Annotated in this window: 52 protein-coding genes, 1 pseudogene and 1 riboswitch (2 of these 54 cut by a window edge); of the genes and pseudogenes, 16 read left to right on the top strand and 37 right to left on the bottom strand. The window is 57.6% G+C overall.

Annotated elements, in window-relative coordinates; all coding sequences use genetic code 11:
* Both xylB and Q3H59_RS19890 read left to right on the top strand, forming a co-directional pair.
* Window positions 1-199: the end of a xylulokinase gene (xylB, locus tag Q3H59_RS19895; protein ID WP_309836521.1), read on the top strand. It extends 1,244 nt beyond the left edge of the window; 199 of the gene's 1,443 nt are visible here — the last part of the coding sequence; its start codon lies beyond the left edge, outside the window; it ends in the stop codon at window positions 197-199.
* 228 nt (window positions 200-427) lie between these two features.
* On the top strand, window positions 428-1,360 hold the full coding sequence (locus Q3H59_RS19890; RefSeq protein ID WP_309836519.1) for a helix-turn-helix domain-containing protein: 933 nt from the start codon (window positions 428-430) through the stop codon (window positions 1,358-1,360).
* Here Q3H59_RS19890 and Q3H59_RS19885 read toward each other — a convergent pair.
* The 10 genes from Q3H59_RS19885 to Q3H59_RS19840 form a co-directional block, all read right to left on the bottom strand.
* Window positions 1,345-2,340, bottom strand: a complete 996-nt coding sequence (locus tag Q3H59_RS19885; protein ID WP_309836518.1) for an acyltransferase — start codon at window positions 2,338-2,340, stop codon at window positions 1,345-1,347. The genes Q3H59_RS19890 and Q3H59_RS19885 overlap by 16 nt on opposite strands.
* A 114-nt stretch (window positions 2,341-2,454) precedes the next feature.
* A complete protein-coding gene (locus tag Q3H59_RS19880) occupies window positions 2,455-3,570 on the bottom strand; it encodes a mandelate racemase/muconate lactonizing enzyme family protein (protein WP_101763852.1) in 1,116 nt (371 codons plus the stop codon).
* A 32-nt stretch (window positions 3,571-3,602) separates the two neighbouring features.
* Complete coding sequence (locus tag Q3H59_RS19875) at window positions 3,603-4,364, bottom strand: GntR family transcriptional regulator (RefSeq protein ID WP_101763851.1); 762 nt, start codon at window positions 4,362-4,364, stop codon at window positions 3,603-3,605.
* 14 nt (window positions 4,365-4,378) lie between these two features.
* Window positions 4,379-5,755 (bottom strand): amidohydrolase family protein, encoded by a 1,377-nt coding sequence (locus Q3H59_RS19870; RefSeq protein WP_309836754.1) that lies wholly within the window; start codon window positions 5,753-5,755, stop codon window positions 4,379-4,381.
* A complete protein-coding gene (locus Q3H59_RS19865; RefSeq protein ID WP_309836515.1) occupies window positions 5,755-6,678 on the bottom strand; it encodes an ABC transporter substrate-binding protein in 924 nt (307 codons plus the stop codon). Before Q3H59_RS19865 ends, Q3H59_RS19870 begins: the two co-directional genes overlap by 1 nt.
* Window positions 6,678-7,721, bottom strand: coding sequence for an alpha-hydroxy acid oxidase (locus tag Q3H59_RS19860; RefSeq protein WP_309836513.1), 1,044 nt, complete (start codon window positions 7,719-7,721; stop codon window positions 6,678-6,680). Before Q3H59_RS19860 ends, Q3H59_RS19865 begins: the two co-directional genes overlap by 1 nt.
* Entirely contained in the window at window positions 7,705-9,234 is a 1,530-nt protein-coding gene (locus Q3H59_RS19855) for an amino acid ABC transporter permease/ATP-binding protein (protein WP_110867864.1), read from the bottom strand. Before Q3H59_RS19855 ends, Q3H59_RS19860 begins: the two co-directional genes overlap by 17 nt.
* A gap of 55 nt (window positions 9,235-9,289) precedes the next feature.
* On the bottom strand, window positions 9,290-10,186 hold the full coding sequence (locus tag Q3H59_RS19850) for a transporter substrate-binding domain-containing protein (RefSeq protein WP_101763846.1): 897 nt from the start codon (window positions 10,184-10,186) through the stop codon (window positions 9,290-9,292).
* Window positions 10,187-10,302: 116 nt separating this feature from the next.
* The gene (locus tag Q3H59_RS19845) at window positions 10,303-11,274 is read right to left on the bottom strand and encodes a D-2-hydroxyacid dehydrogenase (protein ID WP_210081042.1); all 972 of its coding nucleotides are present in this window, start codon (window positions 11,272-11,274) and stop codon (window positions 10,303-10,305) included.
* Entirely contained in the window at window positions 11,274-11,666 is a 393-nt protein-coding gene (locus Q3H59_RS19840; protein WP_309836509.1) for a RidA family protein, read from the bottom strand. The genes Q3H59_RS19845 and Q3H59_RS19840 overlap by 1 nt, the downstream gene beginning before the upstream one ends.
* A 347-nt stretch (window positions 11,667-12,013) precedes the next feature.
* Here Q3H59_RS19840 and glyQ point away from each other — a divergent pair, with 347 nt between their 5' ends.
* Window positions 12,014-12,925 carry a glycine--tRNA ligase subunit alpha gene (glyQ, locus tag Q3H59_RS19835; RefSeq protein ID WP_008105242.1) on the top strand — a complete coding sequence of 304 codons (912 nt, stop codon included), beginning with the start codon at window positions 12,014-12,016 and terminating at the stop codon, window positions 12,923-12,925.
* 16 nt (window positions 12,926-12,941) lie between these two features.
* The gene (glyS, locus tag Q3H59_RS19830) at window positions 12,942-15,005 is read left to right on the top strand and encodes a glycine--tRNA ligase subunit beta (RefSeq protein ID WP_309836753.1); all 2,064 of its coding nucleotides are present in this window, start codon (window positions 12,942-12,944) and stop codon (window positions 15,003-15,005) included.
* 68 nt (window positions 15,006-15,073) lie between these two features.
* Here the strand turns inward: glyS and Q3H59_RS19825 are convergent, their stop codons facing one another.
* The 9 genes and pseudogenes from Q3H59_RS19825 to fdnG form a co-directional block, all read right to left on the bottom strand.
* Window positions 15,074-15,319: a type II toxin-antitoxin system RelE/ParE family toxin gene (locus Q3H59_RS19825; RefSeq protein WP_233501802.1), complete on the bottom strand. Its 246-nt coding sequence runs from the start codon at window positions 15,317-15,319 to the stop codon at window positions 15,074-15,076.
* Window positions 15,320-15,329: 10 nt separating this feature from the next.
* On the bottom strand, window positions 15,330-15,614 hold the full coding sequence (locus Q3H59_RS19820) for a type II toxin-antitoxin system ParD family antitoxin (protein ID WP_061719305.1): 285 nt from the start codon (window positions 15,612-15,614) through the stop codon (window positions 15,330-15,332).
* A 111-nt stretch (window positions 15,615-15,725) separates the two neighbouring features.
* Window positions 15,726-17,579, bottom strand: a complete 1,854-nt coding sequence (gene selB, locus Q3H59_RS19815) for a selenocysteine-specific translation elongation factor (RefSeq protein WP_309836505.1) — start codon at window positions 17,577-17,579, stop codon at window positions 15,726-15,728.
* Window positions 17,576-18,955, bottom strand: coding sequence for an L-seryl-tRNA(Sec) selenium transferase (gene selA, locus Q3H59_RS19810; RefSeq protein ID WP_309836504.1), 1,380 nt, complete (start codon window positions 18,953-18,955; stop codon window positions 17,576-17,578). Before selA ends, selB begins: the two co-directional genes overlap by 4 nt.
* 8 nt (window positions 18,956-18,963) lie before the next feature.
* Window positions 18,964-19,575 (bottom strand): glutathione S-transferase, encoded by a 612-nt coding sequence (locus Q3H59_RS19805; RefSeq protein WP_309836502.1) that lies wholly within the window; start codon window positions 19,573-19,575, stop codon window positions 18,964-18,966.
* 117 nt (window positions 19,576-19,692) lie between these two features.
* Complete coding sequence (gene fdhE / locus Q3H59_RS19800) at window positions 19,693-20,619, bottom strand: formate dehydrogenase accessory protein FdhE (protein ID WP_277974333.1); 927 nt, start codon at window positions 20,617-20,619, stop codon at window positions 19,693-19,695.
* Window positions 20,619-21,261 (bottom strand): annotated as a pseudogene (fdoI, locus tag Q3H59_RS19795) (formate dehydrogenase cytochrome b556 subunit). Before fdoI ends, fdhE begins: the two are co-directional and overlap by 1 nt.
* Window positions 21,261-22,160, bottom strand: a complete 900-nt coding sequence (fdxH, locus tag Q3H59_RS19790; RefSeq protein ID WP_309836500.1) for a formate dehydrogenase subunit beta — start codon at window positions 22,158-22,160, stop codon at window positions 21,261-21,263. The pseudogene fdoI and the gene fdxH overlap by 1 nt, the downstream one beginning before the upstream one ends.
* Window positions 22,161-22,172: 12 nt before the next feature.
* On the bottom strand, window positions 22,173-25,232 hold the full coding sequence (gene fdnG, locus Q3H59_RS19785) for a formate dehydrogenase-N subunit alpha (protein ID WP_309836498.1): 3,060 nt from the start codon (window positions 25,230-25,232) through the stop codon (window positions 22,173-22,175).
* A gap of 172 nt (window positions 25,233-25,404) precedes the next feature.
* Here fdnG and fdhD point away from each other — a divergent pair, with 172 nt between their 5' ends.
* Entirely contained in the window at window positions 25,405-26,196 is a 792-nt protein-coding gene (fdhD, locus tag Q3H59_RS19780) for a formate dehydrogenase accessory sulfurtransferase FdhD (RefSeq protein WP_309836496.1), read from the top strand.
* Here fdhD and Q3H59_RS19775 read toward each other — a convergent pair.
* On the bottom strand, window positions 26,193-26,969 hold the full coding sequence (locus Q3H59_RS19775) for a DeoR/GlpR family DNA-binding transcription regulator (RefSeq protein ID WP_101763832.1): 777 nt from the start codon (window positions 26,967-26,969) through the stop codon (window positions 26,193-26,195). The genes fdhD and Q3H59_RS19775 overlap by 4 nt on opposite strands.
* Window positions 26,970-27,143: 174 nt before the next feature.
* On the opposite strand from Q3H59_RS19775, the gene Q3H59_RS19770 reads away from it, so the two are divergent.
* Window positions 27,144-28,484, top strand: a complete 1,341-nt coding sequence (locus Q3H59_RS19770) for an aspartate aminotransferase family protein (RefSeq protein ID WP_192236848.1) — start codon at window positions 27,144-27,146, stop codon at window positions 28,482-28,484.
* A gap of 77 nt (window positions 28,485-28,561) precedes the next feature.
* On the opposite strand, the gene alsE is transcribed toward Q3H59_RS19770, so the two are convergent.
* The 4 genes from alsE to Q3H59_RS19750 are packed head-to-tail and all read right to left on the bottom strand — an operon-like array spanning window position 28,562 to window position 31,321.
* Window positions 28,562-29,242, bottom strand: a complete 681-nt coding sequence (gene alsE / locus Q3H59_RS19765; RefSeq protein WP_101763830.1) for a D-allulose 6-phosphate 3-epimerase — start codon at window positions 29,240-29,242, stop codon at window positions 28,562-28,564.
* A gap of 50 nt (window positions 29,243-29,292) precedes the next feature.
* On the bottom strand, window positions 29,293-30,552 hold the full coding sequence (locus Q3H59_RS19760; RefSeq protein WP_110867875.1) for a PTS ascorbate transporter subunit IIC: 1,260 nt from the start codon (window positions 30,550-30,552) through the stop codon (window positions 29,293-29,295).
* A gap of 43 nt (window positions 30,553-30,595) precedes the next feature.
* Window positions 30,596-30,862, bottom strand: coding sequence for a PTS sugar transporter subunit IIB (locus Q3H59_RS19755; RefSeq protein WP_101763934.1), 267 nt, complete (start codon window positions 30,860-30,862; stop codon window positions 30,596-30,598).
* Between the two features lie 15 nt (window positions 30,863-30,877).
* Window positions 30,878-31,321 carry a PTS sugar transporter subunit IIA gene (locus Q3H59_RS19750; RefSeq protein ID WP_137384868.1) on the bottom strand — a complete coding sequence of 148 codons (444 nt, stop codon included), beginning with the start codon at window positions 31,319-31,321 and terminating at the stop codon, window positions 30,878-30,880.
* Window positions 31,322-31,616: 295 nt separating this feature from the next.
* Between Q3H59_RS19750 and Q3H59_RS19745 the strand changes: the two genes are divergently transcribed.
* The 3 genes from Q3H59_RS19745 (at window position 31,617) to Q3H59_RS19735 (ending at window position 34,571) form a co-directional block, all read left to right on the top strand.
* Window positions 31,617-32,642 (top strand): LacI family DNA-binding transcriptional regulator, encoded by a 1,026-nt coding sequence (locus Q3H59_RS19745; RefSeq protein WP_101763827.1) that lies wholly within the window; start codon window positions 31,617-31,619, stop codon window positions 32,640-32,642.
* A gap of 160 nt (window positions 32,643-32,802) precedes the next feature.
* Window positions 32,803-33,420, top strand: a complete 618-nt coding sequence (gene sodA, locus Q3H59_RS19740) for a superoxide dismutase [Mn] (protein ID WP_101763826.1) — start codon at window positions 32,803-32,805, stop codon at window positions 33,418-33,420.
* Between the two features lie 188 nt (window positions 33,421-33,608).
* On the top strand, window positions 33,609-34,571 hold the full coding sequence (locus Q3H59_RS19735) for a VirK/YbjX family protein (RefSeq protein WP_101763825.1): 963 nt from the start codon (window positions 33,609-33,611) through the stop codon (window positions 34,569-34,571).
* 7 nt (window positions 34,572-34,578) lie between these two features.
* Here Q3H59_RS19735 and Q3H59_RS19730 read toward each other — a convergent pair whose 3' ends face one another.
* The 12 genes from Q3H59_RS19730 to Q3H59_RS19675 form a co-directional block, all read right to left on the bottom strand.
* A complete protein-coding gene (locus Q3H59_RS19730) occupies window positions 34,579-34,941 on the bottom strand; it encodes a YibL family ribosome-associated protein (RefSeq protein WP_007893377.1) in 363 nt (120 codons plus the stop codon).
* A 176-nt stretch (window positions 34,942-35,117) separates the two neighbouring features.
* The gene (gene mtlR, locus Q3H59_RS19725) at window positions 35,118-35,663 is read right to left on the bottom strand and encodes a mannitol operon repressor MtlR (RefSeq protein WP_206098224.1); all 546 of its coding nucleotides are present in this window, start codon (window positions 35,661-35,663) and stop codon (window positions 35,118-35,120) included.
* Between the two features lie 60 nt (window positions 35,664-35,723).
* Complete coding sequence (gene mtlD, locus Q3H59_RS19720; RefSeq protein WP_101763824.1) at window positions 35,724-36,872, bottom strand: mannitol-1-phosphate 5-dehydrogenase; 1,149 nt, start codon at window positions 36,870-36,872, stop codon at window positions 35,724-35,726.
* A gap of 94 nt (window positions 36,873-36,966) precedes the next feature.
* Window positions 36,967-38,901 carry a PTS mannitol transporter subunit IICBA gene (locus tag Q3H59_RS19715; RefSeq protein WP_222213160.1) on the bottom strand — a complete coding sequence of 645 codons (1,935 nt, stop codon included), beginning with the start codon at window positions 38,899-38,901 and terminating at the stop codon, window positions 36,967-36,969.
* Between the two features lie 457 nt (window positions 38,902-39,358).
* Complete coding sequence (locus tag Q3H59_RS19710) at window positions 39,359-40,072, bottom strand: DUF3053 domain-containing protein (RefSeq protein ID WP_101763822.1); 714 nt, start codon at window positions 40,070-40,072, stop codon at window positions 39,359-39,361.
* A 323-nt stretch (window positions 40,073-40,395) separates the two neighbouring features.
* Window positions 40,396-41,994: a gamma-glutamyltransferase family protein gene (locus Q3H59_RS19705; protein ID WP_101763821.1), complete on the bottom strand. Its 1,599-nt coding sequence runs from the start codon at window positions 41,992-41,994 to the stop codon at window positions 40,396-40,398.
* 9 nt (window positions 41,995-42,003) lie between these two features.
* A complete protein-coding gene (locus Q3H59_RS19700; protein WP_101763820.1) occupies window positions 42,004-42,885 on the bottom strand; it encodes an ABC transporter permease in 882 nt (293 codons plus the stop codon).
* 2 nt (window positions 42,886-42,887) lie between these two features.
* Window positions 42,888-43,829 carry an ABC transporter permease gene (locus tag Q3H59_RS19695; RefSeq protein WP_137384873.1) on the bottom strand — a complete coding sequence of 314 codons (942 nt, stop codon included), beginning with the start codon at window positions 43,827-43,829 and terminating at the stop codon, window positions 42,888-42,890.
* Window positions 43,830-43,846: 17 nt separating this feature from the next.
* On the bottom strand, window positions 43,847-45,364 hold the full coding sequence (locus tag Q3H59_RS19690; RefSeq protein WP_309836486.1) for an ABC transporter substrate-binding protein: 1,518 nt from the start codon (window positions 45,362-45,364) through the stop codon (window positions 43,847-43,849).
* Between the two features lie 16 nt (window positions 45,365-45,380).
* A complete protein-coding gene (locus Q3H59_RS19685; RefSeq protein ID WP_101763817.1) occupies window positions 45,381-46,442 on the bottom strand; it encodes an ABC transporter ATP-binding protein in 1,062 nt (353 codons plus the stop codon).
* Window positions 46,439-47,434, bottom strand: coding sequence for an ABC transporter ATP-binding protein (locus Q3H59_RS19680; RefSeq protein WP_217549593.1), 996 nt, complete (start codon window positions 47,432-47,434; stop codon window positions 46,439-46,441). Before Q3H59_RS19680 ends, Q3H59_RS19685 begins: the two co-directional genes overlap by 4 nt.
* Window positions 47,431-48,153, bottom strand: a complete 723-nt coding sequence (locus Q3H59_RS19675; protein WP_192236857.1) for a FadR/GntR family transcriptional regulator — start codon at window positions 48,151-48,153, stop codon at window positions 47,431-47,433. Before Q3H59_RS19675 ends, Q3H59_RS19680 begins: the two co-directional genes overlap by 4 nt.
* Window positions 48,154-48,560: 407 nt before the next feature.
* Window positions 48,561-48,655: riboswitch (guanidine-I (ykkC/yxkD leader) on the top strand.
* A 62-nt stretch (window positions 48,656-48,717) separates the two neighbouring features.
* Between Q3H59_RS19675 and Q3H59_RS19670 the strand changes: the two genes are divergently transcribed.
* The 7 genes from Q3H59_RS19670 (at window position 48,718) to Q3H59_RS19640 (ending at window position 56,961) form a co-directional block, all read left to right on the top strand.
* A complete protein-coding gene (locus Q3H59_RS19670) occupies window positions 48,718-49,776 on the top strand; it encodes a putative urea ABC transporter substrate-binding protein (RefSeq protein ID WP_309836482.1) in 1,059 nt (352 codons plus the stop codon).
* A 14-nt stretch (window positions 49,777-49,790) separates the two neighbouring features.
* Window positions 49,791-50,627: an ABC transporter permease subunit gene (locus Q3H59_RS19665; protein ID WP_309836480.1), complete on the top strand. Its 837-nt coding sequence runs from the start codon at window positions 49,791-49,793 to the stop codon at window positions 50,625-50,627.
* Between the two features lie 10 nt (window positions 50,628-50,637).
* Window positions 50,638-51,384, top strand: a complete 747-nt coding sequence (locus Q3H59_RS19660) for an ABC transporter ATP-binding protein (protein WP_309836478.1) — start codon at window positions 50,638-50,640, stop codon at window positions 51,382-51,384.
* Between the two features lie 11 nt (window positions 51,385-51,395).
* Window positions 51,396-52,103 carry an urea amidolyase associated protein UAAP1 gene (locus Q3H59_RS19655; protein WP_309836475.1) on the top strand — a complete coding sequence of 236 codons (708 nt, stop codon included), beginning with the start codon at window positions 51,396-51,398 and terminating at the stop codon, window positions 52,101-52,103.
* Window positions 52,103-52,738, top strand: a complete 636-nt coding sequence (locus Q3H59_RS19650; RefSeq protein ID WP_309836473.1) for an urea amidolyase associated protein UAAP2 — start codon at window positions 52,103-52,105, stop codon at window positions 52,736-52,738. Before Q3H59_RS19655 ends, Q3H59_RS19650 begins: the two co-directional genes overlap by 1 nt.
* A gap of 79 nt (window positions 52,739-52,817) precedes the next feature.
* Window positions 52,818-56,417 (top strand): urea carboxylase, encoded by a 3,600-nt coding sequence (gene uca / locus Q3H59_RS19645; RefSeq protein ID WP_309836472.1) that lies wholly within the window; start codon window positions 52,818-52,820, stop codon window positions 56,415-56,417.
* A gap of 247 nt (window positions 56,418-56,664) precedes the next feature.
* Entirely contained in the window at window positions 56,665-56,961 is a 297-nt protein-coding gene (locus Q3H59_RS19640; protein WP_008104629.1) for an HTH-type transcriptional regulator, read from the top strand.
* A gap of 43 nt (window positions 56,962-57,004) precedes the next feature.
* On the opposite strand, the gene Q3H59_RS19635 is transcribed toward Q3H59_RS19640, so the two are convergent.
* A protein-coding gene (locus tag Q3H59_RS19635) for an HD domain-containing protein (protein WP_110867889.1) crosses the window boundary here: on the bottom strand, window positions 57,005-57,107 show its end. The gene runs 491 nt beyond the window's last position; only the last 103 of its 594 coding nucleotides appear in the window; the start codon falls outside the window, past its right edge — the gene reads right to left on this strand; it ends in the stop codon at window positions 57,005-57,007.

The raw sequence follows: 57,107 nt of genomic DNA, 5'->3' as shown, positions 1-57,107 counted from the left end.
TTATTGTCATGGCGGCGAAGTCGGTCCGGCGCTGGGTGCGGCGCGGCTGGCGCAGCTGGCGGTTGATCCGGCGAGCGAATGGCCGTCGCTGGAACTGGCGCAGCGGCATCAACCGGATGCGGCGCGGCATCAGGCGTATCAGCCACAGCGCGAGGTGTTTGCGCGCTTGTATCAGCAGTTGCAGCCGTTGATGTCTTGATGTGGGAGAGTGATGGCTGGATTTGGCGGGGTGTTGGAGTTTTTATCGGGTATGATTGGGGTTTTGTGTTAAATGTAGTGGCCTGATTTGCCCTCACCCTAGCCCTCTCCCGCAAGCAGGAGAGGGAACCGATCGAGAGTATACGCACGATCAGCTCCCTCGCCCGTTTACGGGAGAGGGTTGGGGTGAGGGGGGAAAAAAACACACCAAACCCAACCGGAGCGCACCATGCCGCAGTCCGTCTTCTTTCTCGTGCTTCCCGGCGTGATGGCGCTGGATCTCACTGGCCCCGCTGAAACCCTGCAGCTGGCCGACGGCCACTTCGCGCTGCACTACATCGGCCCGCAGCCGAGCGTGCTGTGCTCCACCGGCATGACCCTCGCCGACATCGCGCCCTTGCCCGCACAACTGCCGGATAACAGCCTGCTGGTGGTGCCAGGCGTACACGATTCGCGCGTCTGTTTCGACACTGAACCGGCCGCGATAGCGCGTGACTGGCTGCGCCAGCAGCAGACAGCGATTACCGATCAGCGCATCACGCTGGTGTGCATCTGTTCCGGCGCATTGCTCTCGGCGCAGGCGGGATTGCTGGATGGCATCCAATGCACCACGCATCATGATGTGTTACCGCGCCTGAAAGTGGCAGCGCCAGCGGCGTTGGTAAAAGATAACCGGGTTTTCGTCGAAGATGGCGGCATCTGGACCAGCGCGGGCATTACTGCGGGTATCGATCTGGCGCTGCATCTCATCAATCGGCTGTGCGGCGCGCCGCAGGCATTGAAAGTGGCGCGCGAAATGGTGGTGTGGTTCCGCCGTTCCGGCGACGATCCGCAACTGTCGCCGTGGCTGCGCTATCGCAATCACATGCATCCGGCGATTCATCGCGCGCAGGATGTGATGATTGCCCATCCCGAACATGATTGGTCGCTTACCGCGCTGGCCGAACGGGCGCACGTCAGCGAGCGTCATCTGACGCGCCTGTTCCGCCAGCATCTGGGCATCAGCGTGCGCGAATACCACGAACAGCTGCGCTTAGTGATTGCGCGGCAACGCCAGCAGCAGGGCGAAGCGGCGGAGAAAGCGGCGCTGGCCGCCGGATTCTCCTCGGCACGCCAGCTACGCCGCGCGCACCAGCGCTGGGACGATCAGCTCACCAGATGACGCTTATCCACGCGTTGTAATCCCATTGCCAGCAGCAGGCTGCCGATCAGCGTCATGCCCATCACCCACGGCAAATCGAGCCACGGGCGCGACATGTCGTCGTAGTGATGAGTACGCAGAAAGTGGATAAACAGCGCGTGAAAACCATAGATCGGCAGGGAATAGCGCGAGAGGGTGGCGAGCCCCGGCAGCGCGCGCTGATTCAGGGTGTTTTTGAACAGAATCAACAGGCTGATGGCGGCAATAAACACCAGTGGCCCGCAGTAGAGATACCAGGTATCGTTGAACGCGCCGTTGATTTTCAGCATCTGTTTGGTGCCGAGCGCAATGCCAATCACGCAGGCCACAAAGCCCAATCCCGCCAGCCAGCTGATGCTGCGCTTGTCGGTCTGCATACAGCCAATCGCACGCCCGAGCAGCGCATACAGCAGGTAATAGATGCTGTCGCCGCTGACATACAGATTCACCGGCAGCCAGTGGAATGGCCCCAGCGATTGGCTCACGGTATTCGGATTCGCCAGCACCGCCAGCACGATCACCAGTATCGCGACATAGCGCGGTGCCACGCTTTTCACCTGAATCAGCGGGGATAACAGATAGATGCCGATAATGGCGAAGAAGAACCACAGGTGATAGAACACCGGTCTTTGCAGCAGTTTGAGCAGCGATCGACCTTCGCTGATCGGCGTCAGCCAGGTGATATAGGCCAGCGCCACCGCGCTGTAGAACAGCAGGCACAGCACGATGCGCAGCAGATGCCGCCCTTGTGCGCTGCGTTCGCCGAAAAACAGATAGCCTGAAATCATAAAGAACAGCGGCACACAGACGCGTGACGCTGAGTTAAGCAGGTTCGCCACATCCCAGCTCAGGCCTGTTACCGCCATCGGCCCGGTGATGTACCAGGTTGTGGTGTGAATGACGATCACCATCAGACAGGCAACCGCACGTAAGTTGTCGATCCAGTAAATTTTTTGCTGCATGGCACCCTCTTGCATTGGCTGCGAAGAAGGGTAGCCAGTGAGCCGCGCGCCAACAACCTTTTGCGTTGTAATTCAGATCACTCTGTTACCAGGTCGCCATAAATGGCGACCTGGTTAATCACGCACCAAAAACGTCTCGATCACCGCTTCGTCGGGTTCAACGCCGAGGCCTGGCTCGCTCGGCAGCCACGCGTAACCGTCGGCGATGCGCACCGGATTCTTCGCCAGCGAGCGGCTGATTTCGCCCGGCTCGACGCAATACTCCATCACCAGCGCATTCTCAATCGCGCACAGGAAATGCAGCGAGGCGGCGGTATTAATGTCGGTGGTGAAGTTGTGGTTGCACACTTTGCGTCCACGGCTGTGCGCGTAGCTGGCGATCTCCATTGCCTGCGTAAAGCCGGTGCGCGTCAGGTCGATCTGCACGATATCGATGCCGCCTTCATCTATCAGGCGCTGGAAACCCGTTACCGAACACTCTTGCTCACCAGCGGCGATATGCTGCTGGCAGGCGGCGGAGACCTGGCCGTAACCCGCGTAGTTATCGGGATGCAGCGGCTCTTCAATCCAGAACAGATTGAGGTGTTCATAGCGCTGGCTGCGGCGGATGGTGGTTTTCGCATCCCACACGTGGCCGACGTCCAGCATCAGATCCACATCGTCGCCCATCGCTTTACGTAGGGCGTCGAGATAGCGCAGATCCAGCGCTTCGTCAGTGCCAAACGGCTCCCAGCCAAACTTCACGCCGCTATGGCCGGTATCCATCGCATGCTGCGCGCGCGCGACCGTCTCTTCCACGCTGAACTGGAACATGTTGGAGGAGTAAACGCGCATTTTGTCGCGCATGGCGCCGCCCAGCAGTTCAACAATCGGCTTGCCGAGTGCTTTACCTTTGATGTCCCACAAGGCGATGTCGATGCCGGCCATCGCCTGTAGTACCGCGCCGCTGCGGCCGTAATAGAGGGTGGCTTTGTGCATCTTCTTCCATAAACGGCCGGTTTCCAGCGGGTTTTCGCCGATTAACAGCGACTTCAGGCCGGTGACCATGGTGTGCGAATAGGGCGCTTCAATGATGGCTTTGGTGACATACGGGCTGCCATCCACTTCGCCCCAGCCGGTGATGCCGGCATCGGTGGTGATTTTGATCAGCAGCGCATCCTGAGAGCTGTCGGTGCGCTGCTCAATCACTGGCAGGCGCAGGTAAAACGCCTCAACGTTAATGATTTTCATGGTGTTTTCCCTGGTGTAAAGGCAAGGCGAAATTAGCCGAGAGCGGAACGGTGCTGTCGGCGCTGTGTTATCAGGGTTTCGTAATCCACGTCCAGCGCCTGAATGCGGATGTGGTTCTCAACCTCGTCGGTCATTTTGGCGATGTCGCCATCGGCAAAGACATTAATCAGCCGCTGATGCTCCTCGATGATGTCGCTCATCGATTTGCCCATGGTGGAGAGGCCGAAAATCACCGTCAGCTGACGGGCAATCGACTCCCACAAATTGCTCAGCACCGGGTTGTGCGCGAAGCTGCACAGCGTGCGGTGGAAATCGGTATCGGCGGAGGCAAAACCGTAAACGTTATCGCTTTGCATCATCGCCTGCATCTGCGCCACGCCCTGATAGAGCTGATTAAGCTGCTCAGCGCTGTTGCGTCCGGCCTCAATCGCGCGGCGACAGGCCAGCGTCTCCAGCGGGATGCGCACATCAATAATCTGCTCCAGCCGCTGATGCGAAATCTCCATCAGGCGGATACCTTTATACGGCTCGCTGGTGACAATGCCCTGGCTCTCCAGAATGCGCAGCGCTTCGCGGATCGGCACGCGGCTCATACCGAGTTTCGCCACCAGCTCGGGTTCTGCGATGCGGTCGCCGGGCAGGATCAGGCCGCGCGAGGCGGCGCTGAGAATGGCATCCACGGCGTGATCGACCAGCGTGCGCGGACGCGCGCTATTCCAGCTGTTATCGGTGGCCGCGTCCTGCGCCAGCGGGGCGCTGTTTTTACGACGAGCGGTAGAGGGTTTTCCTGCCATGTTGTTTATCCTGTTTAGACCTGTCGGGTCACGAATTGACCGAAGCCGGGTTCAACCTGCATCTGGTCATCCTGGAATACCGTGACGCCACGAATCAATGTGCGCACCACTCTACCCTGACAGCGCATCCCTTCAAATGCGCTCCACTTGCCGAGTCCCTGAAAATTGGCGCCGCGCACCGTCCAGCTTTGGCTGGCGTCGTAGAACACCAAATCGGCGTCGAAGCCGGGCGCAATCGCCCCTTTTTTGCCCCATAGCTGGAAGGCTTTGGCCGGGCCGCTGGCGGTCATGCGCGCAAACTCGCTGAGCGCCACGCCACGTTCAATATGGGCCGCGCTGAAGAACATCGGGCTGAGGGTTTCCACGCCGGTGAGGCCCATGCCCGCCTCCCAGATGCTGGCTTCACCCGCCTGTTTTTGTGCGGGCGTGTACGGACAATGGTCAGACGCGATCATGTCGATATCGCCGCGCAGCAGCACCTGCCACAGCGCATCCACCACCGGACGTGGGCGGATTGGTGGGCCGCAGCGCGCGTTGGGGCCGATGCGCACCAAATCGTCTTCGTCGAGCAGTAAATAGTGCGGACAGGTTTCGAAGCTGGCGCGTACGCGGGTTTTGGCAGCGACAATGGTTTCCGCCGCGCGCGCCGAGCTGACGTGCACGATATGGCAGCGCGCGCCGGTATCTTCGGCAATCGCTAACACGCGTCCCACCGCTTCGATCTCGGCGATTTCCGGCCCCGCCAGCGCATGAGCGCGCGCATCTTTGCGTCCGGCGCGGCGCTGTTCGCTGCCAGCACCGATCAAAATGTCGTGATTCTCAGCGTGCACGCCAATCAGCCCGTCGAACGTGGCCAACTCGCGCATGGCGCGCAGCAGGCCGTCATCGTCGAGACGCGGCAAACCTTTCTCGTCGGTGGCGTCGCCGTTGGGTGCGCCGCTGCACAGGAAGGCTTTGAAGGCCAGCGCACCGGCCTGATCCAGCGCCGCCAGTTCATGCACGTTATCTCCGTCTAACCCAGCCCACAGGGCGTAATCCACCGAGCAGTTGTCTGCCAGCCAGCTTTTCTTAGCGCTGAAGTTAGCCAGCGATGTCGCCGGTGGCAGCGAATGCGGCATTTCGACGATGGTGGTGACGCCGTGCGCCGCCGCGCCGTGCGTGCCTTCACGCAGCTCCTGTTCGGGAAAATCGTGCGAGCCGGTGAAATGGGTATGCACGTCAATCGCGCCGGGCACGATGATCAAGCCACGTGCATCGATCACCTCGTCAACGCCGTGCGTGATGGCGTTAGGCGATAACACGCCACTGATCTTGCCGTTTTCGATCAGCAGATCGGCCAATTCAGCGCGGGTTTCTGTCACCACCAAACCATTAATAATCAGCTGTTTCATCATTCTGCTCCTGCCTGCGTCACCAGCGCCGCATACGGCACCGGCTGTGAAGAGTCGAGCCAGCCGATAGCAGTTAACAGCTGGCTGAAATGCGCAAACTCAGCGCGCGGAATCACGCAATCTGGCGCAAACACGCCAGCCTGTTGATAGGCCGCGAGGCCGTGCACCAGCGCCTCGCGCGGATAATCGGGGTAAAACGCCTGCACCTGTTGCGCCAGCGCAGTGGCGTCATGGTTGGCGATCCACGTCAGCGCCTGGGCAATGGCGCGGGAGAAGGCGGCGAAAGCGGTGGCTTTCTCCTGCAATACATCGGTGCGGGCGATGTAGGCGCTCCAGGGTACGTGGCCGCACACGCTGGCGAGGCTGCTGATGTTGTGGAGTTGTCCGGCGGCGATGGCGGGCGCCAGCATATGCATGGCGTGCAGCGCATAATCGGCTGCCCCCTGGGCCACGGCGGTGAAATCCCGCGCCTGATCGCCGCTGCCGGCGATCAGCTCAACGTCATCCTGCAAACCGTGACGCGCCAGCAGCCAGCGGAACGTCAGCGTGGCGGTGCCGACATTGCCGACATCCAGCACACGTTTGCCGCGCAGATCGCTGAGCTGAAAATCGGGCTGCGCCTGCGCCGCCGCAAGAAACCACGGATTGGCCGCCACCGAGGCGCAGAAACACTGCAACTCTGCGCCGTGCTGCTGAAAATGCTTCATCACCACCATCGGGCCGCCCAGCGTGAGATCGGCGTCGCGATTCAGCACTGCGGGAACCTGGCCGCCTTGTACCGTATGCCCGCCTGATTCGCTGGTGGTGAAGATCACCTGCAGCTGCTCTGCGGCGAACAGGCCGAGGCTGTGCGCCAGATAGTGCGCGCAGTAATAGATGCGGGATTCGCTGGCATCGCCTTGGTTGAAAATCAGTGTCTGCATCAGTGGCGCTCCTCGGTGATAAAGCTGCCGTTCAGCGCCGCCATATCGCTGACGCCGCACCAATGACTAATGGCCGTAACTTCATTGATCCAGCCGGAAAGCAGATCGAACACCGCACTCTCGCCACCGGCGACTAAAGCACTGATGATCGGGCGCACGCTGAGCGACAGCGACGCGCCAAGACAGCGCGCCACCACCGCATCGCTGCCGCAGCGTACGCCGCCATCCAGCAGCAGCGGCAGCCGCGTCACCGCCTGCAAGTCGGGCAGCTGATCGACCGGCGTAGCCCAGCGCGCGCTCTGGCGCAGGCCGATGTTTGAGGCAATCACTCCGCTGACGCCGTGCTGCGCAGCCTGCGCCGCATCGTCATGATGCAAAACGCCTTTCAGCCACAGCGGCAGTTGATGATTAGCGCAGTGCGCCGCTACCTCGTCAATCTCCTGCCAGCGCCACACCGGAAAAGCCGGCAGCGGCGCAACACCCGGCTGCGTGCCGCCGATGGTGTGCCAGCCGCGCTGTTTCAGGGCGTCGCCGATAGAGAAGCCGCCGGGCTGTAACCCGGCCACCGGATGCACCGGCGCCAGCACCGTGAGCACGATATTTTTGAATCCGGCCTGCGCGGCCTGGTCGATCAAGGCGTTGATGCGGCCGACATCCCCCGCCGCGCGCAGTTGCAGCCAGCAGCGGTCGTACTCGGCGCCAATCTGCTCCAGCGTTGTGACGCTCTCTTCGGAGATCACTAGCGGCAGTTGCAGACGTTTGCAGGCGCGCGCAATCGGCAGCACACCTTCGTCGTGAAAAATTCGGTCACCGGCAAACGCGCCGACGCCAATCGGCGCGGACCAGTTTTGCTGGTGCAGGGAAATCTGCGTGTCGATGCTTTCATTGCCCTGCAGCACGCGCGGTAACAGACGAAAGCGGCGTAGCGCCTGCTGATTGGCATCGGGTTCATTACCCAGCGCATCGGCCGGTTGGCCCTGCATATAGCGGAACAGCGCATCACCGAGGCGCTCGCGTGCCGTGAGTTCAAAGCGCGTTGGCATGTGGCGCCTCCGCAGCATTTTCATGTTCAAGGAAGGTGGCAAAAGCCGGCGTTTGCGGATTTTGCAGAATCGTCGGCGGGCCTTCTTCAATCAGCGCGCCATCCTGCAGGAACACCACGCGATCGGCAACGCCCGCCGCAAATGCGATGTCGTGGGTGCTGATGATCATGGTGATGCCGGTCTGCGCCAGACTGCGCATGGTTTGGTTCACTTCGCGCACCAGTTCGGGATCGAGCGCGGAAGTCGGTTCATCAAACAGCAGGATTTGCGGTTCTGCCGCCAGCGCGCGCGCAATGCCGACGCGCTGTTTCTGTCCGCCGGAGAGTTCGTGCGGCAGCGAGGCGGCGAAATCACCGAGTCCTACCATTTTCAACGCGCGCATCGCTTTGCCGCGCGCGATTTCCGGCTGTGCGCCCTGCACGCGCAGCAGAATGCTCATCACGTTTTCCAGCGCGGTAAGATGATCAAACAACGCGAAGTGCTGGAACACGATGCCAATGCCCGACTTGGCGCGGTTCACCGGCAGATGTCGCTGCGCCAGCGCGCGACCGTTTTCGTCGCTGCCCATGAAGTGGCCTTCAGTCTGAATGGTGCCGCTGCTGCGTGGCGTCAGCGCCAGAATCGATTTCAGCAGCGTACTTTTGCCCGAACCGGAGCGACCAAGCAGCACCACCACTTCGCCGCGACGGACGGTTAACGACAGCGATTTCAGTACCGCTTTACCGGCGTAGTCGACGCACAGCTGATTCACTTCCAGCACCGGCGCAGCGGTTTGCGTATCCCAGCGCCGTTTTGGTAGCTGCATCGGCATCACGTCTGCTTCCGGCGGCAGTTTCGCCAGGCGCGCGCGTGCCCGTCGCGCACGTTCATCAAGGTTGTAGAACTTCTCCAACCACCACTGACCGCCCGCCAGCAGCGTGGAAAGAATCAGGTAGATGCCGCCCGACGCGACCAGCACCGGAATAAACAGGAAGTTTTGCGACACAATCGCCTGGCCGCGCATCGTCAGCTCATTGACGCCCACCACCGAAGCCAGCGAGGTGGATTTCAGCAGCCCGACAGTTTCATTGCCCATGGTGGGCAGTATGGCGCGCAGCGCCTGCGGGATCACCACGTGAATCATCTCTTTGCTGCGCGAATAACCGAACGCCTGCGCCGCCATGCTTTGATCGCGATCGGTCGCCATAATGCCGCCGCGAATGATTTCGGCGCAGAAGGCGGTTTCGTTGATCATCAGGGCGATAAGCGCGCTGGTGAACGGGCTCAAACGCAGACCAAATTCCGGCAGCACGTTGTACAGCAAAATCAGCTGCAGCAGCACCGGCGTGCCGCGCAGCGTATAGATGTAAATCTTCACCGGCACGCGAATAAACCCGTGCTTTGAGCTGCTGGCTAACGCCAGGAAAAAGCCAATCACAATGCCGCCCGCCAGCGCGCCAATCAGCAGCTGCACGGCGATAACAGCGCCTTCCCACAAGTAGGGGAAAGTCAGGTACTTAAGAAAATCATCCAAGGCGTTATCCTCCTCAACGCCTCGGTTAAGTCACCGAGGCGGCTGAGTTTATGCATTAACCACGCGCAACCACTGGACGCTCGGCAGCGCTGCCCTGGCCCCAGTAATCCAGCAGTTTTTTCTGTGCGCCGCTCGCCTGAATCACCTTCATCGCGTCCAGCACCGCCGCGCGCAGCGTGGCGTTGTCTTTGGCGATCGGGAAGCCCACCATGATCGGCAGATCCACGGTAAAGCCGCTTTGCAGCGATTTGTCCGCTTTGGCGATGGCAACGGCGGAACCGGCTTCGGTCAGATAGACGTCCGCGCGACCGCTTTTCACCGCCTGAATGCTGTTGTCGGTGTTCTGCACCATCAACATGCTGACTTCGGGCTTACCGGCGGCGCTGCATTTAGCGCTTTGTTCCGGCACCAGTTTGTTGGCTTCGTACGAACCCGCTGCGGCGGCGACGGTTTTGCCGCACAGATCATCGACGCTGTTGATTTTCTTCGGGTTGCCCTGTGCCAGCACCGAACCATCCTGCACCTGCATCGAGGCGACGAAGGCGATCTGCTTCATGCGTTCTTCGGTGACGTACAGCATCGGACCGATATCCGCGCGTCCGCTGGCGATCGAGGTGAGCAGCACGTTGAACGAGCCACTTTGGTAACTGTGTTTCGCGCCGAGGCAGCTGCTGATGCGCTCGAACAGGGAAGGATCGAGACCTTCAATGATGCTGGGATCTTTTTCCGATGGCGCTTCAAAGCCTTTGGTGTAGCCGCCGAGGCCGACGACCAGATCTTTGCCTTTCAGCGAGGGATATTTGGTTTGCAGTGCTTTGCACTGCGCCATCGCCGCGAAGTCGCTGGCGGCAGGCGTGATGGGATCGGTGCTGGCTGCGTGGGCGCTGGAGATGCCCGCCAGTAAGCTGCCGCTAAGACCAGAGATTAACAAAGCAGTGCGTGCAAATTTCATAATAAGGTTCCCCTGATGCTGGTGAATGAGAAAGCGATGACCTTGTGATTTATGAACGTCTTTGGTGCTTTTTTAGGTGGTCGCCATGAATGGCGGCCCTACGGAAATATCGGGGGTTAATAACCTCGTGCCGGATCAACCTGATTACGCAGCGGTTGTCCGTGGCGGAAGCGCGCCAGGTTATCGATAAACACGTCAAGGCAACCGGCGAGGTAGGCGCTGTGATCGTCAAGGCTGCAGTGCGGTGTCATCACCACGCCGGGCGTGTGCCACAGCGGGTCGTCGGCCGGTAGCGGCTCTTGCGGATAGACATCCAGCACCGCGCCGGCCAGTTCGCCTACGTTGAGTTTTTCGCGCATCGCGCTGTAATCAAACACATCGGCGCGTCCAACAATCACGATACCAGCGCGTGCGGGCAGCAGATCGAGACGGCGGCGATCGAACAGATTGCGGGTTTGTGGCGTCAGCGGCAGCGTCGATACCACCACATCCACCTGCGGCAATACCTCGTCTAGCGCATCAATACGGATGCAGCGCGCCACGTTGGCATCGCACTGGCCGCTGCGCGTCACGCCAATCACGCGATAGCCTTGCGCCGTCAGCAGAGTTGCCGCTGCGGCGCCAATGCCGCCCACGCCCAGCAGCAGCACGATTTTGCCGCGTGCGCAGCCGCCAAAGGTCGGACGCCACACACGCTGCGCCTGATCCTGCAGAAAACCGGGAATGCCGAAGTTGAACATCAGCGCCGCCATCAAAATGAACTCGGCACCTTTATCGCCGTGTACGCCAGAAGCATTGGTGAGCGTCACGCCTTGCGGCCAGTGCGCCAGCCACTGCTCAACGCCAGCGGACATCACCTGCACCCAACCCAGACGCGGCGTGCTGAACTGATCGAGCGCCAGCTTACGGCCGCTCCACAGAATGTCGCAGCGGGCGAGGAAGTCGGCGGTCTGCGCCGGATCGCGGTTTTCGCTCAGCGTGAAGTGGCTGCGCAACGGCGGATGCGCGTCGAGCTGCAGTTGCAGCTGCTCGACAGAGAGATGGAGTGCGCGCGGTGCGCTGGCGTCGTTCTCGATATGAATATGCATCAGCGCATCGCCGTCACTTCCATCTCGACCAGCAGGTCAGGATGGTTGAGTTGAATGCCCACGGTGGCGCGCGCCGGAAAGGGGAACCGGAAGAATTCACTGTAAGCGGCATTCATCGCGCTGAACGCGCTGAGATCGGTCAGGTAAACAGTGACGCGGACCACGTTGTCGAAGGTCATGTTCGCTTCGCTCAGCAGATCGCCGACGTTTTTCAACACCTGACGCGTCTGGCTGGCGATGTCGTTGCCCATAATCTCGCCGCTGTAGGGATCAATCGCCACCTGGCCGGAAATGAACAACATCGGTTCGTGCAGCACGGCGGCGGAGAGCGGCGCAGGCCCCATTGGGCGGTCGCTGGCGTTCATGCCGGGATAACTCAACGCAATCTTCATGGTGAAATCTCAAGCAAAACTATTTCACCGCAATTTCGTATACGATTACACGAGTGTCAACGCGCAATTTTTAACCATTGGGTCGAAATGGTGATGTTCATCACGTAATAGGATTAGCTGATATATCGATCAAGATTATGATATGTAAGATTTTAATGAAAATTTTATGTTGAGTGCTCGCGATGAGTGTGAATCGTATACGATTTTCTTATTGTTCTGTTTTTGCCCGCTAAACCTTGCCGTAATCGCTTGCGCACTGGCCTGGATTTCCGGCTGCACAATCCGCGGTCAAAGGGTATACTGGCGCACTCTTTTTTTAACCGATCCGTATCGCGTGCGAATTCAACATGCAAAAGTTTGATACCAAGACCTTTCAGGGCCTGATCCTGACCTTGCAGGATTACTGGGCGCGTCAAGGCTGCACCATTGTCCAACCGTTGGACATGGAAGTGGGCGCCGGCACCTCACACCCGATGACCTGTCTGCGTGCCTTAGGCCCAGAGCCGATGGCGACCGCTTACGTGCAGCCATCTCGTCGTCCAACCGATGGACGTTACGGTGAAAACCCGAACCGTTTACAGCACTATTACCAGTTCCAGGTGGTGATTAAGCCCAACCCGGACAACCTTCAGGAGCTGTACCTTGGATCGCTGAAAGAGCTGGGTATGGATCCCACCATCCACGACATTCGCTTTGTCGAAGACAACTGGGAAAACCCAACGCTGGGCGCGTGGGGACTCGGTTGGGAAGTGTGGCTGAACGGCATGGAAGTGACGCAGTTCACTTACTTCCAGCAGGTTGGCGGCCTCGAGTGTAAGCCAGTAACCGGCGAGATCACCTACGGCTTAGAGCGCCTGGCGATGTACATTCAGGGCGTAGACAGCGTTTACGATTTGGTGTGGAGCGACGGTCCGTTCGGTAAAACCACCTACGGCGAAGTGTTCCATCAGAACGAAGTGGAGCAGTCGACCTATAACTTCGAATACGCTGACGTCGACTTCCTTTTCACCTGCTTTGAGCAGTATGAGAAAGAAGCGCAGCAGCTGCTGGCACTGGAAAAACCGCTGCCGCTGCCGGCTTACGAGCGCATTCTGAAAGCGGCGCACAGCTTTAACCTGCTGGACGCCCGCAAAGCGATTTCGGTTACCGAACGCCAGCGCTATATCCTGCGTATCCGCACCCTGACGAAAGCCGTGGCGGAAGCCTATTATGCGTCCCGTGAGGCGCTTGGCTTCCCGATGTGCAATAAAAACAAGTAAGAGGCAGCCATGACCGATAAAAACTTTCCTGGTGGAAATTGGCACCGAAGAGTTGCCTCCGAAAGCGCTGCGCAGCCTGGCAGAAGCCTTTGCTGCGCATTTCACCGCTGAACTTGATAGCGCCGGTCTGGCGCACGGCGAAGTCAGCTGGTTTGCTGCTCCGCGCCGTCTGGCGCTGAAAGTGGCCCAGCTGGCTGCCGCGCAGCCGGATCGCGAAGTTGAAAAACGTGGCCCAGCAATCGCCGCCGCGTTTGATGCCGATGGCAACGCCACCAAAGCGGCCGAAGGTTGGGCGCGTGGTAACGGCATCACCGTGGCGCAGGCCGAACGTCTGAGCACGGATAAAGGTGAATGGCTGGTGCATCGCGCTGCAATCACCGGCGAAAGCGCGCAGGCGCTGCTGCCCGCTATGGTGGCTACCGCGCTGAGCAAGCTGCCAATTCCTAAGCTGATGCGCTGGGGCGCGAGCGACGTGCAGTTTGTGCGTCCGGTGCACACCGTTACGCTGCTGCTGGGTGACGAGCTGATTCCCGCGAAGATTCTCGGTATTAAATCCGATCGCGTGATTCGCGGTCATCGCTTTATGGGCGAGCCAGAATTCACCATCGACAACGCCGATCAATATCCGCAGCTGCTGCTGGATCGCGGTAAAGTGGTGGCGGATTACGCCGCGCGTAAAGCCAAAATCAAAGCGGATGCGGAAGCGGCAGCGCAGAAAATTGGCGGCATCGCCGATCTGAGCGAAAGCCTGCTGGAAGAAGTGACCTCGCTGGTGGAGTGGCCGGTGGTGCTGACGGCGAAATTCGAAGAGAAGTTCCTCGCGGTGCCAGCTGAAGCGCTGGTTTACACCATGAAAGGTGACCAGAAGTACTTCCCGGTGTACGACGCGGCGGGCAAGCTGCTGCCGAATTTCATCTTCGTCACCAACATCGAATCCAAAGATCCACAGCAGATCATCGCCGGTAACGAGAAGGTGGTGCGCCCGCGTCTGGCGGATGCCGAGTTCTTCTTCAACACCGACCGCAAAAAGCGTCTGGAAGATAATCTGCCGCGTCTGGAAACCGTACTGTTCCAGAAAGAGCTGGGTACGCTGCGTGATAAAACCGATCGCATTCAGGCGCTGGCTGGCTGGATTGCCGCGCAGATTGGCGCTGATGTGAACCACGCTACCCGCGCGGGCTTGCTGTCGAAATGTGACCTGATGACCAACATGGTCTTCGAGTTCACCGACACCCAGGGCGTGATGGGCATGCACTACGCGCGCCACGATGGCGAAGCGGAAGATGTGGCGGTTGCGCTGAATGAGCAGTATCAGCCGCGCTTTGCCGGTGACGATCTGCCGTCAAATCCTGTGGCCTGCGCCGTGGCGATTGCCGACAAAATGGACACCCTCGCGGGTATCTTCGGTATCGGTCAGCATCCGAAAGGCGACAAAGATCCGTTCGCACTGCGCCGTGCTGCGCTGGGCGTGCTGCGTATCATCGTGGAGAAAAACCTGCCGCTCGATCTGCAAACGCTGACCGAAGAAGCGGTGCGTTTGTACGGCAGCAAGCTGAGCAACGCCAAAGTGGTCGATGAAGTGATCGACTTTATGCTGGGCCGTTTCCGTACCTGGTATCAGGAAGAGGGCCACAGCGTTGACACCATTCAGGCGGTGCTGGCGCGTCGTCCAACCCGTCCGGCTGATTTCGATGCGCGCATGAAGGCGGTTTCGCACTTCCGTACGCTGGAAGCGGCCGCCACGCTGGCTGCTGCCAACAAACGTGTGTCGAACATCCTGGCGAAATCGACCGAAACCCTGAACGACAGCGTGCAGGCTTCCCTGCTGAAAGAGAACGAAGAGATCCAACTGGCGACCTTCGTGACCGCGCTGGGCGACAAGCTGCAGCCGTACTTTGCAGAAGGTCGCTATCAGGATGCGCTGGTTGAACTGGCGCAGCTGCGCGAAGCGGTAGATAACTTCTTCGATAAAGTGATGGTGAACGCTGACGATCAGGCGGTGCGTATTAACCGTCTGACGCTGCTGGCACAGCTGCGCCAGCTGTTCCTGCAGGTGGCGGATATTTCACTGCTGCAGTAATTGGCGTGGTCGCCATGAATGGCGATGCTACAAAATAAAGGGGACGAGAGATCGTCCCTTTTTTGTTTTCAAAACTCGGCGCTAACGTCCTGCGAGTGGTGCAAGATACGCCCGATGAAAATTTCATCCACTTCAGCGCGGTAGATCACAATATGCTGTTCGAAAGGCAGCGAATAGATCTGCTGACCTAAATCCGGTCGTTTACGACCTAAATCAAACATGGCGAGTTTGTCGAAGAGCTGAGCGAATCTGGCGCTATAGTCATCAGCTAACTGCTCTCCATAATTCCAGTAGCCATAAATCCAGATCTTCATTAGATCTGCATCAGCTTCCGGTTTTATCGTGATGGTCCTTTTCATAAATGCCTACCCTGGCTTTTGCTCGTCTTAGAAAATCTTCATGATCCCACTCTTTTCCCGGGCCGCTTTCAAAGCCCTCTCTGACCAACTCTCTGAGCTTTTCCAGCTTTGATTCCGCCTGCTTCTCACGCAGCAAGCGCAGCGAGTCTCGCACCACTTCGCTTTGCGTACGGTAGTCGCCGGATTCAACCAGAGATTCAACAAACTCGCGCAGTTCATCGCCTAAATCGATCGTCATGGTACGTGCCATCATCGTCATCCCGTGTAAGAGTATTTCTTACATTCTGGCACTTTTTTGCGCAACAGGGAATGCGCGTTACAGCGCAGTTACAGGCTGAACTGCGAGGCAACGCGAGAGATTTTAGGCAGATGAGACGGGAAACAGGCGGTCGTCGCGCAACAGATGATCGTTACCACGGCGGCGGGTGAAGCCGCTGCGGTCGAAGAATTCCAGAATCTGTATCGCCACTTTGCGCCCGGTGCCAAGCTGGTTGCGGAAGTCGGCGGCGCTGGTGCTGCCCTCTTGCGCGGCACGTTGGCGAATCAGATCGGCGAAGATCTGGATCTGGTCGCTGCGATAGTAGCGATCGCGTACGATCGCGGTGATATGTCCGAGCCGCGCAGCAGTGAGCAGCAGCGAGCGAATCGCCTGTTCATCCTGCTGCAGCGCCAGCGCGATATCGCGCACCCACAGCGGCTGATCGCCAAACAGCGGGCCGACCTGCTGCCAAAGAGCTTCTTCCTGCGGATTAAAGCGCGGTTCGAAGTCGGGCAGATGCAGCCAGCCTTGTCGCTGTTGTAGCTGACCTTGCGCCAGCAGCTGATCAATCAGCGCTAACACCCATTCCGCAGGCTGATGCGGCATTGCCACACGACGCAAACGATCGTGGCCGATGCCCGGCATCTCGGGATGCTGCTGATGAAAATGCGCCAGTGATTCCAGCAGCTTTTGCCGCCATTGTGCTGCCTGCGCGGCACTCATCAGCGCGTTATCAAGCTGCACCGGTGCTGCATGCTCGATCAGTGCATCCAGCGCGGGCTCGGTAAGCTGGCGCGCCCACGCCAGGTCACGCCGTTCTGTCGGTTGATAGGCCAGATGCGCCTGCAGGCTGGCGTCATCATCTTGTGCGGCGGCCAGCTGCTGCAGCCAGGCAAGATACTCCGCCTGACGTTTGCCGCGCTTTTTACTGTTGAGCAGCAGCACGCGCGCGCCGCCCAGCGTGTGCTGTGCGTTGCTGTCGCGGATAATCAGCCGATCGTTCTCGGCCAGCCACAGCGGTTGGTTCAGCACCAGTTCCGCGACATCATCCGCCAGCAGCGTAATGCGTCCAGTGACGTGGCTGGCGGCGTGGTGGAGATGAATCGGCTGCGACGCGCTCTTCAGCGGCTGCAGCAAGCGCAGCGCCACGGTTAAGCGCGTGGTGCCTTCCGCTCTGGCCTGTGACAGCAGCCAGTCGCCGCGCGCGATCTGCGCTTTTTCCACATCGCCGACGATATTCAATGCGATACGTTCACCGGCTTGCGCGCGCGTCACCGATTGGTTCTGCGCATGCAGCGCGCGCACGCGCAGCGGCAGATTCAGGCTGCTAAGCCAAAGAGTATCGCCGACGTTCACTTCGCCCGACAGCGCGGTGCCGGTGACCACCAATCCGCTGCCTTTCAGCGTGAAGGCGCGATCGATAGCGAGACGGAAACGGTAACGAGAGTCGAAGGCCGGTTCCGCCAGCGTGCTGAGATGCTGGCGCAGCGCGTCGATGCCTTGCTGGGTGTGGCTGCTGGTGACAAATTGCGGCACCGCCGGCCAGCCGAGTTGCTGCGTGAGCTGCGCCACCTGCCGCTGGACTTCCGCGATGCGCGCTTCATCCACGCGATCGGCTTTGGTTAGCGCGACGCTGAGCGGCGGCTGTCCGGCCAGGCTCAGCAATTGCAAATGTTCGCGGGTTTGCGGCATCACGCCATCGTCGCAGGCCACCACCAGCAGCGCATGATGAATGCCGCCAATGCCCGCCAGCATATTGGCGAGAAATTTCTCGTGGCCTGGCACATCAATAAAGCCGAGCACGCGACCATCCGGCTGCGGCCAGTACGCGTAGCCGAGATCGATGGTCATGCCGCGCCGTTTCTCTTCCGGCAGGCGATCGGCATCCACGCCGGTTAATGCCTGTAGCAGCGCGGTTTTGCCGTGATCGACGTGTCCAGCGGTGGCAATAATCATGACGCTAAGGCCCGAATCAGCGCGCTTTCATCATCAAGGCAGCGCAGATCCAGCCACAGTTTGCCTTCCTGAACGCGGCCAATCACCGGGCGCGCTAAGCTGCGCCAGCGCTGTGACAAATTGACGAGCTGGCTACCGCGCCCATCGCGTGGCGTGAAGGTGAGGGCGAAACTGGGAAGGCGTTCAACCGGTAGCGATCCGCTGCCGATTTGGGATGAACAGGGCGCAATCGCCAGCGAAAAGTCATCTCGATAAATCTGTTGTAACGCGGGCAGCAATCGTTCAGCTTGTTGCTGAATATCCTGCGCTGGACGAGTGAGCAGCCGCAGCGTCGGCAGGGCTTCACGCAGCGTTTCCGGCTGACGATAGAGCTTTAGCGTGGCTTCCAGCGCCGCGAGCGTCATTTTGTCGACGCGCAGCGCGCGTTTCAGCGGATGCGACTGGAGCTGATCAATCAGCGTCTGCTTGCCGACGATAATCCCCGCCTGCGGACCGCCGAGCAGTTTGTCGCCGGAGAAACTTACCAGACTGACGCCTGCGGCGATCAGCTGCTGCGGCATCGGTTCAGCCGGCAGACCAAATTCGGTCATATCGATCAGCGATCCGCTGCCAAGGTCGGTGATTACCGGCAATTGATAAGCGTCACCCAGCTCAACCAGTTCCGCTTCCGTTACCGCATGGGTAAAGCCCTGAATCTGATAATTGCTGGTGTGCACCTTCATCAGCAGGCCGCTGTTTTCCGCGATGGCGGCGCGATAATCTTTCAGGTGTGTGCGGTTGGTGGTGCCCACTTCCACCAGTTTGCAGCCCGCCTGGCGCATCACGTCAGGAATGCGGAAGGCGCCGCCAATTTCCACCAGCTCGCCGCGCGAGACAATCACTTCGCGCCCCGGCGCTAACGCGGCCAGCATCAATAACACGGCGGCGGCATTGTTGTTAACGATACAGGCCGCTTCCGCGCCGGTTAACTCGCACAGCAGCGCGCTAACCGCACGATCGCGGTGGCCGCGCGCCGCATCATCCAGCGCGTATTCCAGCGTGACCGGCTGACGCAGGCAATTCACCACCGCGTCGATAGCGCGATCGCTCAGCTGTGCGCGGCCAAGATTGGTGTGCAGCACGGTGCCGGTGAGATTGAACACCGGACGCAGCGCACTTTGCTGCTGTTGCTGGCTGCGGCGCAGCGCTTCATCCGGCCAGTTCAGGTGCCACTCTGGCAAGGTTTGGTGCTGCTGAATGTGGTCGCGCGCTTCCTGCTGCATGCTGCGCAGCTGGCGCGTGGCGAAGGCGGTTCCGTGATGCGCCAGCAGCGGCTGCAGCGCGGGATCGCGCAGCAGGCTGTCGATAGCAGGTAATTGACTGTACAGGGTTTTCATCGGGAGACTTACAGAGAGGGCGGAACGGTGCGGGCAAAGCTTTCGCGCGCAAACAGGTTTTCGGCCAGCTTCACCAGCGCCGGGCGATTTACGCACCAGTTTGGCAGCACGCGGCGGAAGTTGAGGTAACCAATCATGCAGCCGGTGGCGATATCGGCCAGATTGAGCGTGCCGCTATTGAGCCATTCGCCTTGGGCGGCGACGGTTTCTAGCGCATCGAGGCCGCGTTGGATTTTGTCACGGTTGCGCAGCAGCACCTCTTCAGATTGCTGATCGCCGGGACGCATCTGCTCGCGCACGATCATCACCGCCGCATCGTTAATGCCGTCGGCCAGTTTTTCCAGCTGACGGATGTGCAACGCATGCAGCGCATCATCGGGCAGCAGCGCAGGCGCATCGCCGCGCAGTTCAATGACTTGCGCGATGATTGAAGAGTCGAACCAGGTGAGCTGGTTGTCGTCAATCAGCGCCGGTACTTTGCCCAGCGGATTGTACTGCGGTACATCGCTGTCATCGATCCACGGAGAGTGATTAACGAATTCGAAAACCAGGCCTTTTTCCAGCAATATCACTGATATTTTGCGGACAAAAGGGCTGGTGTAGCTGCCAATCAGTTTCATCGTGCGCCTCCGTGTTGAATGAAAATACGCGATAACAAACCGCACATATCCCTGGCGGCGCCCTGGCACAATGCGCGATAAATCGCGCCGCTACGGACCGCAGAAACATGGGAAAAGCTAATCGCCGGGGAACATAAACGGATTCAGACTGCTGCGGGCGAATCCTTCTTGCTCCATGCGGGCATCCAGCACCAGCGAAGCCAAATCATCGGCCACCGGCTCCACGGCGGGATCCTTCTCCTGATACAACATCTTCAGGTAGGTACCGCAATCGCCGCAACTCTCTGCTTTCACCGCCGCTTTTTCGCTGTCCAGCGACCAGTAATGCAGATCGCCGGTTTGTTCACAGTTGGAGCACTTGCTGCGCACTACATACCATTCGCTTTCACACAGATTGCAGTGCAGATAGCGCAGCCCTTGCTGACCCACGCTCATGTGCACCACGCTGGTGACCGGCACGCTGGCGCATACCGGACAGAACTGGCGATGCTCACCGTATTCCGCACGCGCTTTGCCGGGAATTAATGCTGCCATCTGCGCCCAGTAAATCGACAACGCCGCCCAGATGAACGGCGATTTGTCGCTGCTCACCTGCGCGAAATCGCCTTCCAGCAGCGCATGCGCCAGATTTTCCAGTTCGGTAGTGGAGGATTTTTCCAGATTCTCCAGCACTGCCAGCGCCTGGCCGCTCATCTCTGGCTTCAGCTCGGCGATCAGCGAATGCAGCAAACGCTGCCAGTGCGCATCGCGCGGATAGGTGTGGATATCGAGCGGCGGTTTGCCCTGCTCGGCGCTCTGCGTCAGCCGCTGCTGCAGATCAAGCTGTAGCGGATGGTCATACAGCACGATCTCCTGCGCCTCGGCGATCACCGCAGCAAAGCGCAGGTAATCACCCAGCGGATTCTTCGCGGCCAGGTCGCGCAAACGTGCCGCACGGCGGCTATACAGATTTTTCAGCCGGGGGAAAAGTAACGGCGGAACGTGCTCCGCCGTGTGCTTTTCGCTTTTCTCCAGCTGGTCCTGCGGGATGATGCGAATACTCATCAGGGACGTTTTTCCTGTTGTGTTTGGCGTTGGCGCTGCTCGCGATACCAGCGTGGGTGATGTTTCTTCGCCCACGCGGCCGGAACCCAGCCCTCAACCATGGCGGTAATGGTGCCTTTTACCCACAACGCGGCGTAAATGTGCACCATAATCACCACGATCAGCGCCACAGCTGAGACCGAATGCACAACTAGCGCGATGCGAATCAGCGGAATAGTAAAGGCACCGGCAAAGTACGGGCGCCAGATAACAATTCCGCTCACCAGCAGCAAGACTAAGCTGATGATAGCAGCCCAGAACACACACTTCTGCCCGAAGTTGTATTTGCGCGGTATCGCCGACCTCTTCGTTTTGCACGATTTTGTGGATGTTTTTCGCCCAAACCAGGTCTTCGCGATTGATCAGATTATGTTTCCAATAGCGTAAGAACATGATGATAAAGGCGGCAAACATCACCGTGCCAACAAACGGATGCAGGATACGCGCCAACTGCGGCGTGCCGAGCACGTGCATCAGCCAGTTAAACGACGGGAAAAAGAAACCCAGTCCGCTCAGCGCGGCGAGCACAAAACAGAACGCCACAATCCAGTGATTGATGCGTTCCGGTGCGCTGTAGCGCACCAGACGATCGCGTTTTTTCATTATTCGCGCTCCTCTTTTTCGTGCAGATTCTCGTCCTCATCCTCTTCCACGCGGTTTGGCCCTACGCCAACGTAGTGGAACACGGATGCAGCAAAGGTAGCGGCAAAACCGATCGCCGCCAGCGGTTTCCAGATCCCTTTCCAGAACGTTACCGCCGGGCTGATGCTCGGATTATCCGGCAAACCGTGATAGAGCTGCGGTTTGTTGGCGTGATGCAGCACGTACATCACGTGCGTACCGCCGACGCCTTCCGGATCGTACAAGCCGGCGTTGGCATAGCCGCGCGTGTTGAGCTCGGCCACGCGTTCACCGGCCAGCGCCTGCATATCGCTTTTGCTGCCGAAGTGAATCGCGCCGGTCGGGCAGGTTTTCACGCACGCCGGTTCCTGACCGACATTGACACGATCGACGCACAGCGTGCATTTATACACGCGGTTGTCCTCTTTATTCAGACGCGGCACATCGAACGGACAGCCCGCAATGCAGTAGCCGCAGCCAATGCACTGTTCTGACTGAAAATCGACGATGCCGTTGGCGTACTGAATAATCGCGCCTTCAGATGGGCAGGCTTTCAGGCAGCCGGGATCGGCGCAGTGCATGCAGCCATCCTTGCGGATCAGCCACTCTAACTTGCCGTTCTCCTCCACTTCTGAGAAGCGCATCACCGTCCAGGATTTGGCGGTCAAATCGGCGGGATTGTCGTACACCCCAACGTTATGTCCCACTTCATCGCGGATATCGTTCCACTCCGAGCACGCCACCTGACACGCTTTGCAGCCGATGCAGGTGGTCACGTCGATCAGTTTCGCCACTTCCTGCTGATGGTTACGTGCCTGCGGGGCAGGCGTGAGTCCATTGGTGGCGGAGCGGCGGATAATGTCTTGAGATTGATAAGTCATATTCGTTCTCCGTTACACCTCATCGAACACTTTCACGATGTTGACCAGGAATGCTTTGAACTCCGGCGTTTGCGTATTGGCGTCACCGACAAATGGCGTCAATGTATTGGCAATGAAGCCTTTTTTTGCCACGCCCTGATACCCCCAGTGAATCGGAATACCGATAGTATCAACAGATTTACCGTCAACATTCAGTCGTCGAATACGCTTAGTGACTACGGCTTTAGCTTTGATGTAGCCGCGGTTTGAGGTGACTTCAACCGTGTCGCCTTGTCGAATCCCTAACTCATCTGCCAGTGTCTCTCCGATTTCAACGAACTGTTCCGGCTGCGCGATGGCATTGAGCCGCGCGTGTTTGGTCCAGTAATGGAAATGCTCGGTGAGGCGATAAGTGGTGCCGACATACGGGAACTGCTCCGCCTGGCCCATCGAAGCCAAATCGTCCTTGAACACGCGCGCCGCCGGGTTGGATACCACGTTCGGATGCAGCGGGTTGGTGCCGATTGGCGTTTCAAACGGCTCGTAGTGTTCCGGGAACGGACCTTCGGCCATTTTATCGAGCGCAAACAGGCGGCCCATGCCTTCCGGCTGCATGATGAACGGCCCGACATCGCTGCCGGGTGCGGCGGCGCTGTAGTCCGGCACATCCATGCCCCCCCATTTGCTGCCATCCCACTTCAGGATCTGACGTTTCGGATCCCACGGATTGCCTTGCGGGTCAGCCGAGGCGCGGTTGTAGAGAATGCGGCGGTTGAGCGGCCACGCCCAGCTCCAGTTCAGCGTGTTGCCCAAGCCGGTAGGATCGGTGTTGTCGCGGCGCGCCATCTGGTTGCCGTCCGGCGTCCAGCTGCCGGCGAAAATCCAGCATCCGCTGCTGGTGCTGCCGTCATCTTTCAGATGGGCAAAGGTGCTGAGCTGTTGGCCTTTTTTTACCAGCAGCGTGCCTTTGTCATCGTATACATCCGCCAGCGCTTTGCCGTTGTTCTCCATCGCCACTTCTTCCGGCGCCGGATTTTCTGGCGTCAGGTAGTTCCAGCTCATGTTCAGCACTTGCTCAGGCAATGCACCGCCTTCACTGGCGTACATTTTGCGCAGGCGTGAATAGATGCCGGAAAGAATCTCGCCGTCATTCAGCGCTTCGCCCGGTGCATCCTGACCTTTCCAGTGCCACTGTAGCCAGCGGCCGGAGTTAACGATCGAACCGTTCTCTTCGGCGAAGCAGGTGGATGGCAAACGGAACACTTCGGTCTGAATTTTTGACGGATCAACATCGTTAAACTCGTCGTGATTCTCCCAGAAGGTGGCAGTTTCGGTGTTGAGCGGGTCGATGGTGACGAGGAACTTCAGCTTCGACAGTGAATCAATCACTTTGCGCTTGTTCGGGAACGACGCCACCGGGTTGAAGCCCTGGCACAGATAGCCGTTAACCTTGCCTTGCGACATCATCTCGAAGTACTGCAGCACGTCGTAGCCTTTATCCCACTTCGGCAACCAGTCGAAGCCCCAGCTGTTTTCCGCCTGAGCTTTGTCGCCGAAGAAGGCTTTCATCTGGCTGACAAAGAATTTCGGGTAGTTGCTCCAGTAGTTCACCTGGCCCGGCAGCAGCGCTTTCGGCGTGTTGGCAGCAAGATAACTCTGCAGATCGGTGTGTTTTTCCGACGGCAAAGTCATGTAACCCGGCAAACTTTGCGACAGCAAACCGAGATCGGTCAGCCCCTGAATATTCGAGTGACCGCGCAGCGCATTGATGCCGCCGCCAATCATGCCCATGTTGCCGAGCAGCAGCTGAATCATCGCCATGGTGCGGATGTTCTGCGCACCGACCGAGTGCTGCGTCCAGCCGAGCGCATACAGGAACGAGGTGGTGCGATCGCGCGCGCTGGTTTCGCCAATCAGTTCACACACATGCAAGAAGTCCGCTTTTGGCGTGCCGCAGATGCGTTCAACAATTTCTGGCGTGTAACGGCTAACGTGCTGCTTCAGCAGGTTCCATACGCAGCGTGGATGCGTTAGCGTGGTGTCGCGTTTGGCGAATCCGTCGGCGTCCAGCTCGTAGTTCCAGCTGGTTTTGTCGTATTTGCGATTCTCTTCGTCGTAGCCGCTGAACAGGCCATCTTCAAAATGATAATCCTCGCGCACGATCAGGCTGGCATTGGTGTAGGCCTGCACATATTCATGCTGGATTTTGTCGTTTTGTAGCAGCCACAGCAGGACGCCCGACAGGAAAGTGATGTCGGTGCCCGAACGAATCGGCGTATAGAAATCGGCTACCGATGCCGTACGCGTGAAGCGCGGATCGATAACAATCAGTTTGGCTTTGTTGTGAATCTTGGCTTCCATCGCCCAGCGGAATCCCACAGGATGCGCTTCAGCGGCGTTCCCGCCCATCACAACGATCAGATTGGCATTACGGATGTCGACCCAGTGATTGGTCATCGCACCGCGACCAAATGTTGGAGCAAGACTTGCTACCGTTGGTCCGTGTCAAACGCGTGCCTGGTTGTCGACCGCTAACATGCCGAGCGATCGGGTAAATTTCTGGGTTAAATAGCCGGTTTCGTTGCTGGAAGCGGAAGCACAGAGCATGCCGGTGGAGAGCCAACGGTTTACCGTCACGCCCGCAGCGTTTTGCGCCACAAAGTTAGCGTCGCGGTCCGCTTTCATTAGCCTGGCGATGCGATCAAAGGCATCGTCCCAGCTAATGCGCTGCCATTTATCGGAGCCTGGCGCGCGGTATTCCGGGTATTGCAGGCGACTTTCACTGTGGATGAAGTCGAGCAGGCCTGCGCCTTTCGGGCACAATGCGCCGCGGCTCACCGGATGATCCGGATCCCCTTCAATGTGGAAAATGGTCTCTTTGGCGTTTTTCGCGCCGTCACCGAGGCTGTACATTAACAAGCCACAGCCAACTGAGCAGTAAGTGCAGGTGTTACGGGTTTCGCGTGCGCGCAGCAGTTTATACTGTCGCGTTTCCGCCAGCGCTACCTCTGGCGCAAAGCCAAGCAGTGCTGCCGTTGTCCCTGCCATACCGCCAGCACAGACCTTGAAGAATTTTCTTCGGCTGACGTTCATGGATTATCCTTTCAACATGAATGATTTTTTACTTTTGCAGTGCAGTGAATCGGGCGTCACAATAACCCGACGAATATTGCGGCAATAGCGACCTAATATTACCACTACTTTAGTAAGGTTGTTATGTGAGGCGAAAAAAGTGACAGAGAATGAGCAGGAAAGTCACATTAATGTGAATAAGATCTCAGGTGCGGTGCAGGCGCAGGTGCATCAGCGGCGTGATATCAGCCTTGCGGAAACAGACTGGCTGGCGCAGGAAGTACCGGTGGCGCTGGTCTATAACGGCATTTCGCACGTTGTGATGATGGCGACACCCAATGATTTGGAAGCTTTTGCGATAGGTTTCTCGCTCTCGGAAGGCATTATTGCGCGCCCGGATGAAATCTACGGTATCGATGTGGTTTCGGGCTGTAATGGCATTGAAGTACAGATTGAACTCTCCAGCCGCCGCTTTATGGCGCTGAAAGAGCAGCGCCGCGCCATGGCTGGCCGCACCGGCTGCGGCGTGTGTGGCATGGAGCAACTCGATCAAATCGGTAAGCCATTACAGCCGCTGCCGTTCAGCCAAACCTTTGATTTAGCCAATCTGGATAAAGGCCTGGCGCAGCTGCGCGATTACCAGCCGATCGGCAATCTCACCGGCTGCACGCACGCGGCGGCGTGGATGTCACCGCAAGGCGAATTGCAGGGCGGGTATGAAGATGTCGGTCGCCATGTGGCGCTGGATAAATTGCTGGGGAATCGCAGCCAGCAGCCGTGGCAGCAGGGCGCGGTGCTGGTTTCCAGTCGCGCCAGCTATGAGATGGTGCAGAAATCCGCCATGTGCGGCGTGGAGATTCTGTTCGCGGTGTCAGCTGCGACACAGCTCGCCGTTGAGGTGGCCGAACGCTGCAATCTCACGCTAGTCGGCTTTAGTAAACCGGGCCGCGCCACGGTTTACAGCCATCCGCAGCGGCTGCGTTAAACCACCTGCACCTGCGGCAGCGCCTGTTGCAGCGCCGTCAGCGCGCCGGGTTTTACCGCGCCGCTGTCGCAGATCAGCAGATCGATTTCCGCAATCGCTGCATAAACGGTGCGGCTCATCACGCCGAGTTTGCTGTGATCCGCCAGTAAAATGGTGCGGTTCGCCTGCTGCACCATGGCGCGGGCAATCGCCGCTTCGTGGGGATGAAAACTGCTGGCACCGTTTTTAGCGTCGATGCCGACCGGCGAAAGCAGCGCCACATCGGCGCGATAACGATAAATTTCCCCAATCGTCATCTCCCCGCGCGTTTGCTGTGCGCCTGCCATCATCATGCCGCCAATTAAAATCACCTGATTATTCAGCGTCTCATGCTCTTCCGCTGCGCTCAGCGCCAGCGCGGCCTGCAGGCTGTTAGTGATGATGGTTAAACCCGACATGGTGCGCAGTTGTTCGGCCAGCATGGTGGTGGTGGTGCCGGCGTCAAGGAACAGCGTTTGGCCAGGCTGGAGATGTTGCGCGGCAGCAACCGCAATTGCGCGTTTCTCTTTCGCCTGCGCGTTACGGCGCACCTGCAGCGGCGGCTCTGGCTGGCTATCGACGGCGACCAAACCGCCATGCACCCGCCGCGCCAATCCCTGCGCTTCCAGCTCAATAATGTCGCGCCGCGCGGTTTCGCGCGAGATGCCAAGCTCATTGATGATGCGTTCGGTGCTGAGCTGATGTTGCGTGGTCAGCAGCGCGCGAATGCGGTGTAAGCGGGTTTCCTGCAGCATGACTTTTCCCTGTGGCGTGTTCAACCTGGGCCTAAGCTTACCTGAGTGTCATTGCGCCGTCATGTGTATTTGGTTGTATTTGTGTATTTGGTTGCATTTGTCGCCAAAGCAGGCATGATATTGGCAAACGGCGATTTCGCATGCACCCCTTTCACCTTCGCAACGGGAGTTACCATGGCTACACGTTCTACCATCATGGATACCAACAGTTTTCGTGCTGAGCACGCCGACGGACTGGATGCGGCAACCCGCAAGCTAACCGACAAGCGCAGCAAAGTGTTGGGCGAGTCGTATCGCCTGTTTTACCGCAAGCCAGTGCATTTAGTGCGCGGCGAAGGGCAGTATGTGTGGGATGCCGCCGGTGATAAATATCTTGATGTGTACAACAACGTGGCGAGCATTGGTCACTGCCATCCGGCGGTGATTGAGGCGGTGAATCAGCAGATGAAGATGCTGAACACCCACACGCGCTATCTGCACGAACGCATTCTCGATTACACCGAAGAGTTGCTGGCGACCACGCCAGATGCCATCGATCGCGCCATGTACATGTGTACCGGTTCGGAAGCCAACGATTTGGCGATCCGCGTGGCGCGGGCTTTCAGCGGCGGCACCGGCATTATCGTGTCGCAGGAGGCGTATCACGGCACCAGCGATCTCACGTCAGGTGTGTCGCCCGCCCTCGGCAGCGGACAGCCGTTGGCGGCAACCACGCGTCTGGTTTCACCGCCGGATGCCTATCGCGTGAATGCGCCCGATCTCGGCGAGTGGTTTGCCAATGAAATCCAGCAGCAGATTGACGATATGAAAGCGCACGGCATTAAGTTTGCCGGCTTCCTCGCTGACTCGATCTTCTCATCCGATGGCGTATTGCCGAACCCGCGCGGCTTCCTGCAAAAAGCGGTCGATGTGGTGCATGCCAACGGCGGGATTTTCATTGCCGATGAAGTGCAGCCGGGCTTTGGTCGTACCGGCGATGCGTTCTGGGGCTTTGCGCGTCACGGCGTGGTGCCCGATGTGATCACCACCGGCAAGCCAATGGGCAACGGCATTCCGGTTTCGGGACTGCTGGCGAAAAGCGATGTGCTGGCCGCATTCAGTGACGAGATTCCTTACTTCAACACCTTTGGCGGTAATCCGGTGGCGATGGCCGCCGCGCAAGCGGTGCTGACGGTAATTAAAGAAGAGGGCTTGCAGGAGCACAGCCGCGTGGTGGGCGCCAAACTATTGAGTGAACTGCAGAAACTAATGGATCGTCACGAGTCGATCGGCGACGTGCGCGGTGCGGGCCTGTTTATTGGTTTCGAACTGGTGCAGGATCGCGCCAGTAAAACGCCGGATAAAGCGCTGGCGCTGGATTTGATCGAGAAACTGCGCGAACACCGCGTGTTGACGTCAGTGGCGGGACCTTACGGCAACGTGCTGAAGTTGCGTCCGCCGTTGGCGTTCCAGGAAGCGGATATCGATTGGCTGGTGGGCGCGCTGGATAAATCGCTGAGTGAGCTGGGGCGTTAACAGATCATTGATTGTGCACATTTTGTCGCGGCGCGATTTATCGCGCAATAAATTGCGCCGCTACGATATGTGCAGGTTTACGCAGCTGCGGTTTCCTCGGCGAAAATGCTCTCCATCTTCTGCCACGCCTGCGCGACATCGTCATCCAGATTAAACAAACCTGACGTGCCCACAATGAACACATCCACGCCTGAAGCAGCAATCTGCCGGAAGGTGCGCGCATTGCATGAACCATCAATTTCGGTCAGATAGTGATAACCGTGCTCTTCGCGCATGGCGATCAGCTGGCGAATCTTATTCAGCGTTTGCGGGATAAATGTCTGCCCGGCGAAACCCGGATCCACTGACATCACAGTGACTTTATCCAGCAGGTGCGCATATTCACGAATAGTTTCTGCCGGTGTGGCCGGATTTAACACCACGCCGCAGCGACGGCCTGCGTCTTTAATTTGCGTCAGCAGGCGGAAAATTTTGTTATTAGCGGTTTCCGGGTGGAAGCTAATAATATCTGCGCCGGCCTCAATGCACATTGGGATAATATCTTCCGGATGATTTACCATTAAATGCACATCAATTGGTACATCAGTAATTTTACGCAGGTTCTCAATAAAGAACGGCGACAGCGTAATATTCTTCACATAGCTGCCATCCATAATATCGACATGATAAAAGGCAGCGGTGCTATTCATCGCTTCAACCTGCTCGCGAAAACGCGTGAGATCCATGCACATTAAGGAGGGGGAGAATTTGGCTTGCATAACTTATTTCCTCATTACAACAACAGCGCCCGCAGGCGCTGTTAATGACATCAATGGAAGAACGAAATAATGTGGCCGAGCACGATACCAACAATCCCGAAGTCGGCATCACCGAAGGTGGTGGAAGCGAAGCCGAGGTCGCCCATCAGCGGCAGCAGAATCGCTGGCAGGAAGGAGATCAGCAAGCCTTGCACAAAGGCGCCGATCACTGCGCCGCGACGTCCGCCAGTGATATTGCCGTAGACGCCAGCGGTCGCACCGCAGAAGAAATGCGGTACCAGACCCGGAACAATAACGCTTAGACCAAACAGCGGACACAGGAACATGCTGATCAAGCCGGCGGAGAAGCTCGACAGGAAGCCGATGATTACCGCGTTCGGCGCGAACGGGAACACGGTTGGGCAATCCAGCGCCGGTTTGGCGTTGGGTACCAGCTTATCGGCGATACCTTTAAAGGCCGGCACGATTTCGGCAATCACCATGCGTACACCGGCGAGGATGATATAGACGCCCGCAGCAAAGGTGATCGACTGAATGATGGCGAACACAATGTAGTTCTGGCCGCCACTGATGCTTTCGGTGAATTCTTTACCGGCAACCAAAACCAGCGCGATAAACAGAATCATCATGGTCAGCGAAATCGCTACCGATGAGTCGCGCAGGAAGTTGAGGGTTTTCGGCACCTTAAGCTCTTCAATCGACGGGCTGCCTTTACCGACCATTTTGCCCACTAACGCGGAGAGCAGATAGCCGGTTGAGCCAAAGTGGCCGAGCGCCAGATCGTCCGAGTTGGTGATTTTGCGGGTGAACGGCTGCAGAATCGCCGGGCAAACCACCATCATGGTGCCGAGAATCAGCGAACCAATCAGCACCAGCCAGAAGCCGTGAATGCCGCCTACCGACAGAATTACCGCCAGCATCGCCGACATATACAGCGTGTGGTGACCGGTCAGGAAGATGTATTTCAACGGGGTAATGCGCGCCAGCAAGATGTTCACCAGCATACCAAACACCATGATCATGGCGGTTTCGGTGCCGTAACTTTTCTGCGCCAGCGCGGCCATTGCATCCGTATTTGGCACTACGCCCTGAATATTAAAAGAGTGCTCAAACAGCTGACTGAAGATGGTCAGCGTGGCCGCGATTAAATTGGCCCCGGCGATGAGAATAACAAAACCCATGATGGTTTTAAGCGTACCGGAAATAACATCAGAAACCGGTTTCTTTTGCAGTAATAAACCAAACAGGGAAAAAAGGCCGACAAGTATAGCGGGTGTTCCAAGAACATCCTTAATTATAAACTGCAGCATAACTTACTCCATAGTGAGTAAAGTTTTTCGGGATAAACTGTTATTAGATATTTTCTGCCAGAATTTCTTTAATCTTTGCATTATCCAGCAGGTTTGTCAGACCAACGACTTTCGCGCTGTGCCCGGCTAATTGGTCAGCAATATCTTTTGCGGCAATGATTAAATCAGCCTGTTCAGATTTCGCAGAGGTTAAATCGGTGTGGCCCACTTCTGCCTCTTTGCCTAATTCCGCCACAATCTTCTTCACGTTCATTTCAACAATAAAGCTGCTACCTAAACCATTTCCACACACAATCAGGACTTTTTTCATCATAGGGTTCTCTGGTTATTTATTTTCAATGACAGCTTCAATCGCTGACAGGGTAGAAGCCGACAGCAACTGCTGCAGGCGGGATTCGTCGCTGAACACGTCCGCTAAGGCGGTGATCATCTGAATGTGATCGTCACCAGATACCGCGCACAGCATGATGACCACATAAACCGGATCGTTTTCATCGGCCTGAAAATTCACGCCATTTTTCACATGCAGCAACGACAGGCCGTTTTTGCGCGCGCCTTGTTCCGGGCGGGCGTGCGGCATCGCCAGGCCCGGCGCCAGCACGTAGTAAGGGCCGAGTTCGGCATGCGAAGTGAAGATAGCATCGAGATAAGCCGGGCTGATCGCCCCAGCGGCCAGCAGCGGTTCGGCAGATAATCGCACTGCTTCCTGCCAGTCGCTAACCTGCTCGACTACCCGAATATGTTGCGGCGTTAGCCATTGAGTGAGCATCAGTCATTCCTGTTTATTCGTCGATGGAGTGCAATGTAGGTTATTTTCTCAGCGGTTTTCTGTGATGATTGTCGCAAAAGTTAGCGCTAACACCGTTATTGTTAAAAAACGTGTTATCGCTAACATTTCCTTGCTGTGCGTTTGTCTTGGTTGCAAGCACCTGACATGCTCAATCATTCTGAAAAGATCGCGGGGTGAGGCATGCCCGAAACTGTGGTTTTTCACATGGCGCGTTAACAGATTTGGTTTTAAGCTGCGTCCTGGCAAAAAAGTAGCGAGTAATGCAGGAGATCGCATGACAGAAAAAAAACGGCGCGGTACCGGTAAAAGCACTTTAGCCGATGTTGCCCGTTTGGTGGGCGTAAGCACCATGACAGCGTCGCGCGCGCTACGCATGCCGGAGAAAGTGTCGCCTGAAATTCGCGCCAAAATCGATGCGGCGGTGATTGAGCTCTCCTATGTGCCGAATGTGCAGGCGAGCAATCTGGCATCGGCCACATCACGCCTGATCACCATGGTGGTGCCATCGTTTGCCACGCCGGGCAGTGCAATTGTGTCCGAAGCGCTACAGGAAGTGCTGCGGCCGCAGGGCTATAACATGATGCTGGCTGAAGCCAACCATTCGGCGGCAGAAGAGAGCGAGCTGATCGAAATGTTGCTCTCCTATAATCCGGCGGCGATGGTGCATTTCAATTTCGATAACGCCGCCGAAGCGCATCGTCTGCTGAGCAATTCCGGGCTGCCGGTCATGGATATTGGCGGCGTGCATCAGGATTCGGCGGGGATCAGCATTGGTGTCGATTACGCCAAAGCGATTCGCCAGTTGGTGCAAAGTCTGGTCGAGCGCGGCTATCGCAATCTCGGTTTGCTGTGCACGCAGAGTAATAACACCATCTTCCGCCAGCTGCTGAATGGCTGGCACAGCGGCATGCTGGCGATGAATCAGGCGCCGCATCGCGTGGTGACCTCGCCGAAAATGCCGACCTTTGCCGCCGGGCACAGCTTGCTGGCGGAAATTCGCCTGACCTGGCCGGAGCTGGATGTGCTGATTTGCACCAGCGACGAAGTGGCCTGCGGCGCCATCATGGCGTGCCATGCGGCGGGGATTGCGATTCCCAGCCAGTTGGCGATTGCCAGCATTGGCGGCGGTCCGTTAGCGGCAGTGTGTTCGCCGCCTCTCACCAGCATTGTGCTGCCGTATGAAGAGATGGGGCGCATGGCGGGTAAACGTCTGCTGGCGGCGCTCAAAGGTGATGAGCCGCCAGCCATCAATGAACTGCCGGTGCAGCTGAAACTGCGCGCCAGCAGCCACAAGGTGTAGCCGTGCGTGCGCACCTTTTCCCAGATTCATCAAATCCTTATCAATTCTAAGGCATTGATAACCCTTTTACGGATCATGTTTTTAACTATAATGATCCGACTGCTTACGCGGCACGCCCAGTGAGGTGGTGCTGCAAAACACTAAAATGGAGAGGAAGAACATGAGTTATTCACTGCCATCCCTGCCGTATGCGTACGACGCACTGGAACCGCACTTCGACAAGCAGACGATGGAAATCCATCACACTAAACACCACCAGACCTACGTTAACAACGCTAACGCTGCGCTGGAAGGTACCGAATTCGCTGACCTGCCGGTAGAAGAGCTGATCACCAAACTGGATCAGCTGCCAGCAGACAAAAAAGGTCCACTGCGTAACAACGCAGGCGGCCACGCTAACCACAGCTTCTTCTGGAAAGGTCTGAAGCTGGGCACCTCGCTGCAGGGCGACCTCAAAGCCGCCATCGAAAAAGATTTCGGTAGCGTTGAAGCTTTCCAGGCTGAGTTTGAGAAAGCTGCGACTACTCGCTTCGGTTCAGGCTGGGCGTGGCTGGTGAAAAAAGGCGACAAACTGGCTGTGGTTTCAACCGCAAACCAGGATAGCCCGCTGATGGGTGAAGCCGTTGCTGGCGTTTCAGGCACGCCGATCATCGGTCTGGACGTGTGGGAACACGCTTACTACCTGAAGTATCAGAACAAACGTCCTGATTACATCAAAGCATTCTGGAACGTAGTGAACTGGGACGAAGCTGCAGCGCGTTTCGCTGCTGCGAAGTAAGTTCAGGCGATAGCCGCAACGCATTAAACCGGTGATCTCTTCACCGGTTTTTTTTCGCCTTTATAAACCCTTGCTAAACGACCTGAATATTCCCGCACAAGACTATTCCGCTGCGAAAGCTATTAACCTGCCGTTGATAATTTGGGGCATATAGTGGCGATAATTTGTCTCGCCAAGCCTAAATAATCATGTCTACTATCACAACTTCTGTGACGAATAATGATTCGTCAGCACCGCTATTTTTGCCGTTAATAAGCGGAAAGTTCAGGCCAAATAAATTATGGAATAGCGGAAGATTTCGCGCGAAATTTGCCTTAAGATCGCTGGTCTTTCCTGTAACTACCTTTAATTACCTGCACCAGTTGGCGCAATTATCTGCGTTACCACAGCTGCTGACCATGCAGGGTTTGCTGCCGGCGAAGCCACATCGTCCTTATCTGCGTGCGGGATTCAGCGTGGCGCAGCGCGCACAGGCGATCATCGATCACTATACGTTGATGGATCAGTTAGATAATGCGGCGCTGCGTCAGCTGTTGCAGAGTCCGGGTGATAATTTACTGGCCAGCCTGAGCGGCAAAAATGATGAGACGTATGTGATTCACTGCTGTCCGGGCCGCTTTGACCGTGAAGGTGAAATTACTTTGGAATTGCGCTATGAAACGCAGTTAATTGCGTCGCTCTCTTTCTCAATTATTCGCGAACAGCAGAAGCGCACGTTATTAATTGGTGGATTGCAGGGGCCGCGTAAGCATATTTCTAACGATGTGATTCGCGATGCCACCAAAGCGGCGCACGGCGTATTCCCAAAACGCCTGCTGATGGAAGTAGTATTTAATCTGGCGGAACAGTGTGGCGTTGAGGCGATCACCGCCGTTGGCGATACCACGCACGTGTTTCGCAGCCTGCGCTACCGTCACAGTAAAGGTGATAAGTTCTTTGCCAGCTACAGCGAGTTTTGGTTGTCGTTGGGGGGCGTGGCGCGTGGCGATGAGCTATTTACGTTGCCGTTACGCGCGGAGCGTAAAGATTTGGAAGAGATTGCCAGCAAGAAGCGCGCCGAGTATCGCCGTCGCTATGCCTTGCTGGACAGTCTGAATGAACAAGTTCATCAGGCGGCGGGCATCCTACGCGACGTTTCACACGCCGCGTAAGTCAAGATTAGAACGGCTGCTTCGCGTAGCCGGTCATCACTTTCAGTCCCATCTCACGTCCGAGCGCGGTCATTGGGTGTACCACCACCAGGCCGCGCACGCTTTTCTTGAATGCGCCCATGTTGGCTTGTTCTTTTTTGGTGATTTCGCGGCTAAAGCCCAGCTTCTGCAGCTGTTGCGCTTCTTTGCTCAGCTTCTCGGTGCGCACACCGCGCAGGCGCTCAATTTCCAGCTCCAGCTTCTCTTTTTCACGCAGCAGTTCACCGAGCTTTTCGGCATCGCCAGAGGCTAACAGCGGGGCTTCTTTGCGGTTGAGCGCATCGAGCTGATCGCTCAGAAGTTTGATCTCGGCTTTTTCTTGTTCTTTCATTGGGGGAAAACTCGTTAAGGAAAACAGGCAAAGGATACATCAAATTCAGGCAACTTTGCAGCGCATGACTTCGCGCGATAAATCGCGCCGCGACAATGCGTGCTGATTTAACACGTAGATGCCTCACGCGCACTTATCCGCAGCGGCACGGTTCATCGCGCTTGTTCATACGAAAACTACAGCGCCGGCTTTTTAAACACCTGCTTATGCGAAATCCGTGAAATCAGCTCGGTGAGCGACAGCACCATGGTTGAACGCACCATCTGCAGATAGCGCTGTTGCTGCATGGAGCGCAGTTGGTCGTCGTCGCGGTTGAAGTCTGGCTGCGGTGGCCAGGCGGCCACGCAGTGCAGTTCGCCAAACGGGCCGAGGATCTCATCGTCGATAAAACGATAATCGCTGATATCGTGATTCAGCTCCTCACGCAGCGCCAGCAGCAGTTCACAATCTTCGTACTCATGCCGGTTGATCACGCCCAGGCCGTAAATCAGCTTGAGGCGAACCGAGAGTTCGCCCAGCGGACCATCACCCAGCAGCAGCGGTTCTACCGCGTATTTAACCGCGTAATCGTCCTTGCGAAACACTTGCAGCACCAGCAGGTTAACCGCTTCGGTCAGCAGCTCAACGGCGGCGATCAGGAAGCTTCTCACCGAACGACCGGCGTTCAGGCGCTCAAGCACCCGGTTTTCAAAAGCCTGCTTCTCTTCCATCATTGCCTGCATCGTTCAGCTACCGCCAGCGGGCACGCAAGCGCGCCCGAGTTAACCACTAAAGGGCGCGCATTATGCCATAGCGTTGTAAGCGCTCACCACTGAGGTGACCACTTCGCTGTTGGCATCCAGGCCAGAAATTTCCGCCAGCGTGGCTTGCGGGCCTTTTTCTGCCAGCAGCGCGACCAGTTCCTGCGCCTGCGGATCGGCTTCGCTGCGATAGTGCATCGCGGCGGCAATGCCCTGAACCAGATTATCGTGCGGCAGCTGATACTCCAGCGTGCCCAGCGTTGGCTTGATCAGGCGATCGCCCGCGCTGAGTTTACGCAGCGGCTGACGACCGACGCGCTCAACGTCATCTTTCAGGTACGGGTTTTCGAAGCGGGTGAGGATTTTCTGGATATAGGCAGCATGTTTATCGGCTTCAAAACCATAACGCTTGATCAGCACGGCGCCGCTCTCCTGCATCGCGCCTTGCACTACCGCACGCACGTTCTCATCGAGAATCGCGTCACGAATGGTAGCGTGACCAGCCAGCTGGCCGAGATACGCGGTGATGGCGTGACCGGTATTGAGAGTGAATAGCTTGCGCTCAACGAATGCCATCAGGTTGTCGGTCAATTCCATGCCAGGAATGTTCGGCAATTCCCCTTTGAACTGGGTTTTATCAACAATCCACTCGCTGAAGGTTTCCACGGTGACTTCCAGCGGATCGGTGGTGCCCGCTTCGGACGGCGGCACGATGCGGTCTACCGCGGAATCCACGAAGCCAACATGCGTTTCAACCCATGCGTGATACTGCTCTGGCAGCGCTTTTAGCACGTGCTGTTTCAGCTGGCTGGTACCGCGCACCATGTTTTCACAGGCGATGATGTTGAGTGGACGCACATTACCGCTGTCGCTGCGTTTGGCCAGACCTTTCGCGACGCCACCGGCGATGCGCTCCAGAATCTGCGGGCCAACCGCCGTGGTCACGATATCAACCTCAGCAATCAGCGTAACGATGTCATCGCTGGTGCTGTTAACGGCGCTCACGCCTGTTACGATTTCGACTTTTGCCTGTTCGCCAACCACATGAACCGGATACTCATGACGGGCGTTAAGGGCATCAAGTACCACCTGATTGACGTCAGCAAACACCAGCTCGATGCCGGCATCTGCCAGTAACTTACCGATAAAACCGCGACCGATGTTACCTGCTCCAAAATGTAACGCTTTCATAAATTTGACCCATATCAAATGACGAAAGGGCGGGCAAGTCCGCCCCGGAAATGTGGGACGGGCTTACCCGCCCCAGGGAAGGTAAAACGGGGTATTACGCTTTGACGGTGCTGCCCGAGAGCAGATCCAACACGTCCTGCACGCTGGTGGTATTGGCCAGCTTCTCAATCACGCTGTCATCATCCAGCGCGTTGGTCAGGCTGGTAATCACCTGAATGTGCTCGTTGTTGCGAGCGGCGATACCAATCACCAAACGCGCCACGTCTTCTGGCTCATCACCAAACTGCACGCCCGCCGGATACTGACAGAACACCACGCCGGTTTTCAGCACGCGGTCTTTCGCTTCTACAGTACCGTGTGGCACAGCAATGGATTCACCGAGGTAAGTTGGCGTCAGCTTTTCGCGTTCCAGCATCGCTTCAACATATTCCGGCTGCACGTAGCCGCCTTTCACCAGCTGCTCACCCGCAAAGCGAATCGCCTGCTCTTTATGGGTGGCACTCAGACCGAGGAACACGTTGTCTGCACCCAGTTTGAACAGGTGCGCATTGCCTTCGTCGTAGCTGTCAGCCAGCGTGGTCTGCACGGTTTCACGACGCGCTTCGCTGCGGTTAGCGGCCACCAGACGTTCGGTCAGGTTGCTGTACAGCGCGCTATCGAGGAAGTTGTTCAGCGAAATGTGCTGCGCCTGCGGCGCCTGACGCATTGCACGTTCGGTCAGATCGCGGTGGGTAATCACCAGATCAACGTCGCCCGGCAGCGAGTTAATCGCCGTGTTGGTGACAGAGATATTGCTCAGACCCGCGTCCTGCACTTTCTTACGCAGCACGCCCGCACCCATCGCACTTGAACCCATACCGGCGTCACAGGCTACGATGATTTTACGCACGTGGTTCAGGTCAACGCTCATCGCATCGCCAGCGACTGGCGAACCGGCAACAGCCTGACCTTTTGACTGCGCTTTCATATCCTGCATGCGCTGTGTCGCCGCTTCGATATCGTCATCTTCTTTCACTTTGCTGGTTTTCAGCAGGATAGCTGAGACCACAAAGGAGACGGCAAACGCAGCGATAATGGCAGCGATATTCGCGAAGTAAGCGCCTTTTGGCGTCATCGCCAGCACCGCCAGGATAGAACCTGGAGAAGCCGGAGAGACCAGGCCGCCGTTCAGCAGGGTCAGGGTGAATACGCCAGTCATACCGCCGAGAATAACCGCCAGCAACAGACGCGGCGCCATCAGCACGTATGGGAAGTAAATTTCGTGGATACCACCAAGGAAGTGGATGATCGCTGCACCGCCTGCAGATTGTTTGGCGCTACCGCGGCCAAATACCATGTAGGCAACCAGCACGCCCATACCCGGACCTGGGTTGGCTTCAATCAGGAAGAAGATTGATTTGCCCGCCTCGCTCGCCTGCTGGATACCCAGCGGCGAGAAGATACCGTGGTTAATGGCGTTATTAAGGAACAGGATTTTCGCCGGTTCAACAAAGATTGAGGTCAGCGGCAGCAGGTTGTTCTGCACCATCAGATTCACGCCCGCGGCGAGAATGTGTGACAGACCTTCAACCAGTGGACCGATAGCGACAAACGCCAGCAGCGCCAGCAGCATACCGATGATACCGGCCGAGAAGTTGTTAACCAGCATCTCGAAGCCGCTTTTGATCTTGCCATCAACAACGCGGTCAAAGGATTTGATTGCCCAGCCGCCCAGCGGGCCGGCAATCATGGAGCCGAGGAACATCGGCATATCGGCACCGACAATCACGCCCATGGTGGTGATCGCACCGACCACGCCACCGCGATCGCCGCCAACCAGACGTCCACCGGTGAAACCAATCAGCAGTGGCAGCAGGTAGGTGATCATTGGGCCGACGAGTTTCGCCAGCGTTTCGTTTGGAATCCATCCGGTTGGGATGAACAGCGCAGTGATGATACCCCATGCGATAAACGCACCGATGTTAGGCATCACCATATTACTCAGAAAGCGACCAAAGCTCTGAACCTTGACCTTTACTGATGAGGACATAAACCCACCCCTTATTGAGACGCGCTGCAATAAGAGAGCGCGTTTGTTTTTGTTTGAACGTTACGGCGGGGGCCGTGGCATTACTGTATGCACGCGGACTCTAGCACTAGTTTATTACGCTGCGTAGAGCTGCACCTAAGTGTGATGCAAATCACGCTAAGCTGGGGTGGCTGGGGGGCAATAAGGTGACATCGATCACAAAAAGGCGCTGTAAGAAAGCAACGATGCCGAAAAATTAAGCAAAACAAGGCGATGAATGTGACTTAAGTCACCTTTTAAGGTGGGCGCTTTGTTGTATAAGTGTGATCAATGTCACAAACTATTTTTGGTCGAAAATGCGCCAGATCACAATATGCTGCAGCAGACAAGTGAGCTGTAAGGAAGTGACGAAATTCTGGAAAGGGACAACAGACTTTCAGGGTCGCCATTGATGGCGACCACTAAAATAGTTCGGCTGTTACAACCCGCCTTGCACCGCATTTTGCGCTTGCGTCAGCGCTTGCGCGTTGCTGGAGAGATTGCTCATCAGCGTGTTGTATTGCGTTACCTGATCCTGGGTTGGGAACTGTACGCCGCCATCGTTGAAGGTTACGCGCGTGCCTTGCGATTGCAGATAGTCGCCGGTTTGCACGGCTGCCTGGCTCAGCGCCTGCAGCTGTGGCAGCAGCGGAATCAGCGTGCTCGCTGGCTGCGTCACGACTTTGACGTAGGCCGCGTCATACACTTTCTTCAGGTCATCCGGCTGCTTCAGGGTGGCTTTGCTGCTGTCCGCCTGCATTTTGGCGCTTTGAATCTGCTGGGTCAGCACGCTCAGATTGCCGCTGGCCTGGCGCAGGCTATCGCGACGCGTGAGGTAATCCTGCGGTACACGAATCGCTGCTAACTCATCAACCACCGGGCGCATACCTTGCTCAATCGCCTGATTGGTCTGCTGCGAGAAGCCATAAAGGATGGCGTAGTCGCTGGCGTAGTTGCCGAAGGTTTGCTTTTGGTTTTCACTCAGGCTTGGCAGATGTTCGCCGCTGCGCATCACCGTGTTCTGAAGGAAGTCACTGAACGCTTTACGCTGATCGCCCTCTTTGTCACCGCAGGCTGTGAGTTGCAGCACCACTAACGCGCTGACCATCAGCATGCCGGTACGCATCCAGATGCGAGAAATTCCTGACGCCATGATGAACTCCTGTTATGGCTAATTCGATTCGATGGGAATGGTCCTAAAGAATAGTGCAATGGCCTGACGGGTACAACGGGCGGCGTTTGCCTGGTGCGCATAAATGCGCACCCGGTAAGGAAATGGCGAAATTCCAGGGTCACCCATTATGGTGTAATGCTCGTCAGTTAAGACATGAAAACCCATAATTACCGAGAGCACATATTGTAGCGGCGCAATTTATTGCGCGATAAATCGCGCCGCTACGGAATGTGCGGTGATTTAATAAGGTGCTTAGCTGATCGGCATTACACCCATTATGGTGACCGTTTTAACACGTTAAATCAAAACACCAGCGCCTGACCATCCTTACGGCTTTCAGTGGCGGCGATATAGAAGCCTTGCGGATCGCGCACAATCGCCTGCGCACCGCCGAAGTTATAGCCAAGCAAAGGATCTTCCAGCGTGATCTGGTGCCCCATCTCGCGCAGCTTCGCCAGCACGTTACGGTCGATGCCGGGTTCAACCACCACCGCACGTCCTTGCTCAACGCGCCAGCGCGGTGCATCAATCGCTGCCTGCGGGTTTTGCTTATGCTGCATGATGCGCAGCGCCATCTGTAAATGACCTTGCGCCTGCATCGGGCCGCCCATCACGCCAAACGACATCAGCGGCTGGCCGTCACCGTCGAGGGCAAACGCCGGAATGATGGTGTGGAACGGACGTTTGCCGCCGGCGACCACATTGGGATGCTGCGGATCGAGCGAGAAACCGCAGCCACGATTTTGCAGGCTAATGCCGGTGCCCGGCACCACTACGCCAGAACCGAAGCCCATGTAGTTTGACTGTATAAAGGACACCATCATGCCGCTGGCATCAGCGGTAGAAAGATAAACCGTGCCGCTCTGCTGCGGGGAGCCAAAGGTAAAATCTCCGGCCCGATCGGGATTAATCAACTGCGCGCGCTGTTTTAAATACTCATCACTGAGAAGCAATTCTGCCGGGAACTCGAGGTGATCGTAATCGCTGACATAGCGATCCAGATCGGCCAGCGCCAGCTTCATCGCTTCAATCGACAGATGCAGCCACGGCACCGAATCCGGTTCATAGCGACCAATATCCCACTGCTCAAGAATGCCCAACGCAATCAGGGTGGCAATGCCCTGACCGTTCGGCGGCAATTCCTGCACCGATCCGCCCGCAAACGGACGCGATAACAATTCTACCCAGTCGGCGCGATGATTTTTCAGATCATCAAGGCTCAGCGCCGCACCATGCTGCTCAGCAAACGCCACTATCTTTTCAGCCAGCTCGCCACGATAGAAGGCTTCACCGCGCGTTTCGGCGATTTTTTGCAGCGTTTCGGCTTGCGCCGGATTACGGAACAGCTCGCCGGCACGCGGCGGTCGTCCATCGGGCGCAAAGCACTCGACGAAGCCGGGCTGATCTTTCAGCTTGTGGTAGGCGCGCTGCCACAGATGACCAATCAGCGGTGAAACCGGGAAACCATCGCGCGCGTATTCGATGGCCGGTTGCGCTAGCGTGGTGAGTGGTAGCGTGCCAAAGCGTTCGGCCAGCTCCACCCACGCCGAAACCGCGCCCGGCACGGTGACCGCTTCCCAGCCAATTTCCGGCATGGCATCGCGCCCGGCAAAGCGTTCCGGGTTCCATGCGGCGGGCGAGCGGCCCGAGGCATTCAAACCGTGCAGCTGTTTGCCATCCCAGATAATCGCAAAGGCGTCACTGCCGAGTCCGTTGCCGCTAGGCTCCAGCACGGTCAACGCCATTGCACTGGCAATCGCCGCATCTACCGCATTGCCGCCCTGTTGCAACATACGCATCCCGGCCTGCGCCGCCAGCGGCTGCGAAGTGGCAACCGCGTTGCGTCCCATCATCGGTACGCGGTGTGAGGCATAGCTGACGTTAAAATCCAGTTCACTCATGATCGTTCCTTAGTGTGAGTCATCACGTGGGTCGAGCGCGTCGCGCAAACCGTCGCCCAGCAGGTTGAAGCCCTGCACGGTGAGAAAAATAGCCAGGCCGGGGAAAATCGACATCCACGGCGCCTGTTCGAGAAAGCCTTTGGCGGTATTCAGCATCGCACCCCATGAAGGCGAGGGCGGTTGCTGGCCGAGGCCAAGGAATGAGAGGCTGGCTTCGGTAATGATCGCCGAAGCAATCGCCAGCGTGGCCTGCACCAGAATTGGCGATAGCACATTGGGCAGCACGTAACGCAGGATGATCCAGCGATCGGGTAAGCCAATCGCTCGCGCGCCGTCAATGTACTCTTCGTGGCGAATGGCGATCACCTGGCCGCGCGTCAAGCGCGCGAAAATCGGCATCGCAGATAAACCGATGGCAATCATTGCATTTGATAAGCTCGGGCCGAGAAACGCTCCCAGCGCGATTGCCAGAATCAGAAACGGGCATGCCAGCAGCGCTTCGATAAAGCGCGAAATAATGCCGTCGCACCAGCCTTGCCAGTAACCGGCAATCAACCCAAGCGGCACACCAATCAGAATGGCGATCAGCACCGAAATGCAACCCGCCAGCAGCGAAGTACGCGCGCCCCACACCAGGCGAGACAAAATATCGCGCCCCAGCTCATCGGTGCCAAACCAGTGCAGCACCGTAGGTGCTTTACGCACCGCAAGGAAATTGGCTTTGATGGGATCAAACGGTGCCAGCCACGGTGCCAGCAGCGCCACGGCGACAAACAGCAGCACAATCACCGCACCAATCAGCGCACTTTTATTACGCAGGAACTTTTTCAGCACCCGACGATTCGGCTTTGCCACTGCAGGCAGTGCGCCAGCGGTTAATACCTCGCTCATGGTCAGCCTCGCATTTTCGGGTTAATGATCATATAGAGCACATCGGCCAGCAGATTGAGCAGCAAGAAGCCAATCGCCACCACCAGCACCACGCCTTGCACCACGGCGTAATCACGGTTGAATACCGCATCGACAATCATCTTGCCAAAGCCGGGCAGCGTAAAGACCTGCTCGGTCAGCACCGCGCCACCCAGCAACTCGCCAAACAGCAGCGTGGTAAGAGTAACAATCGGCATCAGCGCATTACGCAACGCATGCTTGAGCACCACTTTCTTTGCCAGCAGCCCTTTGGCGCGTGCGGTGCGAATGTAATCCGCTTTCAGCACGGCGATCATTGAAGCGCGAGTGTGGCGCATTAACGTGGCGGCCAGTCCGGTACCAAGCACCAGCGCCGGCAGCAGCAGCGTTTTCAGGTTCTGCGCCACATCCTCGCTAACCGGCACAAAACCCGATGCCGGCAGCCATTGCAGGTGTACTGAGAACAGCAGAATCAGCAAAATACCGAGCCAGAAGTGAGGCACTGAAATCCCGGAAAGCGCGACAAAGTTGGTGGTGTGATCGACCCAACTGTCTTTGCGCACCGCGGCGATGATGCCCATGCTGATGCCAATCACCAGCGCGATAATCATCGCCAGCAATGACAATTCCAGCGTGACCGGCAATTTGCTGGCGATCAGCGCCGTCACCGGCTCTTTGGTGCGCAGCGACATGCCCAAATCGCCGGTTAGCGCATTACCCATCCAGGCGAAATATTGCGCGGGAATCGGATCGTCCAGATGATATTCCGCCCGCAGCTGGGCGATAACCGCTGGATCGCGCTCTTCGCCCGCCATCGCCAGCACCGGATCGCCCGGCAGCAGCTTTTGCAGTGCGAACACCATAATGCTCACCAGCAGCAGCGTCGGAATGGCCAGCAATAGCCGTTTTACAATCAGTTCCAGCATCCTCGCTCCTTAGCGGTTTACTGCGCCAGACTTACGCCAGCCAAACGTACCAATCCGTCCGGCCAGGCTTTGAAGCCCTGCAGTTTTTTCGACATGCCAAAAATGCGTGGCTCAAAGTAGAGGTAAGCAATCGGCATATCGCTTTGCAGTTGGTTCACCACCTGGGTGTAGAGCGCCTGACGCTGTGCCTGGTCGTTGGTGAGACGCGCGGCATTCAGCCACTCATCGATCTGCGCATTGCTGTAGCGTCCGTCATTGAGCGTGCCTTTGCTGTTAATAAACGAATAGATGCTGCCGTCCGGATCCGGACGACCAGACCAACCCGACAGGCTAAGCTGATAATCCCCACGCTGCTGGCGATCCAACAGGGTGGCGAACTCACTCATTTGCAGATTGAGGTTGAAACCGGCTTCACCGACCATCGCCTGAATCACCTGGCCCATCTGCTGCGCGGTCGGGTTATTGCTGACCAGCAGCGTCAGATTCAGCGGTGTGGTAACACCCGCAGCCTTCAGCAGTGCTTTGGCTTTCTCAACATCGCGCGGTGCGATCGGTGTTTTGACGTGATACGCGCTGACCGGTGAAAACGCCTGATTGGCTGGCGTATATAAGCCTTCAAACGCCACCTGGTTCAGCGCATCACGGTCAATCGCCAGTGAGAACGCTTCACGCACCCGCGCATCTTTCAGCGGACTATTAGCATCGACTTTGCCGTTGTTGATATTGAAAGTGATGCCCTGATAACCAAGACCTGTGACTTTTGCCAGCGCCAGTTTGCTATCGGCTTCAACGGTTTTCACATCGCTGGCGGCCACGCCTTCGGTGAGATCCAAATCGCCCGCACGCAGGTTTGCGAGGCGCACTGAAGCATCCGGGATCGGCAGGAAAATCACCTTATCGAAGTGATAGGCGCCTTTATTCCAGTAATTGTCATAGCGCTTGAGCACGATGCGATCCTGCTGAACACGGCTGTCGAACTGATACGGGCCAGAGCAGACCGGATGAGCGGCGAAATCGGGCTTTTTCGCCGCTTCCGGTGCCAGCATGGCTCCGGCGCGGTCGGTCAGCTGGCTCAGCAGCGCCGCATCCGGGTTTTTCAGGTGGAACTTCACCTGCATCGGGCCGCTCACTTCCACGCTTTCAATCGAGGAGATTTCACTTTTACGCAGCGAACCCGGCAGCGTTTGCGCACGTTCGATATTGAATTTCACCGCTTGCGCATCAAATTTTTCGCCATCGTGAAAGGTCACGCCGCTGCGCAGATTCATGGTCAGCGTTTTGCCGTCCTCGCTCCACGCCCAATCGGTCGCGAGACCCGGTACCACTTTGAGGTTTTGGTCAACATCGACCAAACGATCGCACATGGCCGCAAACACAAAACGGCCGTAATAGGTGCGCGCCAGATGCGGATCGAGCATGTCGGGATCGGCGCCCAGGCCGATGCGAATCACGCTGTCAGCCTGGCTGTGGGCGCTAGCCCCGAGCAGTAACAGACCGCTGAGGGCGGTTAATAACGTATGACGAGCTTGCTTCACGGTGTATCTCCAGAGGTTAGGCTTGCTGATTCACCGCCTGCTCAAACAGGGCGCGGCGACGTAAAAAAGCGGCGGAAGGTGGCGCAAGGGTGATGACGCTGCGATCGCGATTAATCTCCTGCCAGCGGTGACAGGCAATTTGGCGGCCGCCGCTCAGCACCTGATTAATCGGTTCAAACTGGCGACATTCCGCTGTGGCATAGGGACAACGGGTATGAAAACGGCAGCCGCTAGGTGGATCTGCTGGGTTGGGCAAATCACCCTGCAGCATTGGGATGGTGCGACTGACGCCCGGCTGCATTTGTGGCGCGGAGGCAATCAACGCTTGCGTATAAGGATGGAGCGGCGCATCAAAAATCTCATCGACGCTGGCCAGTTCGACAATCTGACCGAGATACATCACCGCCACGCGATCGCTCATATGGCGGATCACCGCCAAACCGTGCGCCACGATCACCATCGTCAGGCCAAACTGCTGTTTCAGGCTCTCAAGCAGATTCACCACCTGCGCCTGCACGGACACATCCAGCGCTGAAACCGGCTCATCGCCGAGCAGTAATTTCGGCTGTGAGGCCAGCGCGCGGGCAATACCAATGCGCTGGCGCTGGCCGCCTGAAAACTCGTGCGGGTAACGTTCGGCCCAGGCCGCAGGCAAGCCAACGGTGCGCAGCAGTTCGGCGACGCGCGCGTGGCGCTGATCGCGGCTCATCTTTTCATGCAGCCACAAAGGTTCGCCAACAATCTGCTGCACCGTCATGCGCGGATTGAGCGAGGCAAACGGATCCTGAAAGATAATCTGCAATTCGCGACGCAGCTGATTGAGTCGCGCGCCGCTGGCATCGGTGATGCTTTCGCCCTGATAGAACACGTCGCCGGCGCTGGCGGCTAATAAACGCAGCAGCAAACGTCCCAGCGTCGATTTACCGGAACCGGATTCGCCGACAATCGCCAGCGTTTCGCCCGGCATCACCTGTAGCGCAACGCGATCGACCGCCGTCACGCCGCGATTGCGTGAAAACAGCCGGTTGCCCGTGGAGAAGGTTTTGCTTAAATCGCGGCACTCTAAAATCGGCTTCATGCACTTTCTCCCAGCGTGACGTGTTGCTCTAACGGGGCGCGGAAACAGGCCACATGATGATCGTTCGCCAGTGCGCGCAACGCCGGACGATGCTGGTGGCAGCGTATTTCGGCGAAGGGGCAACGCGTGGCAAAGCGGCAGCCAGCCGGCATGTTTTCCGGCAACGGCACCTGGCCGGGAATGGTGGCTAACGCCCCTTCACGCGCGCTCAGGCTGGGAATTGAGCCCATCAGGCCAATGGTGTACGGATGCTGCGGATCGTTGAAAATACGCTCCACGCTGCCGCTCTCCACCACCTGACCGGCATACATCACCGCCACGCGCTGCGCCACTTCCGCTACCACGCCGAGATCATGCGTGATCATCAATACTGCGGTGCCAGTGTCCTGTTTTAGGGTGTTCAACAGCGCCAGAATTTGCGCCTGAATGGTGACGTCGAGCGCGGTAGTGGGTTCATCGGCAATCAACAGTTTTGGCTGGTTGATCAGCGCCATGGCAATCATCACGCGCTGGCGCATGCCGCCGGAGAGCTGATGCGGATAGGCTTTCAGCCGCTGTTCAGCTGCTGGAATTTGCACTTTTTGCAGAATCGCCAGCGCCGCGTCCATTGCCTGGCGCTTACTCACTTTGCGATGGCGCATCACCGCTTCGCTCAGCTGATCGCCAAGCGTGAAGGCTGGATTAAGCGAGGTCATCGGTTCCTGAAAAATCATCGCCAATTGGTTGCCACGCAGGCTGGCGTATTCACTGCTGCTGAGTTGGCGCAGATCGCGGCCATCAAACAGCATGTCGCCCTGCAAGATTTGCGCACTGTCAGGCTGCAAACCCATTAACGTGAGTGAGGTGATGCTTTTGCCGCAGCCCGATTCACCGACCAGCGCCAGCGTTTCTCCCGCCTGTAGCTCCAGAGAAATATCATCCAGTACCGTGACAGGCGAGCCGCGAAACTGCACGCGCAGATTGCGTAGCGATAAAACGGGATGTGCGGTCATGGCGCTTCCTCCTGGCGGGAATAGAGCGTTTCCATCAGCGCCTGTTGCAGCGCAAGCAGATGCTCACGCATCGCCGCTGCCGCTTCATGGGGCTGGCGCTGGGCGATGTGCATCACCAGCCGCTGATGATGGGTGTCATAGTTATCCAGGCGTGCCGGGGTGCGCGCCTGTACCCGCAGATGCTGCCAGCCGGGATCGCGGCGCACCGCATCGACGGCATCAAACAGCCCGAGCATCAAACGATTGCCCGCCGCTTCGGCGATGGCGCGATGGAAGGCGCTGTCCCACAGTTCATGCTGATCGCCATCTTCAGGCGGCGTGATGGCGTGCATGCGCTCCAGCAGGCGTTTCATTAAGGCGATTTGTTCTTTGGTGGCGCGCAGGGCGGCAAGACGTGCCAGCCCCGGCTCCAGCTGTAAACGCGCTTCCATCACTTCAAGCAGATTCGATTGCTGTGGCAGATCCTGTAGCACCAGCGGCTGCACTGGCGCGGAGGGCCCAACAAAGGTGCCTTTGCCCTGTTTACGCCAGATGCGGCCCTCTTCTTCCAGCACATCTAATGCCCGGCGAATTTCACGACGACCGATGCCAAACCGCTCGGCTAACTCACGTTCGGTGGGCAGCGCGCGATCGGGCGTGTGCTCCTGCTGCTGAATCAGCTGGCGCAGTTGCTCAAGTGCGGTGCTGGAGTTGCGGCTGGTTTCTGGCGTGTCATTCATGATTGGTTCGCCTGTTTATGCATCAGAAAAAGATCGGTAATCGCCGCGTATCCAGCACTTTTCCTGATGAAAGGTGAATTAGGCAGCTTTATTAGCCTAGGCAAGAAGTGAACCAATATTTAATTGGTTCGGATTAGCGTGTCATCAATGTGTGATAACCACATGATCGCAAAGTAAAAGTTTTTTCAGTGCCGGTTGAGAATTGCGAGAAGCGTCAACGTCCTCACCGGCATACTGCTTCACGGTGGTGCGCGCGCGCTGCTTATCTGTGCAATGCCAGCAGTGCGGCGACGCACGGTGGGTGAATAACCGATGGTTTTCAGCGGGATATAACCTTGGCATCTATTTTGTATGTGTTAACGCAGATGCAGGAGCGATAGCGGGCAACCGAGGTCGCCAGACAATTTGCAATGGGTCACTAGGGTTCCGGTCGAAAGATGCTGGTCCGAGAGTGACCGACCGTCCTCTGACGGTTACACGGCGGGAAAAAAGCCCGGGAGGAAAGCGAGAACGTTGCTCGCCGCCTCCTGCTTTTTTTCGTCCGTTAACGCCAGAGGAACCATCATGATCAAAGCCTGCCTTCGCCTGCTGTTGCTTTGCACCATCACGCTGTTCAGCGTCAACACGCTGGCCTCCGACAAACCCTCCTTTAAGATTTGCTGGTCGATCTACGCGGGCTGGATGCCGTGGGATTACGCGCAGCAGAGCGGCATCGTCAAAAAATGGGCCGACAAATACGGCATCGATATCCAGTTTGTGCAGGTTAACGACTATATCGAGTCGGTGAATCAATACACCGCTGGGGGTTTTGCTGGTTGCACCATGACCAACATGGATGCACTGACCATTCCGGCCACCGGCGGCGTGGATAGCACGGCGCTGATCGTTGGCGATTACTCCAACGGTAACGACGGCATTCTGCTGAAAGGCGCGGGCAACCTTTCAGCGCTGAAAGGCAAGCCAATCAATCTGGTCGAACTCTCGGTTTCGCATTACCTGCTGGCGCGGGCGCTGGAGAAATCCGGCATGAGCGAGAAAGACGTCAAAGTGGTGAACACCGCCGATGCCGATTTGGTGGCGGCGTTCGGCACCGCCGACGTCAACGCTATCGTTACCTGGAATCCGCTGCTCGCCGAAGCGGAGAAGCAGCCGAACAGCCATCTGATTTTCTCTTCCGCGCAAATTCCTGGCGAAATCCTCGATCTGCTGGTGGTCAACAGCGCCACGTTGCAGAAGTATCCGCAGCTCGGCAAAGCGCTGACCGGCGCATGGTATGAAACGTTGAAAACCATGTCCGGCCCAACCGACAGCGCTAAAGCGGCACGTACACAAATGGCGCAGGCTTCCGGCACCGATCTGGCGGGTTTTGACCAGCAGCTGGCCGCCACGCATCTGTTTAGCGATGCCAAAACCACCCTCGATTTCGTCCAAAGCCCACAGCTCAAAGCCACCATGCAGATGGTCGCCGAGTTCTCGTTCAAGCACGGTTTGCTGGGCGAGGGCGCGCCGAGCGCCGATGTGGTGGGCGTGGTAACGCCTGCGGGCAATTGGGGCGATGCGGGTAACCTCAAACTGCGCTTCACCGATGAGTACACCAAAATGGCCGCCGCCGGGCAGCTGTAAGCGAGGCGATGCCGATGCGTAAGTTGATCAACTACCAACCGCTGCCGCTGGGGCGCTTGCTGCTGGGCATTCTGCCGCTGCTGGCGCTGCTGCTGGTGTATCTGTTCGCGTCGGAGGCGCGTCTCAGTCTGAATGCGGCAGACAAGCTGTTGCCGGGCTTTAACGCCATGGGCGACGCCATCAGCCGCATGGCATTTCAGCCCAGCCCGCGCACTGGCGAATATCTGTTGTGGAGCGATACCGCCGCCAGTCTGCTGCGTTTGCTGTGTGGTGTGGCGATCAGCGCGCTATTGGCGCTGGCGCTGGGTCTGTTCACCGGCGCGCTGCCGGTGGTGCGTGCGGTGCTGGCGCCGCTGGTGACGCTGTTTGCGTTGGTGCCGCCGCTGGCGATTCTGCCGATTCTGTTTATCTGTTTTGGTCTCGGCGAAGTATCGAAAGTGGTGCTGATTGTCATCGGCATTACGCCGCTGATTGTCATCGGCATTACGCCGCTGATTGCCCGCGATTTGCAGCTGCAGGTGCAGAAGATCCCACGCGAGCAGCTGGTGAAAGCGCAGACGCTCGGCGCGCACAGCGCACAGATTTTATGGCGCGTGATCCTGCCGCAGCTGATGCCGCGCCTGTTGGATGCGGTACGGCTGTCGCTGGCGTCGGCGTGGCTATTTCTGATTGCCGCCGAAGCCATCGCCGCCACGGAAGGCCTGGGGTATCGCATCTTCCTGATGCGGCGTTATCTGGCAATGGATGTGATTCTGCCCTACGTGGCGTGGATCGCGCTGCTGGCCTTCCTGCTCGACCTGTTGCTGCGGCTGATTAGCCGTCGCTGCTGGCCGTGGTATCACGCGAAATAAGGGGCGAGCGATGTCATTACTGCAACTGAAAAACCTTGAGAAACATTACGGTCAGCAAGTGGTGCTGGAGCGCCTCAATATCGAGGTTGAAGAGGGCGAGTTTGTGGCGATTGTCGGTGCATCCGGCTGCGGCAAAACCACCTTCCTGAATATGCTGCTCGGCACTGAAGCGCCCAGCAAAGGCCAGCTGTTACTGGATGGCGAACCTATCCCCGACGAACCGGATGCGCATCGCGGCGTGGTGTTTCAGCGTTATTCCGTGTTTCCGCATCTGACGGTGCTGGGCAACGTGATGCTGGGCGGCGAGTTCAGCAGTGCGCGTTGGCTGGGCCGCGTGTGGGGAAAGAAACGCCAGGCGATTCGCCAGCGCGCGCAGGCCATGCTGGCGCAGGTCGGGCTTGAACAGGCACAGAATAAATATCCGCATCAGCTGTCGGGCGGCATGCAGCAGCGTCTGGCGCTGGCGCAGGCGTTGATGAAGCAGCCGCGCATTTTGCTGCTCGATGAACCCTTCGGCGCACTCGATCCCGGCATCCGTAGCGAGATGCACCAGCTGATCACCCGTTTGTGGCAGCAGCATAACCTGACCATTTTCATGATCACCCACGATTTGAAAGAGGGATTTAGCCTTGCATCGCGTCTGCTGGTGTTCGACAAGCTGCGCCACGATCCGCACGCGCCTGAAGCCTGGGGCGCGACCATCACTTACGATCTGCCGCTGGATCGCGCACAGCCATCCGAACCGCAGGTCGCCTAAAGGAGAAAACCATGAAGCCTTATCAAACCTTGTTGCCGAGCGGCGCACACTGGTCGCTGATGATGCGCAGCGGCAGTGCGCTGACCCTCACCGATGTCGAAGGTGGCGCCAACGTCGGCCTGCTGTTTTACAACCCGGAAAACCTGCTGGAGCGCTATAACGCGCCCGACACCCTGAAGTGCCAGCACACTTTCCGCCTCACCGCCGGTCATTGTCTCTATTCAGATATGGGACGTATTTTCTGCGGCATCGAACACGACAGCTTCGGCTGGCACGAAAGCGTGTGCGGCACGCTGAATGCCGCACAAACCGCCGCGCGTTTTGGTGCCAGCACCTATCAGCAGGCGCGCAATCTGCGCCATCAAAATGGCTACGACAGTTTTCTCGTCGAGCTGGCTAAAAATGGGCTCGGCCAGCGCGATATGGCGTCCTGCCTCAATCTGTTTGCGCAGGTGCGCGCCGACGACAGTGGCACTTTGCAGCTGGAACGTCAGGGCGCGGCGGGTGCCAGCGTGCGTTTACGTTTCGCGATGGACACGCTGGTGCTGCTGCACACTTGCCCGCATCCGCTCAGCGCATCGCAGGATTATCCGCGCCAGCCGGTGCAGATCGAACTGGATGCGCAACACGCGCCGCTGCCGGCGATGTGTCTCGAGCGCGACGAGAATCAGCGCGGTCTGCGCAATAACGCGCTGTATCAACTGCAAGGAGAAATGTGATGATCATTGAAAGTCAGCGCAATCCAGTCGAAGCGCGCTTCCAGCAGCAAATTGATGCCGGTGATTACTGGCTGCAGCGCATCGAGGCGGGCCAAACGCTACGCATCACCGATCTTGAAGGCAATCAAGCCGCCGATACGCTGTTTTTCAATGCTGAGGACACCGCCGAACGCTACAGCATGAGCGACACGCTGCGCGGGCAGAACAATGTGTTTCTGACGGCCGGCAGCGTGCTGCGCTCGAACTTTGATCGCCCAATGCTGACCATCACTGCCGATACCTGCGGCCGTCACGACACGCTCGGCGGCGCTTGTTCGTGCGAGAGCAACACGGTGCGCTATGACCTGGAGAAGCGCCATATGCATTCGTGCCGCGATAGCTGGATGCTGGCGGTGGCGGAACAGCCGGAGTTTGGCCTGACGCGCCGCGACATCACCCACAACATCAACTTTTTCATGAACGTGCCGGTGACGCAGGATGGCGGATTGACCTTTGCCGACGGCATTTCTGCGCCGGGCAAATATGTCGAGATGCTGGTGCACATCAACGTGCTGGTGCTGATCTCCAATTGCCCGCAGCTCAACAATCCCTGCAACGGTTACAACCCAACGCCGATTTTAGTCAGCGTGTGGTGATTCTCTGACGCAACGGGACGACCCGTTTTCTGCCGTCAATGCTACGCAGGACGACCTGCCGCAACGAGAGTATTCAGTCATGATTGATCGCGTATTAATTGCCAACCGTGGCGCGATTGCCGTGCGCATTATTCGAACCCTGCAAGCCATGAATATCCGGGCGATTGCCGTATACGCCGAAGCCGACCGTCATGCGCGCCATGTGCGTCTGGCGGATGAAGCCTGGTCGCTCGGTGAAGGTCAGGTGCGAGACACTTATCTCAATCAGGATAAACTGCTGGCGATAGCCGCGCAGAGTGGCGCGCAGGCGCTGCATCCCGGCTACGGTTTTCTCAGTGAAAATCCGGAGTTTGTCACGCGCTGCGAAGCGGCGGGCGTGCATTTTCTTGGGCCGCGCGCCGAGCAGATGGCAGCCTTTGGCCTGAAACACAGCGCGCGTGCGCTGGCTGAACAGAATAATGTGCCGCTGCTGCCGGGCAGCGGCTTACTGGCTTCGCTGGCCGAGGCGCAGCAGATGGCGGCGCAGATTGGCTATCCGGTCATGTTGAAAAGCACCGCGGGCGGCGGCGGCATTGGCATGCAGCGCTGCGACGATGCCGAACAGCTCGACGCGGCATTTACCCGCGTGAAGCGCCTGGCGGGCAACAACTTCGCCGACGATGGCGTGTTTTTAGAGAAGTTTATTGCGCGTGCGCGCCATATCGAAGTGCAGATTTTTGGCGACGGCGCAGGTGAAGTCATCGCGCTTGGCGAGCGTGATTGCTCGGCCCAGCGCCGCAATCAAAAGGTACTGGAAGAGACGCCCGCACCGGGCTTGAGCGCTGCGGTGCGCGCGCAGTTGCAGGCCACCGCCGTAAGGCTGGCGCGGGCGGTGAACTATCGCAGCGCGGGCACGGTGGAATATGTTTATGACGATGCCAGCCAGCAGTTCTGGTTCCTCGAAGTGAACACGCGCTTGCAGGTGGAACATGGCGTCACCGAAATGGTGTATGGCGTTGATCTGGTGCGCTGGATGGTAGAACTGGCGCAGCAAAGATTGCCGCCGCTGGCCGATTTGCAGCCGGTGGTGCAAGGTCACGCCATTCAGGTACGGCTTTACGCCGAAGATCCGGCTAAGCAGTTCCAGCCCAGCGCGGGATTGCTCAGCCATGTGCAGTTCCCGACTACGATTGAGGGCGCTACGCTGCGCATCGACAGCAGCGTTGAGAGCGGCATGGAGGTTTCGCCATTTTACGATCCGATGCTGGCGAAACTTATTGTACATGCCGCAGACCGTGCCAGCGCGCTAGGCAGCATGGCGCAGGCGCTATCCGCCACCGAACTGTACGGCATCGAAACCAATTTGCTATGGCTGCGCCAGCTGTGCACGCTGCCGGACGTGCAGCAGGGACGCATCATCACCGCCACGCTCGGCACCCTGCAGTGGCAGCCGCCAACGCTGGATATTCTCAGCGGCGGCACCTTAACCACAGTGCAAGATGCGCCGGGCCGCATCGGTTATTGGCATGTTGGCGTGCCGCCTTCCGGTCCGTTCGACAGCCGCGCGTTCCAGCTGGGTAATCGCCTGTTAGACAATGATGCGCAGGCCGCCGGGCTGGAGATCACCTTGCGTGGCCCGACGCTGCGCTTCAACCAGGCCTGCAGTTTTGTCCTGACCGGCGCGCCGATTGCCGCGCAGCTTGATCAACAAACGATACCGATGCATCAGCGGCTGACGGCGCAGGCCGGGCAAACGCTGACGCTCGGCGAAGTACGAGACGGCAGCCGCAGCTATTTGCTGCTGGCCGGTGGCCTCGATACGCCGCGCTATCTGGGTAGCCGCAGCACTTTCACTCTCGGCAAATTTGGTGGTCATGCCGGACGCGCGCTGCGCGCCGGTGATGTACTGCATCTCGCCGCGCCGCAGGTGCTGACAGCGGCCAGCTTGCCGGATAATTTGCTGCCGTCACTGAACGGCAGCTGGCAGCTGCGGGTGATTTACGGTCCGCATGGCGCGCCAACCTTCTTCACCGATGATGACATCGCGGAATTTTTTGCCGCTGAGTGGCAAGTGCACTACAACTCCAGCCGCACCGGCATTCGCCTGATCGGCCCCAAACCGACCTGGGCACGCAGCGATGGCGGCGAAGCGGGCATGCATCCCTCGAACATCCACGACAATGCGTACGCCTTCGGCGCGGTGGATTTTACCGGCGATATGCCGGTGATCCTCGGCCCGGATGGCCCATCGCTGGGAGGATTTGTTTGTCCGGCAACGGTGATTGAAGCCGATCTGTGGAAGCTGGGGCAGCTGAAAGCTGGCGATCGCGTCCAGTTCCAGCCGATCGAACTTGCCACCGCCGATCAACTGGCGCAGGCGCAGCGTGACGAGATCATCAAACTGCAATCTCAACCGATTACAGTGAACGCGGCGCTACCCTTAATTGATCCGGTTCTGCACCATCATGCGGCAACGGAGCAACGTCCTTCGCTCTGTATTCGGGCGGCGGGCGACCGTTTTTTGCTGGTGGAATATGGCGATTTGCAACTGGATATCGCGTTGCGTTTTCGCGTGCATGCGCTGATGCAATGGCTGGAAGCGCATCCGCTGCCGGGGCAACTGGAATTGACGCCTGGCATCCGCTCGCTACAAATTCATTATGACGAACAAATGTGTGGCAGAAGTGAGCGAGTGGCGCAAATATTGCACGCTGATTTAGCATTGGGTAGCCTGGCCGATGCGGCCGTGCCTGCGCGCACCGTCTGGCTGCCACTTAGCTGGGATGATGCGGCCTGTCGTGAAGCGATTGTGCGCTACGACCAATCCGTCAGACCGAATGCGCCGTGGTGCCCAAGCAATATTGAATTTATTCGCCGCATCAATGGGCTGGATAGCATTGAGTCGGTAAAAGAGATCGTATTTAGCGCCTCTTATTTGGTAATGGGATTGGGCGATGTCTATCTCGGTGCGCCGGTGGCTACGCCACTCGATCCGCGCCATCGCCTGGTGACCACCAAATACAATCCGGCGCGCACCTGGACGGCGGAAAATTCAGTCGGTATCGGTGGCGCTTATATGTGCGTGTACGGCATGGAAGGGCCGGGCGGCTATCAGTTTGTTGGACGCACTATGCAGATGTGGAACCGCGATCGCCCTACAGCTGCGTTTACCCAGCCCTGGTTACTGCGCTTCTTCGATCAAATACGCTTTTATCCGGTAGATGCCGACGAGTTGCTGCAGATTCGTGAGCGTTTCCCGTGGGGCGATTATCCGCTACGCGTGGAACAGGGTGAATTCCGCCTCGCCGAGTATCAGGCGATGCTGACGCAGCACGCGCAGGAGATTGATGCCTTCCAGCAGCAGCGCCAGCAGGCGTTTGATGAGGAGTTAGCGTGCTGGCGAGCGGAAGGGCAGTTTACCTTCGATAGCCAGCTGCAAGCGCAGAGCAGCGAAGAGAGTGTGGTGCCAGCCGGTTGTCATCCCGTTGAAAGCCAGGTGGCGGGCAGCGTGTGGCAATGGTTGGTGGAGGAAGGCAGTCAAATCAGTGCGGGGGCCACGGTCGGCATTCTCGAATCAATGAAGATGGAAATCCCGATCGTCGCGCCCGTCAGTGGAAAAATCCATAGTCTGACGCGGCAGTCTGGGCAGCAAGTGCAGGCAGGTCAATTGCTTATGGTGATCGACCCAAAAGTGGCATAAGAAAGAATAAAAAATAATCAGGAATCTGGCAGCAAAGTCGGGGATATGTCCCATACTTAGAAACCCGAACTATTGTTGCATTGCCCTGACATCTTTTGCAGTGCTCAACAGGCTGTGTCCCGCATCGGTTTGATAATAACTATGCGAAACCGCTTCGGGATACAGCCTGATCGTCCGGTTTCAGCGCCTGGTGGCGCTTACCTCTCTACTTTCACGTGCTTCATAGTGAGTTTTTAAGGAGTTCTCTATGGAATTAAAAGATCCCATGGTCGAGTTGCTCAGCAGCCTTGAGCAGATTGTTTTGACACGTGACGCGAAGCCATCCGTATCAGAAATTTCAATCAATCAGACTACAGTTCCCGAGCCGCAGCGTTTGCGCGAGATGACCGGCATGCAGGTTGACGAATTTGCCCGTGTGATGGGTGTCAGCGTTTCGTCAGTGAAAAGCTGGGAGGCGCAACGTACACGTCCTTCCGCTACGGCGCGTAAATTGATGAAGTTGTTGCAGGCCAACCCTTATTTAGGGCGCCAGCTGCTGGAGTAATCCCTTTTTGGGGATGATCCAACCCGCCTTGATGGCGGGTTTTTTAATTTATGGCGCCATACTTTGCTGCCTGTTTAACGAACCAGCTCTCCGGCACGCTGTACGGCGGTTGCGCTAACTGCGCAAGCCCTTGTTTGATGGTCTGC

It is taken from the genome of Pantoea sp. SORGH_AS_0659, from assembly GCF_031453915.1.
Classification (GTDB): domain Bacteria; phylum Pseudomonadota; class Gammaproteobacteria; order Enterobacterales; family Enterobacteriaceae; genus Pantoea; species Pantoea leporis.
The sequence above is the reverse complement of the archived record's forward strand: the minus strand, read 5'-3'. Positions and strand labels throughout refer to the sequence as shown.

What these genes read in the sequence shown, in the direction of transcription:
- Q3H59_RS19890 (WP_309836519.1), top strand. Translation starts at nt 428, where the DNA reads ATGCCGCAGTCCGTCTTCTTTCTCGTGCTTCCCGGCGTGATGGCGCTG.
- Q3H59_RS19885 (WP_309836518.1), bottom strand. Translation starts at nt 2,340, where the DNA reads ATGCAGCAAAAAATTTACTGGATCGACAACTTACGTGCGGTTGCCTGT.
- Q3H59_RS19880 (WP_101763852.1), bottom strand. Translation starts at nt 3,570, where the DNA reads ATGAAAATCATTAACGTTGAGGCGTTTTACCTGCGCCTGCCAGTGATT.
- Q3H59_RS19875 (WP_101763851.1), bottom strand. Translation starts at nt 4,364, where the DNA reads ATGGCAGGAAAACCCTCTACCGCTCGTCGTAAAAACAGCGCCCCGCTG.
- Q3H59_RS19870 (WP_309836754.1), bottom strand. Translation starts at nt 5,755, where the DNA reads ATGAAACAGCTGATTATTAATGGTTTGGTGGTGACAGAAACCCGCGCT.
- Q3H59_RS19865 (WP_309836515.1), bottom strand. Translation starts at nt 6,678, where the DNA reads ATGCAGACACTGATTTTCAACCAAGGCGATGCCAGCGAATCCCGCATC.
- Q3H59_RS19860 (WP_309836513.1), bottom strand. Translation starts at nt 7,721, where the DNA reads ATGCCAACGCGCTTTGAACTCACGGCACGCGAGCGCCTCGGTGATGCG.
- Q3H59_RS19850 (WP_101763846.1), bottom strand. Translation starts at nt 10,186, where the DNA reads ATGAAATTTGCACGCACTGCTTTGTTAATCTCTGGTCTTAGCGGCAGC.
- Q3H59_RS19845 (WP_210081042.1), bottom strand. Translation starts at nt 11,274, where the DNA reads ATGCATATTCATATCGAGAACGACGCCAGCGCACCGCGCGCACTCCAT.
- Q3H59_RS19840 (WP_309836509.1), bottom strand. Translation starts at nt 11,666, where the DNA reads ATGAAGATTGCGTTGAGTTATCCCGGCATGAACGCCAGCGACCGCCCA.
- glyQ (WP_008105242.1), top strand. Translation starts at nt 12,014, where the DNA reads ATGCAAAAGTTTGATACCAAGACCTTTCAGGGCCTGATCCTGACCTTG.
- Q3H59_RS19825 (WP_233501802.1), bottom strand. Translation starts at nt 15,319, where the DNA reads ATGAAGATCTGGATTTATGGCTACTGGAATTATGGAGAGCAGTTAGCT.
- Q3H59_RS19820 (WP_061719305.1), bottom strand. Translation starts at nt 15,614, where the DNA reads ATGGCACGTACCATGACGATCGATTTAGGCGATGAACTGCGCGAGTTT.
- selB (WP_309836505.1), bottom strand. Translation starts at nt 17,579, where the DNA reads ATGATTATTGCCACCGCTGGACACGTCGATCACGGCAAAACCGCGCTG.
- selA (WP_309836504.1), bottom strand. Translation starts at nt 18,955, where the DNA reads ATGAAAACCCTGTACAGTCAATTACCTGCTATCGACAGCCTGCTGCGC.
- Q3H59_RS19805 (WP_309836502.1), bottom strand. Translation starts at nt 19,575, where the DNA reads ATGAAACTGATTGGCAGCTACACCAGCCCTTTTGTCCGCAAAATATCA.
- fdhE (WP_277974333.1), bottom strand. Translation starts at nt 20,619, where the DNA reads ATGAGTATTCGCATCATCCCGCAGGACCAGCTGGAGAAAAGCGAAAAG.
- fdxH (WP_309836500.1), bottom strand. Translation starts at nt 22,160, where the DNA reads ATGACTTATCAATCTCAAGACATTATCCGCCGCTCCGCCACCAATGGA.
- Q3H59_RS19775 (WP_101763832.1), bottom strand. Translation starts at nt 26,969, where the DNA reads ATGCTGCAGGAAACCCGCTTACACCGCATTCGCGCGCTGCTGACCACG.
- Q3H59_RS19770 (WP_192236848.1), top strand. Translation starts at nt 27,144, where the DNA reads ATGGCTACACGTTCTACCATCATGGATACCAACAGTTTTCGTGCTGAG.
- alsE (WP_101763830.1), bottom strand. Translation starts at nt 29,242, where the DNA reads ATGCAAGCCAAATTCTCCCCCTCCTTAATGTGCATGGATCTCACGCGT.
- Q3H59_RS19760 (WP_110867875.1), bottom strand. Translation starts at nt 30,552, where the DNA reads ATGCTGCAGTTTATAATTAAGGATGTTCTTGGAACACCCGCTATACTT.
- Q3H59_RS19755 (WP_101763934.1), bottom strand. Translation starts at nt 30,862, where the DNA reads ATGAAAAAAGTCCTGATTGTGTGTGGAAATGGTTTAGGTAGCAGCTTT.
- Q3H59_RS19750 (WP_137384868.1), bottom strand. Translation starts at nt 31,321, where the DNA reads ATGCTCACTCAATGGCTAACGCCGCAACATATTCGGGTAGTCGAGCAG.
- Q3H59_RS19745 (WP_101763827.1), top strand. Translation starts at nt 31,617, where the DNA reads ATGACAGAAAAAAAACGGCGCGGTACCGGTAAAAGCACTTTAGCCGAT.
- sodA (WP_101763826.1), top strand. Translation starts at nt 32,803, where the DNA reads ATGAGTTATTCACTGCCATCCCTGCCGTATGCGTACGACGCACTGGAA.
- Q3H59_RS19735 (WP_101763825.1), top strand. Translation starts at nt 33,609, where the DNA reads ATGTCTACTATCACAACTTCTGTGACGAATAATGATTCGTCAGCACCG.
- Q3H59_RS19730 (WP_007893377.1), bottom strand. Translation starts at nt 34,941, where the DNA reads ATGAAAGAACAAGAAAAAGCCGAGATCAAACTTCTGAGCGATCAGCTC.
- mtlR (WP_206098224.1), bottom strand. Translation starts at nt 35,663, where the DNA reads ATGCAGGCAATGATGGAAGAGAAGCAGGCTTTTGAAAACCGGGTGCTT.
- mtlD (WP_101763824.1), bottom strand. Translation starts at nt 36,872, where the DNA reads ATGAAAGCGTTACATTTTGGAGCAGGTAACATCGGTCGCGGTTTTATC.
- Q3H59_RS19715 (WP_222213160.1), bottom strand. Translation starts at nt 38,901, where the DNA reads ATGTCCTCATCAGTAAAGGTCAAGGTTCAGAGCTTTGGTCGCTTTCTG.
- Q3H59_RS19710 (WP_101763822.1), bottom strand. Translation starts at nt 40,072, where the DNA reads ATGGCGTCAGGAATTTCTCGCATCTGGATGCGTACCGGCATGCTGATG.
- Q3H59_RS19705 (WP_101763821.1), bottom strand. Translation starts at nt 41,994, where the DNA reads ATGAGTGAACTGGATTTTAACGTCAGCTATGCCTCACACCGCGTACCG.
- Q3H59_RS19700 (WP_101763820.1), bottom strand. Translation starts at nt 42,885, where the DNA reads ATGAGCGAGGTATTAACCGCTGGCGCACTGCCTGCAGTGGCAAAGCCG.
- Q3H59_RS19695 (WP_137384873.1), bottom strand. Translation starts at nt 43,829, where the DNA reads ATGCTGGAACTGATTGTAAAACGGCTATTGCTGGCCATTCCGACGCTG.
- Q3H59_RS19685 (WP_101763817.1), bottom strand. Translation starts at nt 46,442, where the DNA reads ATGAAGCCGATTTTAGAGTGCCGCGATTTAAGCAAAACCTTCTCCACG.
- Q3H59_RS19680 (WP_217549593.1), bottom strand. Translation starts at nt 47,434, where the DNA reads ATGACCGCACATCCCGTTTTATCGCTACGCAATCTGCGCGTGCAGTTT.
- Q3H59_RS19675 (WP_192236857.1), bottom strand. Translation starts at nt 48,153, where the DNA reads ATGAATGACACGCCAGAAACCAGCCGCAACTCCAGCACCGCACTTGAG.
- Q3H59_RS19670 (WP_309836482.1), top strand. Translation starts at nt 48,718, where the DNA reads ATGATCAAAGCCTGCCTTCGCCTGCTGTTGCTTTGCACCATCACGCTG.
- Q3H59_RS19665 (WP_309836480.1), top strand. Translation starts at nt 49,791, where the DNA reads ATGCGTAAGTTGATCAACTACCAACCGCTGCCGCTGGGGCGCTTGCTG.
- Q3H59_RS19660 (WP_309836478.1), top strand. Translation starts at nt 50,638, where the DNA reads ATGTCATTACTGCAACTGAAAAACCTTGAGAAACATTACGGTCAGCAA.
- Q3H59_RS19655 (WP_309836475.1), top strand. Translation starts at nt 51,396, where the DNA reads ATGAAGCCTTATCAAACCTTGTTGCCGAGCGGCGCACACTGGTCGCTG.
- Q3H59_RS19650 (WP_309836473.1), top strand. Translation starts at nt 52,103, where the DNA reads ATGATCATTGAAAGTCAGCGCAATCCAGTCGAAGCGCGCTTCCAGCAG.
- uca (WP_309836472.1), top strand. Translation starts at nt 52,818, where the DNA reads ATGATTGATCGCGTATTAATTGCCAACCGTGGCGCGATTGCCGTGCGC.
- Q3H59_RS19640 (WP_008104629.1), top strand. Translation starts at nt 56,665, where the DNA reads ATGGAATTAAAAGATCCCATGGTCGAGTTGCTCAGCAGCCTTGAGCAG.